At 68.9% G+C, this 55,223-nt stretch carries 50 protein-coding genes (1 of these 50 only partly in view); 24 read left to right on the top strand and 26 right to left on the bottom strand.

What is annotated here, in order from left to right; translation table 11 throughout:
• Positions 1–356: 356 nt before the first annotated feature.
• From ACT54X_RS19750 to ACT54X_RS19715, 8 genes are all read right to left on the bottom strand, one after another.
• On the bottom strand, positions 357–2,429 hold the full coding sequence (locus ACT54X_RS19750) for an ABC-F family ATP-binding cassette domain-containing protein (RefSeq protein WP_476348034.1): 2,073 nt from the start codon (positions 2,427–2,429) through the stop codon (positions 357–359).
• Positions 2,426–3,313 (bottom strand): 50S ribosomal protein L3 N(5)-glutamine methyltransferase, encoded by an 888-nt coding sequence (gene prmB, locus ACT54X_RS19745; protein WP_476348032.1) that lies wholly within the window; start codon positions 3,311–3,313, stop codon positions 2,426–2,428. Before prmB ends, ACT54X_RS19750 begins: the two co-directional genes overlap by 4 nt.
• Positions 3,306–4,475, bottom strand: a complete 1,170-nt coding sequence (gene dapE / locus ACT54X_RS19740; RefSeq protein WP_354322423.1) for a succinyl-diaminopimelate desuccinylase — start codon at positions 4,473–4,475, stop codon at positions 3,306–3,308. The genes prmB and dapE overlap by 8 nt, the downstream gene beginning before the upstream one ends.
• 262 nt (positions 4,476–4,737) lie before the next feature.
• Positions 4,738–5,892 carry a PilT/PilU family type 4a pilus ATPase gene (locus tag ACT54X_RS19735; protein WP_294365913.1) on the bottom strand — a complete coding sequence of 385 codons (1,155 nt, stop codon included), beginning with the start codon at positions 5,890–5,892 and terminating at the stop codon, positions 4,738–4,740.
• 80 nt (positions 5,893–5,972) lie between these two features.
• Complete coding sequence (gene dapD / locus ACT54X_RS19730) at positions 5,973–6,806, bottom strand: 2,3,4,5-tetrahydropyridine-2,6-dicarboxylate N-succinyltransferase (protein WP_017760573.1); 834 nt, start codon at positions 6,804–6,806, stop codon at positions 5,973–5,975.
• Positions 6,807–6,851: 45 nt separating this feature from the next.
• On the bottom strand, positions 6,852–8,060 hold the full coding sequence (gene dapC / locus ACT54X_RS19725) for a succinyldiaminopimelate transaminase (protein ID WP_476348029.1): 1,209 nt from the start codon (positions 8,058–8,060) through the stop codon (positions 6,852–6,854).
• A 47-nt stretch (positions 8,061–8,107) separates the two neighbouring features.
• The gene (locus tag ACT54X_RS19720; RefSeq protein ID WP_476348027.1) at positions 8,108–9,424 is read right to left on the bottom strand and encodes an FAD-dependent oxidoreductase; all 1,317 of its coding nucleotides are present in this window, start codon (positions 9,422–9,424) and stop codon (positions 8,108–8,110) included.
• Between the two features lie 4 nt (positions 9,425–9,428).
• Positions 9,429–10,415, bottom strand: coding sequence for a Bug family tripartite tricarboxylate transporter substrate binding protein (locus ACT54X_RS19715; protein ID WP_476348025.1), 987 nt, complete (start codon positions 10,413–10,415; stop codon positions 9,429–9,431).
• 123 nt (positions 10,416–10,538) lie between these two features.
• Between ACT54X_RS19715 and ACT54X_RS19710 the strand changes: the two genes are divergently transcribed.
• On the top strand, positions 10,539–11,426 hold the full coding sequence (locus ACT54X_RS19710) for a LysR family transcriptional regulator (protein WP_476348023.1): 888 nt from the start codon (positions 10,539–10,541) through the stop codon (positions 11,424–11,426).
• Positions 11,427–11,625: 199 nt separating this feature from the next.
• On the top strand, positions 11,626–12,255 hold the full coding sequence (catB, locus tag ACT54X_RS19705) for a type B chloramphenicol O-acetyltransferase (protein ID WP_476348021.1): 630 nt from the start codon (positions 11,626–11,628) through the stop codon (positions 12,253–12,255).
• A 34-nt stretch (positions 12,256–12,289) separates the two neighbouring features.
• Here catB and ACT54X_RS19700 read toward each other — a convergent pair whose 3' ends face one another.
• Genes ACT54X_RS19700 through ACT54X_RS19665 form a run of 8 tightly spaced genes read right to left on the bottom strand, consistent with a single transcriptional unit; the run spans position 12,290 to position 20,377 of the window.
• Positions 12,290–13,201: a polysaccharide deacetylase family protein gene (locus ACT54X_RS19700; protein WP_294365903.1), complete on the bottom strand. Its 912-nt coding sequence runs from the start codon at positions 13,199–13,201 to the stop codon at positions 12,290–12,292.
• The gene (locus ACT54X_RS19695) at positions 13,198–14,247 is read right to left on the bottom strand and encodes a ring-opening amidohydrolase (protein ID WP_294365902.1); all 1,050 of its coding nucleotides are present in this window, start codon (positions 14,245–14,247) and stop codon (positions 13,198–13,200) included. The genes ACT54X_RS19700 and ACT54X_RS19695 overlap by 4 nt, the downstream gene beginning before the upstream one ends.
• An 8-nt stretch (positions 14,248–14,255) precedes the next feature.
• Positions 14,256–15,740: an FAD/NAD(P)-binding protein gene (locus ACT54X_RS19690; protein ID WP_294365897.1), complete on the bottom strand. Its 1,485-nt coding sequence runs from the start codon at positions 15,738–15,740 to the stop codon at positions 14,256–14,258.
• Entirely contained in the window at positions 15,730–16,632 is a 903-nt protein-coding gene (locus ACT54X_RS19685) for a LysR family transcriptional regulator (protein ID WP_294365894.1), read from the bottom strand. The genes ACT54X_RS19690 and ACT54X_RS19685 overlap by 11 nt, the downstream gene beginning before the upstream one ends.
• Complete coding sequence (locus tag ACT54X_RS19680; RefSeq protein ID WP_294365891.1) at positions 16,604–17,524, bottom strand: NAD(P)-dependent oxidoreductase; 921 nt, start codon at positions 17,522–17,524, stop codon at positions 16,604–16,606. Before ACT54X_RS19680 ends, ACT54X_RS19685 begins: the two co-directional genes overlap by 29 nt.
• A complete protein-coding gene (locus ACT54X_RS19675; RefSeq protein ID WP_476348017.1) occupies positions 17,521–18,507 on the bottom strand; it encodes a carbon-nitrogen hydrolase family protein in 987 nt (328 codons plus the stop codon). The genes ACT54X_RS19680 and ACT54X_RS19675 overlap by 4 nt, the downstream gene beginning before the upstream one ends.
• Positions 18,504–19,190, bottom strand: a complete 687-nt coding sequence (locus ACT54X_RS19670) for an isochorismatase family protein (RefSeq protein ID WP_294365887.1) — start codon at positions 19,188–19,190, stop codon at positions 18,504–18,506. Before ACT54X_RS19670 ends, ACT54X_RS19675 begins: the two co-directional genes overlap by 4 nt.
• Positions 19,190–20,377: an aromatic ring-hydroxylating oxygenase subunit alpha gene (locus ACT54X_RS19665; protein ID WP_294365884.1), complete on the bottom strand. Its 1,188-nt coding sequence runs from the start codon at positions 20,375–20,377 to the stop codon at positions 19,190–19,192. The genes ACT54X_RS19670 and ACT54X_RS19665 overlap by 1 nt, the downstream gene beginning before the upstream one ends.
• A 231-nt stretch (positions 20,378–20,608) precedes the next feature.
• Here ACT54X_RS19665 and ACT54X_RS19660 point away from each other — a divergent pair, with 231 nt between their 5' ends.
• Genes ACT54X_RS19660 through ACT54X_RS19625 form a run of 8 tightly spaced genes read left to right on the top strand, consistent with a single transcriptional unit; the run spans position 20,609 to position 28,987 of the window.
• Positions 20,609–21,541 (top strand): alpha/beta hydrolase, encoded by a 933-nt coding sequence (locus ACT54X_RS19660; protein WP_294365882.1) that lies wholly within the window; start codon positions 20,609–20,611, stop codon positions 21,539–21,541.
• Entirely contained in the window at positions 21,538–23,034 is a 1,497-nt protein-coding gene (locus ACT54X_RS19655) for an amidohydrolase family protein (RefSeq protein WP_294365879.1), read from the top strand. The genes ACT54X_RS19660 and ACT54X_RS19655 overlap by 4 nt, the downstream gene beginning before the upstream one ends.
• Positions 23,035–23,048: 14 nt before the next feature.
• A complete protein-coding gene (locus ACT54X_RS19650; RefSeq protein ID WP_294365875.1) occupies positions 23,049–23,807 on the top strand; it encodes an ABC transporter substrate-binding protein in 759 nt (252 codons plus the stop codon).
• Positions 23,804–25,045 (top strand): amidase, encoded by a 1,242-nt coding sequence (locus ACT54X_RS19645; RefSeq protein ID WP_294365874.1) that lies wholly within the window; start codon positions 23,804–23,806, stop codon positions 25,043–25,045. The genes ACT54X_RS19650 and ACT54X_RS19645 overlap by 4 nt, the downstream gene beginning before the upstream one ends.
• 12 nt (positions 25,046–25,057) lie before the next feature.
• The gene (locus tag ACT54X_RS19640) at positions 25,058–25,711 is read left to right on the top strand and encodes an amino acid ABC transporter permease (RefSeq protein WP_294365872.1); all 654 of its coding nucleotides are present in this window, start codon (positions 25,058–25,060) and stop codon (positions 25,709–25,711) included.
• A 9-nt stretch (positions 25,712–25,720) separates the two neighbouring features.
• A complete protein-coding gene (locus ACT54X_RS19635) occupies positions 25,721–26,503 on the top strand; it encodes an amino acid ABC transporter ATP-binding protein (RefSeq protein ID WP_294365870.1) in 783 nt (260 codons plus the stop codon).
• Positions 26,504–26,537: 34 nt separating this feature from the next.
• Complete coding sequence (locus ACT54X_RS19630) at positions 26,538–28,010, top strand: NAD(P)-binding domain-containing protein (RefSeq protein WP_476348013.1); 1,473 nt, start codon at positions 26,538–26,540, stop codon at positions 28,008–28,010.
• A complete protein-coding gene (locus tag ACT54X_RS19625; protein WP_476348011.1) occupies positions 28,007–28,987 on the top strand; it encodes an NAD(P)-dependent oxidoreductase in 981 nt (326 codons plus the stop codon). Before ACT54X_RS19630 ends, ACT54X_RS19625 begins: the two co-directional genes overlap by 4 nt.
• Here ACT54X_RS19625 and ACT54X_RS19620 read toward each other — a convergent pair.
• The 4 genes from ACT54X_RS19620 to ACT54X_RS19605 form a co-directional block, all read right to left on the bottom strand.
• Positions 28,966–29,493 (bottom strand): ureidoglycolate lyase, encoded by a 528-nt coding sequence (locus tag ACT54X_RS19620; protein ID WP_476348009.1) that lies wholly within the window; start codon positions 29,491–29,493, stop codon positions 28,966–28,968. The two genes, ACT54X_RS19625 and ACT54X_RS19620, sit on opposite strands and share 22 nt — an antisense overlap.
• A gap of 29 nt (positions 29,494–29,522) precedes the next feature.
• A complete protein-coding gene (locus ACT54X_RS19615; protein ID WP_476348007.1) occupies positions 29,523–30,563 on the bottom strand; it encodes an ABC transporter substrate-binding protein in 1,041 nt (346 codons plus the stop codon).
• 676 nt (positions 30,564–31,239) lie between these two features.
• Complete coding sequence (locus ACT54X_RS19610) at positions 31,240–31,821, bottom strand: hypothetical protein (RefSeq protein WP_294365859.1); 582 nt, start codon at positions 31,819–31,821, stop codon at positions 31,240–31,242.
• A gap of 793 nt (positions 31,822–32,614) precedes the next feature.
• The gene (locus ACT54X_RS19605; protein WP_294365857.1) at positions 32,615–34,033 is read right to left on the bottom strand and encodes an aminotransferase-like domain-containing protein; all 1,419 of its coding nucleotides are present in this window, start codon (positions 34,031–34,033) and stop codon (positions 32,615–32,617) included.
• A 202-nt stretch (positions 34,034–34,235) separates the two neighbouring features.
• Here ACT54X_RS19605 and ACT54X_RS19600 point away from each other — a divergent pair, with 202 nt between their 5' ends.
• The 8 genes from ACT54X_RS19600 (at position 34,236) to budC (ending at position 42,929) form a co-directional block, all read left to right on the top strand.
• Positions 34,236–35,855, top strand: coding sequence for an ABC transporter substrate-binding protein (locus tag ACT54X_RS19600; RefSeq protein ID WP_294365855.1), 1,620 nt, complete (start codon positions 34,236–34,238; stop codon positions 35,853–35,855).
• Positions 35,856–35,868: 13 nt separating this feature from the next.
• Complete coding sequence (locus tag ACT54X_RS19595) at positions 35,869–36,810, top strand: ABC transporter permease (protein WP_234191973.1); 942 nt, start codon at positions 35,869–35,871, stop codon at positions 36,808–36,810.
• Between the two features lie 4 nt (positions 36,811–36,814).
• On the top strand, positions 36,815–37,687 hold the full coding sequence (locus ACT54X_RS19590; protein WP_476348003.1) for an ABC transporter permease: 873 nt from the start codon (positions 36,815–36,817) through the stop codon (positions 37,685–37,687).
• A 13-nt stretch (positions 37,688–37,700) separates the two neighbouring features.
• Complete coding sequence (locus ACT54X_RS19585) at positions 37,701–39,371, top strand: dipeptide ABC transporter ATP-binding protein (protein ID WP_476348001.1); 1,671 nt, start codon at positions 37,701–37,703, stop codon at positions 39,369–39,371.
• Between the two features lie 67 nt (positions 39,372–39,438).
• On the top strand, positions 39,439–40,914 hold the full coding sequence (locus ACT54X_RS19580) for an amidase (RefSeq protein WP_476347999.1): 1,476 nt from the start codon (positions 39,439–39,441) through the stop codon (positions 40,912–40,914).
• 27 nt (positions 40,915–40,941) lie between these two features.
• A complete protein-coding gene (locus ACT54X_RS19575) occupies positions 40,942–41,667 on the top strand; it encodes an AzlC family ABC transporter permease (RefSeq protein WP_476347998.1) in 726 nt (241 codons plus the stop codon).
• Positions 41,664–42,002 (top strand): AzlD domain-containing protein, encoded by a 339-nt coding sequence (locus tag ACT54X_RS19570; RefSeq protein WP_476347996.1) that lies wholly within the window; start codon positions 41,664–41,666, stop codon positions 42,000–42,002. Before ACT54X_RS19575 ends, ACT54X_RS19570 begins: the two co-directional genes overlap by 4 nt.
• A gap of 126 nt (positions 42,003–42,128) precedes the next feature.
• Entirely contained in the window at positions 42,129–42,929 is an 801-nt protein-coding gene (budC, locus tag ACT54X_RS19565; protein ID WP_476347994.1) for a meso-2,3-butanediol dehydrogenase, read from the top strand.
• 75 nt (positions 42,930–43,004) lie between these two features.
• Here the strand turns inward: budC and argA are convergent, their stop codons facing one another.
• Genes argA through ACT54X_RS19550 form a run of 3 tightly spaced genes read right to left on the bottom strand, consistent with a single transcriptional unit; the run spans position 43,005 to position 45,130 of the window.
• Positions 43,005–44,354 carry an amino-acid N-acetyltransferase gene (gene argA / locus ACT54X_RS19560; RefSeq protein ID WP_234191966.1) on the bottom strand — a complete coding sequence of 450 codons (1,350 nt, stop codon included), beginning with the start codon at positions 44,352–44,354 and terminating at the stop codon, positions 43,005–43,007.
• A gap of 55 nt (positions 44,355–44,409) precedes the next feature.
• On the bottom strand, positions 44,410–44,829 hold the full coding sequence (locus ACT54X_RS19555; protein ID WP_294365839.1) for a PIN domain-containing protein: 420 nt from the start codon (positions 44,827–44,829) through the stop codon (positions 44,410–44,412).
• A 10-nt stretch (positions 44,830–44,839) separates the two neighbouring features.
• The gene (locus ACT54X_RS19550) at positions 44,840–45,130 is read right to left on the bottom strand and encodes a DUF6364 family protein (RefSeq protein ID WP_294365836.1); all 291 of its coding nucleotides are present in this window, start codon (positions 45,128–45,130) and stop codon (positions 44,840–44,842) included.
• Between the two features lie 101 nt (positions 45,131–45,231).
• Between ACT54X_RS19550 and hrpA the strand changes: the two genes are divergently transcribed.
• On the top strand, positions 45,232–49,320 hold the full coding sequence (gene hrpA, locus ACT54X_RS19545) for an ATP-dependent RNA helicase HrpA (RefSeq protein ID WP_476347991.1): 4,089 nt from the start codon (positions 45,232–45,234) through the stop codon (positions 49,318–49,320).
• 285 nt (positions 49,321–49,605) lie between these two features.
• Here hrpA and ACT54X_RS19540 read toward each other — a convergent pair whose 3' ends face one another.
• Positions 49,606–50,220 (bottom strand): TetR/AcrR family transcriptional regulator, encoded by a 615-nt coding sequence (locus tag ACT54X_RS19540; RefSeq protein ID WP_294365832.1) that lies wholly within the window; start codon positions 50,218–50,220, stop codon positions 49,606–49,608.
• A 143-nt stretch (positions 50,221–50,363) separates the two neighbouring features.
• On the opposite strand from ACT54X_RS19540, the gene ACT54X_RS19535 reads away from it, so the two are divergent.
• Positions 50,364–50,972, top strand: a complete 609-nt coding sequence (locus ACT54X_RS19535; protein ID WP_017759731.1) for an acyloxyacyl hydrolase — start codon at positions 50,364–50,366, stop codon at positions 50,970–50,972.
• Positions 50,973–50,993: 21 nt separating this feature from the next.
• On the opposite strand, the gene ACT54X_RS19530 is transcribed toward ACT54X_RS19535, so the two are convergent.
• Complete coding sequence (locus ACT54X_RS19530) at positions 50,994–51,467, bottom strand: hypothetical protein (protein ID WP_294365827.1); 474 nt, start codon at positions 51,465–51,467, stop codon at positions 50,994–50,996.
• A gap of 115 nt (positions 51,468–51,582) precedes the next feature.
• On the bottom strand, positions 51,583–52,179 hold the full coding sequence (locus tag ACT54X_RS19525; RefSeq protein ID WP_294365826.1) for a PAS and helix-turn-helix domain-containing protein: 597 nt from the start codon (positions 52,177–52,179) through the stop codon (positions 51,583–51,585).
• A gap of 87 nt (positions 52,180–52,266) precedes the next feature.
• Here ACT54X_RS19525 and ACT54X_RS19520 point away from each other — a divergent pair, with 87 nt between their 5' ends.
• The 4 genes from ACT54X_RS19520 to ACT54X_RS19505 all read left to right on the top strand — a co-directional run.
• A complete protein-coding gene (locus ACT54X_RS19520; protein WP_476347988.1) occupies positions 52,267–53,073 on the top strand; it encodes a CoA transferase subunit A in 807 nt (268 codons plus the stop codon).
• A 14-nt stretch (positions 53,074–53,087) separates the two neighbouring features.
• The gene (locus tag ACT54X_RS19515) at positions 53,088–53,726 is read left to right on the top strand and encodes a 3-oxoacid CoA-transferase subunit B (protein ID WP_017758629.1); all 639 of its coding nucleotides are present in this window, start codon (positions 53,088–53,090) and stop codon (positions 53,724–53,726) included.
• Positions 53,727–53,736: 10 nt separating this feature from the next.
• A complete protein-coding gene (locus ACT54X_RS19510; RefSeq protein ID WP_017758628.1) occupies positions 53,737–54,654 on the top strand; it encodes an NYN domain-containing protein in 918 nt (305 codons plus the stop codon).
• A 141-nt stretch (positions 54,655–54,795) separates the two neighbouring features.
• Positions 54,796–55,223: the beginning of a sensor domain-containing diguanylate cyclase gene (locus ACT54X_RS19505; RefSeq protein WP_294365822.1), read on the top strand. Its footprint extends 1,009 nt past the window's final position; only the first 428 of its 1,437 coding nucleotides appear in the window; its start codon is at positions 54,796–54,798; its stop codon lies off the right edge, out of view.

The raw sequence follows: 55,223 nt of genomic DNA, 5'->3' as shown, positions 1-55,223 counted from the left end.
AATTCGAAGATCAACTCGCCCGGCAAGCAGCTTAGTTCTGTGCCACCTCTGTGGTCCAGCCGCAGGGGTTCACTCCACGCAGCGCGAAGCGCGGAGCGAGTTACGCCGCGCGCTCATCCGGCGAGCACCGCAGGTTCCGCGAGCGTTCAGCGAGCGGCGCAGGCTGTGGGCGAGGCGGGCCGGGCGGGCCGGGGCCGGCGGAGCCTCCAGCGCCCACGAACCGACCTCCAAAGACACCCGCCGACGAATCAGCCGCGCCACGGGCCTCGGCGGGGAATTGACGACAGGCTCATGGCGCGACCACGGCACGCCCTCACCGCGAGCCTACTGGCGGACAAACCGCAACGCCCCGAGGCTCAGGACCCGATACCTTCCAGCGCCTCGGACAGTTCCAGCCAGCGCTCCTCCATGGCCTCGATCTCGTCGCCGAGTTGCTTGAGGCGTTTGCCGGCTTCCGCGATCTCCGCTGGTGGCAGCGGGCTGGCGAGGCGCGCTTCCAGTGCGCTCTTCTCGGCGTTGGCCTGGGCCATGCGCTGGTCGAGACTTGCCAATTCCTTGCGCAGCGGACGACTCTGCTCGGCTAGGCGCTGGCGCTCGCGGGCGTCGTTCTGACGCTGCGTACGGCCGTCCACGGCGGGTGCCGCCGATGTCGACACGGTGGCAGGAGAAGCGGTCGCGACGGGTGCTGTGGCGGATGCCATCGGCACCGCAGCCTTGGCAGGAGCAGGCGCTGCGGCGGCCGCGGACGCGGCCACCTCCGCCGCATTCGCCTGCTTGGCTTCTTCGCGCAATCGCTTCGATTCGTCCAGCAGATAGCGCTGGTAGTCGTCCAGGTCGCCGTCGAAGTCGCGCACCTCGCCACGGCCCACCAGCCAGAACTCATCGCACACGGTGCGCAGCAGGGCGCGGTCGTGGCTCACCAGCATCAGCGTGCCTTCGAACTCGTTCAGCGCCATGGCCAGGGCCTCGCGTGTCGCCAGATCCAGGTGGTTGGTCGGCTCGTCCAGCAGCAGCAGGTTGGGGCGCTGCCACACCATCATGGCCAGCACCAGGCGCGCCTTCTCGCCACCGCTCATGGTGCCGACCGGCTGCTTGACCATGTCGCCGCTGAAGTTGAAGCTGCCCAGAAAGCCGCGCAGGTCCTGCTCGGTGCGGGCGGCCGGCGCGGCGGAGCCCAGCTCGCGCGCCAGGCGCACCATGTGCTCCAGCGGGTTGCTGGTCTTATGCAGCACGTCCAGCTCCTGCTGGGCGAAGTAGCCGATCGCCAGGCCCTTGCCTTCGGTCACGGTGCCGGAGACCAGCGGCAGGTCGTGCGCCACCGTCTTCACGAAGGTGGACTTGCCCTGCCCGTTGGCGCCCAGGATGCCGATGCGCTGGCCGGCCAGCACGCCGCGGCTCACGCCCGACAGGATGGTGGTGGCGCTGCCGTCTTCCTGCATGTAGCCGAAGCTCGCATCCGTGATGCTGAGCATCGGATTGGGCAGGTTGGCCGGCTCCTTGAAGCTGAACGTGAACTCGGCCTCGGCCAGCAGCGGCGCCACGCGTTCCATGCGGGCCAGGGCCTTGACCCGGCTCTGCGCCTGCTTGGCCTTGCTGGCCTTGGCCTTGAAGCGGTCGATGAACTTCTGCAGGTGGGCGATCTTTTCCTGCTGGCGTTCGTGGGCGATCTGCTGCTGCTCCATGCGCAACGCGCGCATGTCCTCGAACTTGCTGTAGTTGCCGCCGTAGCGCGTCAGCTTGGCCTGCTCGATGTGCACGGTGACGTTGGTCACGGCGTCCAGGAACTCGCGGTCGTGGCTGATGACGAGCATGGTGCCGTCGTACTTCTGCAGCCAGGCTTCGAGCCAGACCAGGGCATCCAGGTCCAGGTGGTTGGTGGGCTCGTCCAGCAGCAACAGATCGCTGGGGCACATCAGCGCGCGAGCCAGTTGCAGGCGCATGCGCCAGCCGCCGGAGAAGCTGTTGACCGGCCGGTCCAGCTCGTGCAGCTTGAAGCCCAGGCCCATGATGAGGGCCTGCGCCCGCGGCACGGCGTCGTGCTCGCCGGCATCGGCGATGTCGCTGTAGGCCTGGCCCAGGGCCATGCCGGCATCGGCATCGTCGGGGTTGGCGGCGTGCAGGGCCTCGGCGGTGGCCAGGGCCGCGCGGGCCTCGGCCAGGCGGGTGTCGCCGGCCACCACGAAGTCGGTGGCCGAGTCTTCCGTCTCGGGCATGTGCTGGGCCACCTGGGCCATGCGCCATTGCTTCGGGATGCTGAAGTCGCCGCCGTCCTCGTGCAGGGTGCCATTGAGGAGGGCGAACAGGGTGGACTTGCCGGCACCGTTGCGGCCGACCAGACCGACCTTCTCGCCGGGGTTGAGGGTGACGCTCGCGCTGTCGAGCAGCACCTTGGTGCCGCGGCGCAGGACGACGTTGTTCAGGATGATCATGAGTGGGCGACGAGGGCGTCGCGGGTCAGCAGCAGCACCTGGTCGTCGCCGGCGCTGGTCGAGAGCCAGACGGCCTCGAGGTGGGGAAAGGCGGCCTCGAAGAAAGGCCGCTCGTTGCCGATCTCCAGCACCAGCACGGCGTGTTCGCTCATGCGGGTGGGGGCATCGGCGAGCAGGCGGCGCACGAAGTCCATGCCGTCGGCGCCGCCGGCCAGCGCCAGTTCGGGCTCGGCGCGGTATTCCTGCGGCAGCGCGGCCATGCTGGCGGCGTTGACGTAGGGCGGGTTGCACAGGATCAGGTCGTACACGCCATCGACACCTGCCAGCCCGTCGGACTGCAGCAGACGCACGCGGGCATCGAGCTGATGACGCGCGACGTTGATGGCCGCCACTTCCAGCGCCTCGGGCGAGATGTCGGCGGCATCGACCTGCACCTCCGGCCAGGCCAGGGCGGCCAGCACGGCCAGGCTGCCGTTGCCCGTGCACAGGTCCAGCACGCGCTGCGTGTGCTCGCCCAGCCAGTTGTCGATGCTGGCATCGGCCAGCAGTTCGGCGATGAAGCTGCGCGGCACGATCGCGCGCTCGTCCACGTAGAAGTCCACGCCCTGCAGCCAAGCCTCCTTGGTGAGGTAGGCGGCGGGCTTGCGGGTGGCGATGCGCTCGTCGACCAGCGCACGCACCTGCGCCGCGGCGCCGGGCGCGACGGTGCGCTCGGCGTTCTCGTCCAACTGGTCCAGCTGCAGGCGCAGGCGCCACAGCACCAGCCAGGCGGCTTCGTCGAAGGCGTTGGTGGTGCCGTGGCCGAAGGCGACGCCGGCCTGGGCGAGGCGCTGCTCGGCTTCGTGCACCAGGGCCATCACCGTCAGGGCGGCGTCTTCAGACATGGGCGACGGCCTCCAGCCGCTCGATGGTGCGGCGGTACATGTTCTTGAGCGTCTCGATGGCCGCGACCTCGATGTGCTCGTCGATCTTGTGGATGCTGGCGTTGACCGGGCCCAGCTCCACCACCTGCGCGCAGACCTTGGCGATGAAGCGGGCGTCGCTGGTCCCGCCGCTGGTGGAGAGCTCGGTCTCGATGCCCGCCTCGTCGCGGATGGCCGCCTGCACGGCCTCGACCAGCGCGCCCGGCGTGGTCAGGAAGGGCAGGCCGCCGATGGTCCACTTCAGGTCGTATTCGACGCCGTGCGCATCCAGCACCGACTGCACGCGCTGCTGCAGCGCCTCGGCCGTGACCTCGGTGGAGAAGCGGAAGTTGAAGTCGATGACCGCATGGCCCGGGATCACGTTGCTCGCACCCGTGCCCGCATGGATGTTGCTGATCTGCCAGCTGGTCGGCTGGAAGTAGGGGTTGGGCTTTGGGTCCCAGCCGCCGGCGGCATTGATGGCCACCAGCTCGGCCAGTGCAGGCGCGAAGGCATGCACCGGGTTCTTCGCCAGGTGCGGATAGGCGATGTGGCCCTGCACGCCATGCACCGTCAGCTTGCCGCTCATGGTGCCGCGGCGGCCGTTCTTGATCATGTCGCCGCAGCGGCTGACCGAGGTGGGCTCGCCGACGATGCAGTAGTCCAGCCGCTCGCCCCGCGCCGCCAGCTGATTGCAGACCACCACCGTGCCATCGACGCCGGGGCCTTCCTCGTCGCTGGTCAGCAGCAGGGCCAGGCGAAGCGTGGGGTCGGGATGGGCGGCCAGGAATTCCTCGATGGCGACGACGAAGGCCGCCAGCGAACTCTTCATGTCGCAGGCCCCGCGGCCGTAGAGCTTGCCGTCGCGATGCGTCGGGGTGAAGGGCGGGCTGGTCCACTGCTCCAGCGGCCCGGTGGGTACCACGTCGGTGTGGCCGGCGAAGACCAGCGTCGGCGCCGTCGGCGCGCCGCGCACCGCCCACAGGTTGGTCACGCGGAAGTCGTCGGGCCCGCTCGCGATGGTCTCGAGCGTGAAGCCCAATGGGGCCAGGCGTTCGCCCAGGATCTGCTGGCACTGCGCGTCCTCGGGCGTGACGGAAGGGCAGGCGATCAGTTCTTCGGCGAGTTGCAGGGTTCGGGTCATGGCAATGGCGGAAAGAAAGGGACGCCATGAGCTTTGGTGTCCCCGAAAAAATGGTTAGGGCACAGGCCCTTGGCGCGAGCGATCCGGCGCGCGGACGAAAGCGCCAGAAGCCGCAATTTATCGAGTCATCAGAAGGCCGCGGAGCAGGCCACCCCAGAGCACCCGAGGAACTGGCTTCGCCAGGCCTCTGGGTGCGCCCCCCTCCAAGCCGAAGGCGCCAGAGAGGGGGGAGCCGCGAAGCGGCATGGGGGGTGAACGCTCATCACCCCGGATGCACATCCAACGTGATGTCCGTGAACGTCGGCGCCTCGGTCTGCTGCATCAGCGGGGGCTCGGCCTTGCCGGGCTCGCGCGGACGGTTTTCGTTCTGCAGCCGCCACATCAGGTTCGCGGGCGAGTCGGCGTGCACCAGGGCCTCGTCGCGGCTGACCTTGCCCTCCAGCACCAGCCGGGCGATCGCTTCCTCGAAGGTCTGCGAGCCCTCGGCCATGGAGTGTTCCATGGCGTCCTTGATGCCGTCGAAGTCGCCGCGCTCGATCAGGTCGCGCACCAGCGCCGTGTTGAGCATCACCTCCACCGCCGGCACGCGCGCACCCTGCGGCGTGCGCAGCAGGCGCTGGGCGATCACGGCGCGCAGGCCGCTGGCCATGTCGTTGAGCAGCGTCGAGCGCACTTCCAGCGGGTAGAAGCTCTGGATGCGGTTGAGCGCGCGGTAAGCGTTGTTGGCATGCAGCGTGGCCAGCACCAGGTGGCCCGACTGCGCATAGGCCAGCGCGGCGCTCATGGTCTCGCGGTCGCGGATCTCGCCGATCAGGATCACGTCGGGCGCCTGGCGCAGCGCGTTCTTCAGGGCGGTCTCCAGCGTGGCCGTGTCGTGGCCCACTTCGCGCTGGTTGACCACCGACTTCTTGTTCTGGAAGGCGAACTCGATCGGCTCCTCGATGGTGAGAATGTGGCCGGGCGTGCTCTCGTTGCGCAGGTCCAGCATCGAGGCCAGCGTGGTCGACTTGCCCGAACCCGTGGCGCCGACCATCAGGATCAGCCCGCGGCGCTCCATGACCAGCGTCTTGAGCACCGGCGGCAACGCCAGCGTGTCGAAGGGCGGCACGGTCACGGGGATGAAGCGCACCACCACGGCGCAGCTGCCGCGCTGGCGCATCGCGCTCACCCGGAAGCTGCCCACGTCGCGCAGCGGCACGGCGGTGTTGAGCTCGCCGGTGCGCTCGAACTCGGCCATGCGTTTCTCGTCGATGATCTCCCGCAGCAGCTCCAGCGGCGCCGACACGGGCAGGATCTGGCCGTTGATCGGCATGCACTGGCCGTTGATGCGGATCAGCGCGGCAGCCTTCGGCGACAGGTAAACGTCGGAGGCCTGGCGTTCGGCCATCAGTCGAAGAATGCGCTCCATCGTTCCCATGGCGGCTCCAGAGTAATACGGCGTGTGGTGGTGGGGCTTGCAAGAAAAAGGCCGCCCGCAGGCGGCCGCTGCCCGGCAGGTCAGTCGCGCAACAGGTCGTTCAGGCTGGTCTTGGAGCGGGTCTGCGCATCCACCGTCTTGACGATGATGGCGGCGTAGGTGCTGTAGTCCTGGCCCGACTTGGTCTTCTTGGGCAGGTTGCCGCTGATGACCACGCTGCCCGAGGGCACGCGGCCATAGCTGATCTCGCCTGTGTCGCGGTTGAAGATCGGCGTGCTCTGGCCGATGTACACGCCCATGCCCAGCACCGAGTTCTCTTCGACGATCACGCCTTCGACCACTTCGGAGCGGGCGCCGATGAAGCAGTTGTCCTCGATGATGGTCGGGTTGGCCTGCAGGGGCTCCAGCACGCCGCCCAGGCCCACGCCGCCCGAAAGGTGCACGTTCTTGCCCACCTGGGCGCAACTGCCCACGGTGGCCCAGGTGTCGACCATGGTGCCTTCGTCCACGTAGGCGCCGATGTTGACGTAGCTGGGCATCAGGATCGCGCCCTTGGCGATGTAGCTGCCACGGCGGGCGACGGCGGGCGGCACGATGCGCACGCCGGCCTGCTTCAGCTCATCGGCCGACAGGTGCGAGAACTTGGTCTGCACCTTGTCGTAGAAGCCCAGGCTGCCGGCCTGGATCTGCTCGTTGTCCTTCAGGCGGAAGGACAGCAGCACGGCCTTCTTGACCCACTGATGCACCGTCCATTGGCCCACGCCTTCGCGGGTGGCCACGCGCAGGCTGCCGTTGTTGAGCTGGACGATCACATGCTCGACCGCGTCGGCCACTTCCTTGGGGGCCTGGCTGGGGGAGAGGGCGGCGCGGTCTTCCCACGCGGCGTCGATGATCTGTTGCAGTTGCTGGGTCATTGGATTCGGACTCGAAGGGAGAGGCGAGAAGAAGTGGGGCGCGGCTCAGGCCGAAGGTGCCTGGGTGGCGAATTCGGCGATGCGGCGCGCGGCTTCGGTGCATTCGGCGGTGTCGGCCACCAGGGCCATCCGCACGCGGCCGCGGCCGGGATTGCTGCCTTGCGCCTCGCGCGCCAGGTAGCTGCCGGGCAGCACCGTCACATTGTATTGAGCGTACAGGGCGCGGGCGAAGGCCGCGTCGTCGCCGTTCCAGGCTGCGGGCACGCCGGCCCACAGGTAGAAGCTGGCGTCGGGCAGGCGCACATCCAGCACCGACTCCAGGATCGGCGTGACGGTGGCGAACTTGCGGCGGTACTGCTCGCGGTTGTCCACCACATGGGTCTCGTCGCCCCAGGCCGCGATGCTGGCGGCGGCCACGAGGCCGCTCATGGCGCTGCCGTGGTAGGTGCGGTAGAGCAGGAAGCGCTTGATGATCTCGGCGTCGCCGGCGACGAAGCCGCTGCGCAGGCCGGGCACGTTGCTGCGCTTGGAAAGCGACGTGAGCGCGATCAGCCGGCGGAAATCGCGGCCCAGCTTGGCCGCGGCCTCCAGTCCGCCCAGGGGCGGTTCGTCGCGGAAGTAGATCTCGCTGTAGCACTCGTCCGAGGCGATGACGAAGCCGTGCTCATCCGAGAGCGCGAAGAGCTTGCGCCATTCCTCCAGCGGCATCACGGCGCCGGTCGGATTGCCGGGCGAGCAGACGTACACCAGCTGGGTCCGCTGCCACACCTCGGCCGGCACGCTGTCCCAGTCCACCGCGAAGTTGCGGGCCGGGTCGCTGGGTGCGTACCAGACGTCGGCGCCGGCCAGCAGGGCCGAGCCCTCGTAGATCTGATAGAAGGGATTGGGCGAGACGACGATGGGCCGCGGGGTGCGGCTGCTGTCGACCACCGTCTGCGCCAGCGCGAACAGCGCCTCGCGCGAGCCGTTGACCGGCAGCACCTGCGTGGCCGGATCGAGCGCCAGGCCGTAGCGCGTTTGCAGCCAATTGGTGAAGGCGGTGCGCAGCTTCAGGTCGCCGGCCGTGGCCGGATAGCCGGAGAGGGAGTCGAGGCCCTCGATCAGGGCCTGCTTGATGAAGGGCGGGGTGGGATGCTTGGGTTCGCCGATGCCCAGGCTGATGGGCGAGAAGGCGGTGCTGGGCGTGACGCCAGCAAAGAGCTGCCGCAGCCGTTCGAAGGGATAGGGCTGCAGCCTGTCGAGCAGGGGATTCATGGGCGCGGATTATCGGGGGAGGCCGACATCCAGCGCGCCTGGCCGTGTCAGGCCAGGCAGGCGCCGTCGGCCAGCAGCTGGCGCCGCAGGGCCTGCACGTCGATGGCGCGCAGGTCGGCCCCACCGTCCGCGCGCACCGCCAACGCCGCCGCCGTGCCCGCCGCCTGGCCCATCGCCATGCAGATCGTCATCACCCGCACCGCGGCCAGCGCCTCATGGGTGGCCGAGATGCCGCGGCCGGCCACCAGGGCGTTGTCCATCCCGCGCGGGATCAGGCTGCGCAGCGGGATGCGGTAGGCATGCTCCTCGCCCAGCGAGCGGTAGGTCAGCCCACCACCCGTGGCGGGGTGGATGTCGATGGGGTACGCGCCCGCGGCAATGGCGTCGGCGAAGGGTTCGGGCCGCAGCAGCTCCTCGGCGGTGAGCACATGGCCGCCGGCCACGCGCCGGGTCTCGCGGATGCCGACCTGCGTGCCGAAATTCAGCAGCCGGCCCCGCTCGCAGCCCGGCAGTGCGCGCTGCAGGAAGGCCGCGGCGCGCCAGGCCTGGCGGCGGCCTTCGATCTCGGCCCGGCCCAGGGCCATGGGGTCGGTGGCGTCGATGCCGAGGCGGCTGATGTTGAACCAGCCGTCGTCGGAGAAGGGATCGCGAGCCAGATGCAGCGCTGCCCGGGCCAGCTCGCCCTGCTCGAAGCCGCGGCGCGCGATGGCCTCCTTCTCTTCGCTGCTCAAGGCGTCGAGCCGCGCGAAGTCGATCGGGCCGAAGCGGAACATCATGGTCGCGGGCTGCAGGGCCTCGCCGTCGCCCAGTTCGAGGAAGGTGGCGCCGGCGTGCTTCATGGCGTCCATGTCGCCCGAGGTGTCGATCAGCACCTGTGGTCGAATGGTGCGTGGGCCGCCCTTGGTCAGCACACGCGCCGAGGCGATGCGTCGACCCTCGCGCTGCACATCCAGCAGCGTGGCATGCAGCAGCGGCTGCACGCCGGCCTCGCGCACCAGGTCGTCCAGCACCAGCTTGAGCAGCTCGGGCGCGTATTCGACCCGGTCCATCCGGTGGCCGGTGGACATGACGAAGCTGTGGTGCTCGCCCGCGCCGCCGTAGTCGCGCAGGCGCTCCACCACCTCCTGCGCCAGGCCGGCCACCACGCGGCGGCCGGCAGCCGTCTGCCAGCTGTTGAATTGGGCGACGGCCCCGGCCGTGGCGTTGCCGCCGAGGAAGCCGTAGCGCTCCATCAGCACGGTGCGGGCACCCTGGCGTGCGGCGGCCACTGCGGCCACCGTGCCGGCCACGCCGCCGCCGCAGACCAGCACGTCGGCCTCGATGGCCGGCAGGGCGTCGGCGGGCTTCGTCGTCGTCAGCGTCATCGACTCAGCCTGCCTTGATTCCACGCGATTTCACGATGTCGGCATAGCGGCGCGTCTCGGCCTGCAGGAAGCGGGCGGTGGCCTGGCGGTCCATCACCACCGGCTCCACATTGAGCATGGCGAACTTGGATTTGACCGTCTCCGAGGCCAGCACCTTGGCCAGCGCGGCTTCGAGCCGTGCCAGCCCGGCCGGCGCCATGCTGCCGTGCGGCGCCAGCAGGGCGGCCCAGCCGCGCACCTCCAGTGCCGGATAGCCCAGCGACTTGACCGTCGGCACACCCGGCAGGTCGGCCACCGGCTGCGACGACGACACTGCGAGCGCCCGCAGCTTGCCCGCCTTGATGTGCGGCGCCACGCTCGGCAGGTTGAGGAAGCCGAAGCCCAGCAGCCCGCTGATCAGGTCGGGCATGAGCGCACTTTCGCCCTTGTAGGCCACCGGCACGATCTCCGCGCCCACCTGGCCCGCGAAGATCTCCGAGGCGATGTGCGCCAGCGTGCCCGTGCCGCTGTTGCCGGCACTCAACTGCCCCGGCTTGGCCTTGGCCTGTGCCACCAGCTCCTGCATCGAGCGGATGGGCGAGCTGGCCGGCACCACCAGCACCAGCGGCTGGTCGGAGACCATGCCCACCGCGTCGAAGTCGGCGATGGGGTCGTAGCCGATCTGCGGGTTGAGCGCGGGGTTGATGACCATGCTGTTGCTGGCCATCAGCAGCGTGTGACCGTCGCGCGCCTGGGCGGCTGCCATCACGCCAATGGCGCTGCCGGCGCCGGGCTTGTTCTCGACGATCACGGCCTGGCCGAGCAGTGGCGACAACAGGTCGCCCAGCACGCGGGCCGAACTGTCCGCACCGCCGCCGGGCGCGAAGGGCACGATGATCCGCACGGTCTTGGTGGGCCAATCGGCCTGGGCGTGGGTGGTGAAGGGCAGGGCGCCCGCGCCAGAGGCGGCGAGCCAGCCGAGCGCAGCCCGGCGGGTGAATCGAATGGTCATGAACTGCGTGTCTCCGTCTTTCGCTACGGCCGGGATCATGGCCGCTTGCGCGCTTGTCGTGAAATACCAAGACGCGCGATCTGCATAACATGTCGTTATGCAAGAGCAGCCCATTCGCCGCCCATGAATCTGCGCCAGATCGAAGTCTTCCGCGCCGTGATGCTGGCCGGCTCCATCACCGATGCCGCGCGGCTGCTGCACGTGTCGCAGCCGGGCATCAGCCGCATGCTGTCGCACATCGAACTGCAGCTGGGCCTCAAGCTCTTCGAGCGTGGCCGCGGCCGGCTGAGGCCGACGCCCGAGGCGCAGGCGCTGTACGAGGAGGTCGAGTCTGTCTACCGCGGCGTGCGCGGCATCGAGACGCGCGCCCAGGCCCTGCGCGACGGCACCGGCCTGCGCCTGCGCGTGCTGTGCAGCCCCAGCGCCGGGCTGGAACTGGTGCCGGGGGCCTTGCATGCGCTGTCGCAGCGCTTTCCGTCGGCGCAGCTCTACATGGAGACACTGCGTGCCCGGGAAATGGTTGGCCAGCTGGTGCACCACGAGGCCGACATCGCCATCTGCACGCTGCCGGTCACGCATCCGCTGCTCACGGCGCAGACGCTGGGGCACTGGACGATGGGCTGCGTCTTTCCGGCCGATCACGCCTTTGCTCAGCGCCGCACCGTGCGCATGGCCGACCTGCTGCGCGAACCGCTCATCGCCTTCAGCGAGGACACGCCGCAAGGGCAGCTGATGCGCCGGGCGGTGGAGAAGGCGGGACAGTCGCCGGCCTCACGCATCGAGGTGCGCTCGGGCCAGGCGGCCTGTGCGCTGGTGGCCAGCGGGGCTGGCGTTGCGCTCGTGGATGATCTGACGGCGCGGGCGTGGCAGAACGAGCTGCTGGGGTGGCGTCCGATTGCGGCGGCGCCGACGCAGCCGGTGCTGGCGGTGCGGCACGGGGCGATGCCGGCGTCGAGCTTGGGGGACGCGTTGGTGGGGTTGGTGAGGGAGCAACTCAGAGAAAAGCGGTGAGCCCGTGCGGCGAGCCGGGCCGTGTTCTCGATTGGCCTTGGGCACCCATCCGGCTTGGATGGGCCGTGCGCGATCGGCGCCTCTCATTTCGCAAGAGCCTCCCTGCCTGAATGTCGCCCTACACGGTTGCACGCTGTTGACGGCGACAGGCCTACCACGGTCTTTCAGCCGCGCGTGGCGGTGATGCAAACTCGCGCGCATGAGCAACTTCTTCGAGAGTCCCTTCAAAGGCAGGCTGCTGAGCGAGCAGGTCACGAACCCCAACATTGCAGTCGGGCGCTTCAGCTACTACTCGGGCTATTACCACGGGCACAGCTTTGACGACTGCGCGCGCTATCTCCTGCCGGACCGGGACGATGTGGACAAGCTCATCATCGGCAGCTTCTGTTCCATCGGCTCAGGGGCCTCCTTCATCATGGCAGGGAACCAAGGGCACCGGGCGGACTGGGCGTCCTCATACCCGTTCTTCTACATGCAGCATGAGCCTGCCTTTGCGTCCGCACGAGATGCTTTCATTCCGGCCGGCAATACGGTGATCGGCAACGACGTGTGGATCGGTGCCGAAGCGATGATCCTTCCAGGGGTTTCCGTCGGGCATGGCGCTGTCATCGGCAGCAGGGCGGTTGTCACCCGGGACGTGGCGCCCTACGCCATCGTGGCGGGGAACCCCGCCAAGGAGATTCGCAGGCGCTTCCCAGCGGAACAGGTTGAGATGTTGCTTGAAATGCAGTGGTGGGATTGGCCTCTGCCCGCCATCGAAGCCGCCATGCCCCTGCTTTGCTCAGGAGACATCCAAGGACTTCATGAACATTGGCGGTCAGGGGTGTGACTCCCGAATCGGCATCTCATGGCTGCACTGCGAATCATCTGACACCCAACCCCTCCATTTCCGCTTTGGCAAACAGCGCAATATCCGCACACCGCGCCACCCACAGCTGATCGCGCACGGTCGCCAAGTATTCGAAGAATCGCCGCAGGTGCTTGAGCCGAAAGGCGTGCATCAAATAGGGATGCAACGACACATTGAAGATCAGCGGCTGCCGCCGTGACTGGCGCAGCATCTCGTCCACCTGGTCGATGAGCATGTCGGCCCATTCCTCGGGCGTCCATTTCGCGCCATGCAGGGCGGTGATGTCGTTGGTCGGCCGGGCATAGGGCAGCGCCACCAGCGGGCCGTGCGCGGTCCGCAGCATCACGGGCTGGTCGTCCATCATCCAGTCCATGACGTAGGCGTAGCCGTTGCGCGCCAGCAGGTCCGGCGTGCGCGGGGTTTCGTTGACCCACGGTCCCATCCATCCCTTCGGCGCCTTGCCTTCTTCGGCACGGAGCCGGGCGGTGACGTTCTCGATCATGCGCGCTTCGGCCTCCGCATCCATTTCGGCCTGGCGCTCCGCGTTGGTGTGGCCGTGACCCACGATCTCGTCGCCGCGCCGCCGCAACGCATGGGCGATCTGTGGGCAGCTGTCGTAGATCGCGGTGTTGAGCAAGGCACTGGCGGGCAGGTCGAACTCGTCGAGCAGTTCCAGCAGCCGCCAGATGCCCACGCGGTTGCCCCAGTCGCGCCAGGTGTGGTTCACCACATCGGGTTCGGGCTGGCGTGGGTTCAGCTCGGGACCCATGCCCTCGCCGAAGGGAAAGGCCTCGATGTTCAAGGCGACATAGAACGCGAGCCGCGTGCCGTTGGGCCATTCGTAGGTCGGCCGTTCGACGATGGGCGAATAGTCGTAGCGCCCGTGCGTGGGCAGGGTGCGCAGGGGCGAAGCAGGTTCGGTCATGTCCGGCCTTTGACGATCAGGGCGACCACGCCGCCGCCCGGTGGGGCCTGCTGGATGGGGTCGCCGGAGACGAAGAAGCGCGTGCTGCCGAACAGACTGCCCAGCAGGCCCGACTGCGCCGCCCGCATGTGGCTGTCCGGCGAGTACGCGGAGGTGAAGATGCCGGTGCGGGCGCCGCGCACCTGGCCGTCCGGGGTCGGCCCGGCCTTGCTGAAGACGGCCAGCAGGCGCTCGGGCTCGGTCAGTTCGCCGGCTTCGTCGAAGCGCAGGCCCAGCGCCACGGCCAGCCGGCGGATGCTGGCGGCGTCGAGCATGTCATGGGGATGACAGACGCCCAGGCGCAATGCACCGCCTTGCCCGGTCGCATCGTTCGTATGGCCCAGCACGACGGCCTCGACCCATTCCTGTTCCGGGCCAGCAAAGGTCATCGCCTTGGCGCTGCGCAGGGTCGGATCGTTCGCGATCGCATCGGGCCCGATGCGCGCACGCTCGATCTCGCCCAGCGCCACCGCCGCACCGAGCGCCGCGATGGCGCGCCCCCGGTGCTGGTCGCTGCGGTGCGGCGAGCCGGCACAGCGGCTGGCGAGCAGCGTCGGACATTTCAGGATGGCGAGGGCGACCTGGTCCGCAGCGAGGCCGGCGTCGGCACAGGCGGCGCTTACGCAGTCGGCGACCGCATCGATGGCTTCGGGCTCGCCGACGACAGCCGGTGGCAGCGCGGCCGAACGCGCGATGCCCAGGCGCAGCCCCGGGCCGTCATGCGCTTGCGTGGAGCGGCGCTCGATCAGCGCATAGCCGCCCGGGGTCGCCACGCCTTCGCAGCCATTGGCCAGCACGGCGACGGCGCGTCCGGCCACAGTCCAGGGCGTCAGCAGCGGATCCAGCGCGGTGCGCGACAGTTGCCGAGCGAAGTCGTTGGTGGCCGTGTGGCCCTCGGTCTTGACCAGCACCGCCAGCCGCGCCACCGAATCGGCATCGCCGATCAAGGCCTGCAGCCCGGCGTAGTCGGCCGGGTGGGCCATGTCGAACCAGTGGACTTCGGTCATCGCACGCTTCAGGCGGTTTGGCCCATCATGGCCTGCAGCTTGTCCGGTGCCAGCTCGTCGTGGTTGGCCGTCGCGAAGCGGCGGCCATGCTCGGGGGCATCGTCCAGGAACAGTGCGCGCGTCACGCCGGAGATCACGCGCGGGGCCGTGTACTTGATGTTGCTGTTCGATGCCGCGCTGGGGCCCAACGAGAGCGTCGCGCCCCGCGTGGTCGTGAACAGGTGGTCCAGCCAGGGTGCGCAGCCTGGCGTCTTTTCGGTGAACTCGCCGAAGCGGCCGAGGTAGGGGAAGCGGCCCAGCCGAGGTTCGGCCTTCGCCGCGGTCGGCACATGGCGGTCGGCCCACAGCGCCGCGTACGGCAGCAGCCCGGCGAACTCCGGCCGCTGCGCCAGGTCCACGAAGGCGCCGGTGGCCGCGAAGACGAAGTCGAAGCGCTCCTGGCCCTGCGGCGTGTCGACCAGCACCTGGCCCGCGTCTTCGCGCACGGCCAGCCAGGGCGTCGACGCCTTCATGACGAAGCCGGGCAGGCTGACCGCGCGGTCGAAGGTCGGCACCGGGGGTGGCTGGCCGATGCGGTAGAGCTCCTGCATGTAGGCCCAGCGCTGGTCGTCGGACAGCTCGGGGTAGTGCGCCAGAAAGCCGGCGAACTCCATCCAGCGCCGCGGGTTGGTGCGGGGCAGGGCGGGGCGGCGAAAGCACAGCACCGCCTCGCGCGCGCCGGCCTCCAGCGCGGCGATGGCGGCGTCGAAGGCCGCCGCGCCGGAGCCGAGCAGGCCGACCCGCTGGCCCTCGAATCGGCGGAAGTCGATCGGCCAGTCGCTGGTGTGGGCATAGAGGTTGTTGGGCAGGTGCTCGCTGATGAAGTCGGGCACGACATGGCCGCCCGACGCTTCCGCGCCGCCCGAAAAGACCACGGTGCGGGCCCACACCGTGTCGACCCGGTCCCTGCCTCGGACCGTGAGCCTGAACAGCTGACAGTCGGTTGCGCTGGGCCAGGGCTCCACGGCCGTGACCTCGACCTCGTTGACCATGTCGATGCCGGTCACCTCGCGGTACCAGCCCAGATAGGCCTGCCAGTCCGGGCGGCTGATGCGGAAGAGCTGCTCCCAGCCATCGGCGCCGTGCTGCGCCTCGTACCAGGCGCGGAAGGTGAGGCTGGCGTTGCCGAGGTCGTGGCCGGTCGGGTCCTTGGGCGTGCGCAGCATCTTCATGCGGCCGAAGGTCATCCATGGTCCTTCGAGGCCGCGCGGGTTTCTTTCGAACACGCGCACGCGGTCGACGCATTCGCGCCGCAGGCCATGCGCGATGGTCAGGCCGAACTGCCCGCCGCCGACGATGGCGCAGTGCAGCACCGCCTCGGGCGCGACGTCGACGCCCATCGCGCGCAGCCGGGCGGCGTCGAAGTCGAGCACCCAGGGCTTGGCGGGGTAGGCCAGGTAGCTCAGGTCGCGCTGCACGCGCGCGCTCAGGGCCTCGAGCGAGTCAGAGGGCATGGGGAATCTCCAGGGAAGAAGGGTTGCGACAGAGGCCGACGAACTGCGCCAGCGCCACGGAAGGGTTGTCCAGACGCCAGGACACGGCCAGTTCGAGGGCGTCGTGGCCTTCGAGCAGTGGCCGGTAGACGACGTCCCGCACTTCCAGGTCGCGCAGTTCGTCGCTGACGATGCCCAGGCCCAGGCCGGCCGCCACCAGGCCCAGCACCGTGGGCATGTGGGTGACTTCGTGCGCGATCTGCAGGTTGAGCTTGGCGCGCGTGAGCAGCGTCATCAGCTGCGCATGGAAGCCGGGGCCGAGCCGACGCTGCGGCGTGATGAGCGGCTCGTTGCGCAGGTCGTCGAGCGTGATGCTGCGTTGCCGCGCCAGCGGATGCCGCACGTGCACCGCGACCATGAAGGAGCGCTTGGCGATCACGCGCGAGGTGAGGCCCGGCTCGTTGCGCAGGGCACGGCCGATGGCGACGTCGACGCGCCGCGCGTACAGCGCCTCGATCTGCTTGTCCGTCAGCATCTCGACCAGCCGCAGCGAGACCTCCGGCATGTGCTCGGCGGCCTGGCGGATCAGCTCGGGCACCACGTCGAACACGCTGGAGCCCGTGACGGCCACCACCAGCTGGCCGGCGGCGCCATGCGCGGCGCGGCGGCTGGCATCGCGCGCGGCCGACACACGCTCCAGGATGTCGCTGGCATGCTTGATGAACTCCCGCCCGGCCTCGGTCAGCACGCTGCCGCGCGGCCCCCGCACCAGCAGCGGCATGCCCACCTCGGCTTCCAGCTCCTTGATGGCCTGGCTCAGCGAGGGCTGCGAGATGTGGAGCGTGGCGGCGGCGCGGGTAACGTTCCCGGTCGCAGCGATCGCCTCAAAGTAACGGAGGTGCCGCAGTTCCATCGAAAAGCATTCGGTTCAGGGCGTGGAGCCGGTCGTGCAGGGCTTGCGGGGCGCCGCGCGTCGCAGCAGCCTCGTCGACGGGAAGGTGTTCCAGCACCAGCGCCAGGTCGCGCCGAAGCCAGTCGAACAAGGTGCTGTCGGCCGGGGCGCGCGTCAGTGCCGCGCGGTGCTGGGCCATCTGCACGGAATGGGCGCTGCCGGCGGCTATCGCATCGAAGCAGCGTGCGAGGTCCAGGCCCTGCAGGGCCGCAAAGCCCGTGGCTGCCAGCAGGCCGGCGTTGATGCCGGCGATGGCGATCTGGTTGGTCAGCTTGCCCGCCTGGCCTGCACCGGCCGGGCCCAGGTGGGTGAGGGTGGCGCAGTAGGCCGAGAGCAGCGGGCGCACATGCGCGACCGCACCCGGCTCGCCGCCGAGCATGGCCGACAACGTGCCCGCGCGCGCCCCCGCGGCAGCGCCGGAAAGCGGCGCATCGACCCACATGGCGCCAGCCTGCCCGGCGTCGGCCGCGAACTGCCGCGCCGCGGGGACCGAGGTCGTCGTGTGGTCGACGACGCAGAGCCCAGGCACGAGCGCCTCGTGCAACCCGCCCGGTGCCTGCCACAGGCGCTGCAGCGCGGCTTCGTCACTGACGCAGGTGATGACGGCGGCGGCGCGGCACGCGCGCACCGCGTCGCACACCGATCCGGCCGTGAAGACCCGGCCGCCGGGCAGCGCATCGTGCAGTTCCGGCTGGCGGTCCATGCCCCAGACCGGGACGCCGGCTGCATGCAGCCGCAGCGCGATCGGCAGGCCCATCGTGCCCAGGCCGATGAGCAGCACGGGCGTGCGCTCGGCGGGCGGTGCGTCGCCCACCGGGCCGTCCGCGGCCTCGCCGGCGGTGGGCGAGGTCATGTGCGCTCCTCGGGGTGGTAGCGAAGCGAAAGCACGTCGGGCCGCCCGTAGTGCCCGTTGGTGTCGATGATGGCTTTCGACAGCTTGATCATGCGTGCCGGGCAATCGGCATAGACGATGGTGTCGCCATACACCGGGCCCACCAGCGGCACGCCGGCCGGCGCGATCACCATGCTGCCTCCGCGCGCGTACGAGATGTTGAGCGAATCGCGCATCGGAAAGTCGGCAGGAATCGACGCCTCGTCGATCAGCCCGACCGCGCAGACCACGAAAGCACCGGCCTCGTTGGCATGCGCGCGGCACGAGGCATAGCCGATGAAGTGGCTGCCGTCCGGGTCTTCCACCTGCATCTTCGGGCCGCTCCACACGTTGAACGCGCCGGGGTAGAGCGCGATGTGGAAGTCTTCGCCCTGCGAAATCATGCGGGCCCGGGCCAGGGTCATCACATGCTCGCCGCAGATCAGCCCGCCCACGCGGCCGACGGCCGTTTCGTGCACATACAGGTCGTCGCCCGCGCCCTGGCCCCAGAAGGCCGATTCGACGAAGGTCGGCCGCAGCTTTCGGTGCTTGCCGACGATGCGGCCGTCGTCGCCGATGGTGAGCATCGTGTTGTAGAGCGTGTGCACGCCCGGGCGGGCGTCGAGCTCGTTGCAGCCGATGACGACCGTCACGCCGCTCTGCGCCGCCGCCTCGCACAGGCGCTGGCTCTGCGCACTGGGGATCAGCAGGGCGTTGTCGAAGAAGCGGCTGCGCACGTCCATCCAGGCGTGCGAATCGCTGTTCCAGCCTTCGTCCCAGTAGGGATAGCCGGCCAGCCAGCTTTCGCTGAACACCACCAGCGAAGCGCCGCCCGCGGCCGCCTCGGCGATCTTGCGGCAGGCCTTGTCGATGGAGCGCTCGAGGTCGAGGAAGACGGGGGGTGTCTGGACGATGGCCACGCGCACGCTCTCGCGCCCCGCCATGATCTTGCCGGCGGCACTCATCGTGCGGCCCCGGTGGCGCGCTGCCATGCCGAAATCGGTGCCACCCAGCCGAAGAAGCGCTCGACGTTCCACAGCGTCGCCTGCCGCAGGAAGTCGGGCCCGGCATGGTGCGTCGCGTCTTCCAGCAGCAGCGCGAAGTACTCGTGGCCGTAGGCGTCGCGCAGGCTGGTCTCCACGCAGACGTTCGCGGCCACGCCGCAGAACACCAGGTTGCGCATGCGCCGCGCGCGCAGCAACTGGTCGAGGCTGGTTCCGGCGAAGGCGCTGTAGCGGGACTTGCGGATCACCGGCTCGTCGGCGGCCGGCGCCATCTCGTCCACCAGTTCGTAGTCCCAGGTGCCGTCGGTGATGAGCCGGCGTGCCAGCTCGGGCCGCTCGCGCATCAGCACCTGCGCTTCCGACTTGTGCCACACCGGCGCGGTGGCGCCGCCCACGCACAGGTGCATCGCGTCGAAGCCGCTCTGGATGAAGATCACCTGCACGCCGGCCCGCCGCGCCGCCGCGACGGCGGCCACCACCTGCGCCACGGTGCGCGGCGCATGCGCCAGGTCGTAGCCCACGTTGTCGAAGTACCCGCCCGGCTTGAGAAAGCCGTTCTGCATGTCGACGACGATCAGCGCGGTCTCGTCCGTGCGCCATTGCACCGCGCCGGGTCTCGCGTCGATGGCGAGGGTGCCGTCCATCAGGCGCTCCGCTTCAGCGGATGGATGGTGGCGGTCTGCGCGGGTGCAAGCACGCGGTCGAGGACCCAGTTGTCCAGTGCATGAACGATGCGCTCCTTGGCCGCGAAGCGCCCGGGATGCACGATGCCGGCGCGCAGGCCGCGCTGCTGCTGCACCGAGATGGCGTTGTCTTCGGCCACCACGCGGTCCTGCCGCTTGTAGTAGCGCTGTGCGACCTCTTCGAAGTCGGGCTGTGCGACGCGCGAGCGCGGGAACATCGAGGTGTGGACGATCCGCGTCTGCTCCGGCCCCATCGGCAGGCACTGAAAGGACCACATCGTGTCGATGGTCAGCGCGAGCATGGTGCCGGGGTAGACGAGCATGAAGCGGCTGCCGCGCACCGACTCGCCGTGCAGACTCTCGATGGGGGCGAATCCGGTGTCGCCGTCGAGCAGGGCGAGCGTGCCGTCGTGCTGCTCGAAGATGGCCGTGTACTGGCCGTTGCCGCTCGGCTCCTCGGGATGATTGACGGCCTTGTGGCTGCTGATGGTCGCGCGGTGCACCGTCGGGATGTGGTAGCCCTCCATGAAGTTCTCGACCCACACCTTCCAGTTGCAGGCCACATCGTGCGTGACGATGCGCGTGGCCACCATGTCGCCGAGCTGGTACATCGCCAGCCGGTCGGGCAACTCGCCCAACCATTCGAGCAGCGGCGGCGCGCCGTCGTCGAGGCAGACCCAGATGAAGCCGTCGCTGACGCCGACGCGCGCGGCGACCAGAGGGAAATCGGCCCGGTCGAAGTCCTGTGTCGCCTCCATGCCGGCACAGCCGCGCAACTCGCCCTCGAGGTTGTAGCTCCAGGCGTGGTAGGGGCAGACGATGGCGCGCTCGTTGCCGCAAGCCTGGCCTGCGGGCACGTCGAGAAGCCGGGCGCCACGGTGCCGGCATGCATTGACGAAGGCGCGGATGTCGCCTTCGCGGTCCCGCAGGATGACCAGCGACAGTCCCGCCTGGTCATGCGTGAAGAAGTCGCCGGTGTTCGGAATGCGATCGGCACGGCCCACCATCAGCCAACTGCGAGCGAACACGGTCCCCAGTTCGCGCTGGAAGAAGCGGGCATCGTGGTAGCAATCGGCCGGCAGGCCATGCGCCTGCAGCAGAGGCTTTCGAACGTTGTCGTAACGGGTCGAATCGAAGATCGCGTCCATGGGAATCCATCCTGCAGAACATTGAGAGGGCCTATGGCGGCCTCTTTGCGCCGCTTTGGCGCGCAGCAAAGCGCATGCCATCCGCTGGGCCCGATTGCGAGCCTTCGGCCGGGGCGCAGGTCAGCCATAGGCATCAGCTATGTCCAGACTTTTTCGCAGGGAAGCTTCAAAGGAAGATCGGATGGCTGCCGCGAAGCACGGTCCTGCGGCTTGGCCAAAGGACCTCGGGGCATGGAATTTGCGGCCGCAGCGCCCATGCATGCCTTCGCGCCCAACCCTTTCATCGAGCCGCCCTCCCTGAGCGATGCGGCCCTGGCGGCGCAGTACGACAACAACAGCGCGGCCCGCAATGCCGACGACCTGGCCGCCCTGCGCGCGCTGTCGGCCGACGCCTTCGCGCACCGCATCGGGCATGCCACGCATCGATTCAGTGCTGGCGACGATGGCTGGGTCGATGTCTTCCTGCCGCCCGGTGCGCCGGGGCCGGTGCCGGCGATGGTCTTCGTGCACGGCGGCCGCTGGCGCCTGAACACCAGCCGCGAGACGGCCTTCTGGGCCGATGCCTGCATGCGGCAAGGCATGGCCTGGGTGGGCATCAACTTCGCCGCGCTTGGCCAGAGCAGTCTGCCGGCCATCGTGGCGGAGGTGGAAGCGGCCATCGCCACGGTCGTCGCGCAGGCGCAGGCCCTGGGCATCGATCCGGCAGCGATCGCCCTGGCCGGCCATTCGTCGGGCGCGCACCTGGCCCTGTCGGCGGCCGTGACAGCGCGCCCGTGGGCGGGCCGCATGCGTGCGCTGCTGCTGCTCGGCGGCATGTACGACCTGCGGCCGCTGGCGCGCAGCATTCCCCAGGTCACCCTGGGCTTCACGCCGGAAGAGGCCGTCGCCTGCAGCCCATTGCTGACACTCGAAGCCTTGGCCCACGCAGCGCAACGGCCGACGCTGCCACCCGTGCTGGTTGCCGTCGGTGAACAAGAGTCGCCGGAGTTCGTTCGGCAGGCGCAGGCGCTGCATTGGCGGCTTAAGAGCCTGGGCGCCCACAGCCGCCTGCTGCCCATCGAGGGCCGCGCGCATTTCGACGCGGCGCTGGAGTTCAACGCTCCCGATTCGCAGATGCGTGCCTTTGTGGCGAGGGCCATCGCGCCCGCGCAAAGCGCCGCATGACGCTGGCGCTGCGCAGCCTTCGCAATGTTCGGCCCGGTGACGCGCCGGCCGATGCGCCGCGCGTGGACATCGGCATCGAGGGTGGCGTGATCCGCTCGATCGGCCTGGCTGGCAGCATTGCAGGGCCGCCCGGCCCAGCGGACCTGGACGGCAGCGGCCTCATTGCCTTCCCGGGCTTCGTCAATGCGCATGCGCATTCGAACGAGATGTTCGAACAGGGCAGTTGCGATGGCGAGCCGCTCGAAGTCTGGCTGGCACTGGCCTATCCGCCGCTGGGCGGCGACGCCATTCCCGTGCGCTGGCATTACCTGCGCGCCATGATGCTGGCGCTGCGTTCGCTGCGCTCGGGGGTGGCCGCGCTGCATGACGACTTCCTCAACCCCGGTGGCGATGAAGAGGCTCTGCAGGCCGTGCTCGATGCCTACGACGATGCAGGCCTTCGCGCCCGGGTGGCGGTGACGCTGTCCGACCGGGCTTACCTCGACGGGCTGCCGTTTGCGCGCTCGGTGTTCGACCATGGCCTGAGCGCGCGCCTGGACGCCAATCCACCGCGCGCGCTGGACGCGCAGTTCGATGTGTTCCATCGCGCCCGTCATGCGCTGTCGGCGCGCGGCCATTCGCGGCTCGGCCTGTCGCTGGGTCCGCGCGGCCCGCAGCGCTGCACGCCCGCGTTGTTGCGCCGCGTGGCCGACACCGCTGCGGCACACGCGGTGCCGGTGCACATGCACGTGCTCGAATCCCGCACCCAGGCCGTCACCGCACAGCAGCAGTACGGCTGCAGCTTCATCGAAGTGCTCGACGAGGCCGGGCTGCTCGGCCCGCAAATGGCGATGAACCACGCCGTGTGGCTGACCGATGCCGACATCGAACGCATCGCGCGGCGAGGCGCGCGCGTGGTGCACAACCCGCTGTCGAACTTCAAGCTGGCCAGCGGGCGGTGCCCGGTCGGGCGGCTGCTGGCCGCGGGCGTGGAGGTCGCCATCGGCACCGACGGTGCCGCGACTGGCGACAGCGTCGACTACCTCGACAGCCTGCGCATGGCCTCGCTGATCCACAAGCTCGACGCCAGTGCCTCGAACCCCCCGCCCGACGCCGCCCGGCTCGTGCGCATGGCCACGGCAGATGGCGCCGCCACCATGGGCAACGCCGCCATCGCCGGCGAGATCGCCGTGGGCCGGGTCGCCGATATCACGCTGCTTGACGCGCGCGACCTGGCCTTCGTGCCGCTGCACGACCCGCGCCGCCAACTGTGCTTTGCCGCGACCAGCAGCGCCGTCCACACCGTGGTGGTCGACGGTCGCGTGGCGTTCGCCGACGGCCGTGCCACCGGCGTCGACGAGGCCGCCCTGCGCGACGAGATCGCCGAGGCGGCCGAGCGCTTTCGTCACGAGGTCTTCGCCCGTCGCAGCGCGGGCGGGCCGGTGGTCGACGCGGTGCGCCGCGTGCTGGCCCTGGCCGCGGCCGAGCGTTCCCCATTTCCCCTCTCCCGATAACCGAAGGACGATCCATGCATCGCAGACAACTTCTCCGTTCCGCCTGCCTCGCCGCCGCGCTGATTGCCGGCGCGGCCACGGCCGTGCAGGCCGACACGCTGGACAAGATCAAGAAGGACGGCGTGCTCGTCATGGCGAACGGCGGGGCCTATCCGCCCTTCGGCTATGTCGAGAACGGCACCATGGTCGGCTTCGACATCGACCTGGGCAACGAGGTGGCGCGTCGCCTGGGCGTGAAGCCCAAGTGGGAGAAGATCGACTTCAGCGGCCTCATTCCGGCGCTGAACTCCAGGCGGGTCGACTTGCTCGTCACCGCCATGACCTGGACCGCCGAACGCGCGCAGCGCATCACCTTCTCCACGCCGTACTACAACTCCGGCATCGCGGGCGGGGCCAAGCCGGCCGCCAACATCGTCAAGGCGAACGACATCGCGGGCAAGGTGGTGGCGGTGCAGATCGGCAGCGCCGGCGAGCGCTTCGTGCGCGACCTCGGCATCGCCAAGGAGGTCAAGACCTACAACGATTTCCTGCTGGCCTTCGCGGATGTGGAGGCCGGCCGGGCCGACGTCGTGGTCAACACGCTGCCCACCGTGCGCTACAACGCCGCGCGCCGCCCCAGCAAGCTGGCCGTCTCCGAAACCTGGGACAAGCGCGACGTCGGCATCAACACCCGCATGGACGACACGCGCCTGCTGGAGGCCGTGAACGCCATCCTGGCCGACCTCAAGCGCGAGGGCTTCCTCGACAAGCTCGACGCGAAGTGGTTCCAATGAGCGGCGCTGCGCTCCAAACCCTTGCCGGGCGCCACGGCGCCTTCGTGTCCGACGGCGGCGACGAGGCCTTTGCGCTGCGGCTTCGGCAGGCCCATGGCCAGGCCGGCCCGCTCGCAGGGCTGCGGCTCGCGGTCAAGGACGTGTTCGAGGTTGAGGGCCTGCGCGTGGGCGCGGGGCAGCCGGCCTGGTTCGCCGAACAGGTCGAGGCGAAGACATCGGCTCCCGCGGTGCGCGTGCTGCTGGAGGCCGGTGCGCAGTGGGTGGGCAAGACCGTCACCGACGAGCTCACCTACAGCCTGGCCGGCAACAACGCCCACTACGGCAAGCCGACCAACCCGGCGGCGCCGGACCGGCTGTCGGGCGGCTCCTCGTCGGGCTCCGTGGTCGCCGTGGCGGGCGGCCATGCGGACATCGCGCTGGGCACCGACTGCGGCGGCTCCACGCGGCTGCCTGCCAGCTACTGCGGCGTGTGGGGCATGCGCCCCACGCACGGCCGCATCGCGGCCCAGGGCTGCTTCACGCTGGCCCACAGCTTCGACACCGTCGGCTGGTTCGCCACCAGCGCCGACGCGATGACGCGCGTGTTCGAGCAACTCGCGCGCACGCGTGTCGGCACCTCGCAGGAGTTCGGTTCCCTGGTGATTGCCGCCGACGTGATGCCGCTGCTCGACGCACCGGTGCGCGCGGCCTACGTGGCGCTCATCGCCCAGCTGCGCGAACTGGCGCCTGTCACTGTGCTGCCCGAAGGAACCTTGCCCCTGGCCGACTGGGCCAACGCCTTCCGTGTGCTGCAGGCCAGCGAAATCTGGCTGCAGTTGGGCCCCTGGGTGCGCACGCGCCGACCGCACATGGGCGAAGACGTGACGCAGCGCTTCGACGCCGCGGCGCGGGTGAGCTTCGAGGAAGTGGCCCAGATGCAGCGGCTGCGGATCGACGCCAACGCCACGATGGCGCGCGTGCTGGCCGGCGGCGCCGCGATCGTCTGGCCTACGGTGCCGACGCCGGCACCGAGCCTCGATGCGTCCTTCGACGCGGTCAACGACATCCGCGCACGCTCCTTCCGCATGCTGGCGCCGGCGGGCCTGGCCGGGCTGCCGCAGCTCAGCATGCCGTGGATGCGCAGCGAGGGCGCGCCGGTCGGCCTGTCGGTGATCGGTGCGCGTGGCGACGACGAAGGCGTGCTGCGCCGCGCTCGGGTGCTGTCGGAGCGGCTTGGCCTGGCCGGCGCCGCGCACTGACGGATCGGGCGGATGGATTTCTCCTTCGACATCTTCCTGGCAGCGATCCCGTCGCTGCTCAAGGGCATGGCGATCACCGCGAAGATCGCCGCGCTCTCAGCGCTGGTCGGGCTCGTGCTCGGCATGCTCGGCGGCTTGGCGCGCGTGTCGCCGCGCCGGGTGCTGCGGCTGCCGGCGCTGGCCTACGTCACGCTGATGCGCGCCACGCCGGTGCTGGTCACGCTGCTCTTCCTGTACTACGGCCTGCCTTCGGCCGGGCTGCTGCTCGACGCGACCACGGTGGGCGTTCTGGCCCTGGGCATCACCAATGGCGCCTACATGAGCGAGATCCTCCGCGGCGGCATCGAGTCGATCGACGGCGGCCAGATGCGGGCGGCGCGCGCACTCGGCATGTCCTACCCGCTGGCAATGCGCCGCATCGTGCTGCCGCAGGCCGCGCGCCGCGTGCTGCCGCCGGTCACCAACGAACTGATCAGCCTCATCAAGAACACCTCGCTGGTCTCGACCGTCGCCATCTCCGACCTGCTGCGCGCCGGCATGGACTTCATGAGCTGGAAGGCCAACACCTTCAGTCCCTTCGCCGGCGTGGCGCTGGGCTACCTGCTGCTGACGCTGCCGCTCATCGCCATCAACGCCTGGCTCGAAAAGCGCTACCGCGTGACGTGACCTGACGCCATGACATTGCCCCACGCGCCCATCCTGCGCATCACCAATCTCCACAAACGCTATGGCGACGTCGAGGTGCTGCACGGCATCGACCTCGCGGTCCAGGCTGGCGAAGTCGTCGTCGTCATCGGCCCTTCAGGCTCGGGCAAGAGCAGCCTGCTCGCCTGCGTGAACTTTCTCGAACCCTTCCACGCGGGCGAGGTGGTGTTCGACGGCCGCCCGGTCGGTTACGGACCGGCGGGCGGCCCCATACGCCAGCGCGTGCCGGAACAGGCGCTGAACCTGCTGCGGCGCGAGCTCGGCATGGTGTTCCAGCAGTTCAACCTGTTCCCGCATCTCACGGTGCTGCAGAACGTGACCGAGGCACCCATCCACGTCAAGGGCATTGCGCCCGCGGTGGCGCGCGCCGAGGCGATGGTGCTGCTGGACAAGGTCGGCCTGGCGAGCAAGGCCGACAGCTATCCGCGCGCGCTCTCGGGCGGGCAGCAGCAGCGCATCGCCATCGCGCGGGCCCTGGCCATGCGGCCCAAGCTGATGCTCTTCGACGAGGTGACGTCCTCGCTCGACCCGGAACTCAAGGGCGAAGTGCTGCGCGTGATGCGCGCGCTGGCCGAGGAGGGCATGACGATGCTCGTGGTGACGCACGAACTCGGCTTTGCGCGCGAGGTGGCCGACCGCGTCGTCTTCATGGAGCAGGGGCGCATCGTGGAGATCGGCACGCCGGAGGCGATGTTCACCGCGCCGCAGAGCGCGCGCACGCGCGAGTTCCTGCAGGCCTCGCAGCACGGCTGAGGCCCGGCAGTACTTCAACCTCAAGGAGCCGACCATGACGACCGACGCCGGGCCACAGGCCCAGACCCTGGCCCAGCTGGAGCGCCAAGTGCAGGCCGAACTCGACCTGCTGGCCTACCCGGGGCGCGACTGGGTGCGGCCCGTCGCGCATCCGTCTGGCGCGCATGTGCACGACGTGCTGATCGTCGGCGGCGGCCAGGCCGGCCTGGCTGCGGCCTTCGCACTCCGGCGGGAGGGCGTGGCCGATGTGCAGGTCATCGACGCCCGGCCCGCCGGGCAGGAGGGCGTGTGGGAAGACTTTGCCCGCATGTCGCACCTGCGCACGCCCAAGCGCACCATCGGCATCGAATCGGGCGTGCCCAGCCTGTCCGCGCCGGCCTTCTACCGCGCCTGCTACGGCGATGCCGCCTGGGCGGCCATCGACCGCATCGAGCGGCCGCGGTGGATGGCCTTTTTGCGCTGGTTCCGGCGCATGACCGGCGTGCCGGTGCGCAACGACACGGCCTGCGTCGGGCTCGAGCCCGAGGGCGATCTGCTGCGGGTGCGCATCCGTTCGACGGCCGCGGCGGATGCCCCGCAAGCGGCGCTGCTGGCCCGCCATGTGGTGCTGGCGACCGGCTACGACGGCGCGGGTGCCTGGCGCATTCCGCCGCACATCGCCGAGGCCGTGGCGCCCCACCAGGTGAGCCATTCGAACGGGCCGGTGGACTTTGCCGCGCTCGCCGGCCGGCGCGTCGGCGTGCTGGGCCATGGCGCCTCGGCCTTCGACAACGCCTGCGTGCTGCTGGCCCATGGCGCGGCCTCGGTCGACCTGTGCTTCCGGCGCGAGCGGCTGCCCACGGTCAACCCGCACCGCATCGTCGAGTTCGCGGGCTTTCTGCGGCACTTTGCGGAGCTCGACGATGCCACCCGCTGGCAGGTCAACCGCTTCTTCGAAGTGCACGACCAGCCGCCCACCCAGAACGGCTTCGACCTGGCGCATTCCTTCGCCAACTTCCGCATGCATGCCGGCTCGCCGTGGACGCGCGTGCGGCAGGTGGGCGACGAGATCCATGTGCGCACGCCGCACGCGGACTTCGTCTTCGACCATCTGCTGTGCGCCACGGGCTCGGTGGTCGACTACGACGCGCGCGACGAACTGCGCACGCTCGGCGCCAGCGTGCAGCGCTGGCGCCATCACTACATGCCGCCGGAGGCAGAGCGCAGCGACGCCATGGGCGAGTACCCGTACCTGGGCGCCGGCTTCGAATACCAGCCGCTCGACCCGGCCCGCGATGCGTGGGTGCGCCGCGTGCACGCCTTCAACTTCTCATCGACGGTGAGCATGGGGCCGCACACCACGTCGTCCAGCGGCCACAAGTACGCGGTACCGCGGCTGGTGGGCGGCATCACGCGGGCGCTGATGCGCGAGCAGCAGGACGCGCTGCTGCCCACGCTGCACGGCTACCGCGAGGCGGAGCTGGTGTCGCCGCGCCTGTCGGGCGTGGAAGTGCCGGAGGCCCTGTGAGCGGCCGGGTGGCGGTGGTCGGGCTCGGCCGCATGGGCCTGGCGGTGGCGGCCTGCCTGGCGCGCAACGGCTTTGCGCCGCTGGCCTGGGACATCGATCCGGCGCGCACCGGCTTGGCCAGCGACGAGGGGGCTGAGCCCTGCGCGACGGCGCAGGCGCTGTGCGGGGCGCTGGGGCCAGCGGGGCCGGCCCTGTGGTTCAGCGCCGTGACCGATGGCGACGCACTGGGCGCCGTCTGCTTCGGCGATGCCGGTGAGGAGGAGGGCGACGGCCGGATGGCGACCGGCATCGTCCCGCACCTGCCGGCTGGCAGCGTCCATGTGTGCCTCGACACCATCGGCAGCGCGTGCGCCGAGGCGCTGGCGGAGCGGCACCACGCGGCCGGCCAGTACTTCGTCGCCTGCCCGGTGTTCGGCCGTCCCGACGAGGCATGGGCCGGCGATCTGACGGCCGTCGTCGGCGTGCCACCCGCACTGCCGGCCCAACGCTTGGCGGCCGTGCGCCAGGCGCTGGCGGCGTTCGCGCCGCGTGTCTTCGAGGTGCCGGGCCCAGCCGCCGCCTGTGCGGTCAAGCTCGCGGGCAATGGCCTGATTGCCAGTGCCGTGGCCGCCCTGACCGAGGCGATGTCGCTGGTGCGCGCGCATGGCGTGCCTGCCGCGTTGGCGCACCAGGTCTTCACAGCCAAACTCTTCCGCGGGCCGGTGTACGAGGGCGTAGGGCAGGCCGTCGCGCGTTCGGTCGAGCGGGCGGCGGCCGGAGACGATTCACCGGCCGATGCACCGGGTTTCACCATCGCCCTCGGCCTGAAGGACCTGCGCTTGGCCGACGAGGCAGCGCGTGCATCACAGGTTGCCATGCCCATCGCCGATGCGGCACGCGCACGCCTGGACGCAGCGCAAGCCGCAGGCCAGGGCGGCCGCGACTGGGGCACGCTGGCGGAAGCGCTGGCCGTTGCTCAGCCCGTCACGAAGCGGTAGCGCACGCCAAAGCGCCGGTCGAGCGCGCAGTTGTGGTGGTCGACCACGTTGGTGTCGGCCAGTTCGAGGTTGAAGAAGTCGACCGTCTCGTCCTCGAAGAAGGGGCCGGCATGCCAGGTCCCGCGCGCCAGCATGATGGCCTGGTGGCCTTCCACGCGAAAGGCGCGCAACCGCGTGATGTCCGGCGGGGCGGCAGGGTCGTCCGGCGCATCGGGCGGCGCCACGGCAATCATCCACGGCCGCCCGCCCGCGGAGGCCAGGCACTGCGTGACGGCGAGGTGCCGTGTGATCTGGCGGAAGACCGGCTCGCGCCGTTCGAGCTTCATGATGTAGAAGCGCGGCGTGCCCCGGTCGAGGGTGAGCTGGGCCTCGTCGTCACCGAAGGGCTTGCCGTCGTACGTGCTCTCGATCAACGTGCCATAGGGCGCGAAGGTGTCGGCGCGGATGGGCTCGACGGGAAGGTCGACGAGCCGCGCGTCGGTGGGGGTGTGGACGGTGTCGGTCATGGAAAAAGAGGGCGCGGCGGCACCGGCGCTCAGGCCAGCATCCGGTCGCGCTTCGATGGCAGGAAGGCCGGGTTGAACAGGGTGGCCGCCGTGGGCTTCGACTTCAGGTTGAAGGCGGCAGACACATCGTCGATCTGCTTGTCCAGCCGCGCCATGTCGATGTCGCCCAGTCCCTGGGCCCGCGTGTTGGGCGAGACGATGCAGACATCGATCAGCCCCTTCAGCCGGCGCACTTCGACGGCGGCATTGACCAGCGGCTCGCGCTGACGAACGATGGCCACGCCTTCCTCGGGGTTCGCGATGACCTCTTTCAGGCCCTTGTTGTAGGCCCGCAGGAAGCCGGCCACCGCCTGCGGCTGTTCGGCGATGAACTTGGAGGTGGCGAGGATGGCGTTGCCGTAGACGTTCACGCCGAAGTCCTTGTAGAGGAAGACGCGCAGATCCTCTTCCTTGGCGCCGGCCGCGATCGCGGAGATGAGGCCGGAGGGCTGGAAGCCAGTGACGCCGTCGACGTCGCCGCGCACCAGCATCACCTCGCGCAGGCCGGGGTCCATGCTCTGCCACTTGACCGCATCGACCGGCAGGCCCTGCACCCTGGCGAACAGCGGCCACAGCTTGCGGCCGGCGTCGAACACGGGCGCGCCCAGCGTCTTGCCGGCCAGGCCGGCGGGCGCGGTCACGCCGCTCTTGGTCAGCACCATCACGCCGGCCGGCGTCTGGTCGAGCGTCTGGTAGACGGCCTGCGGACGTGCCACGGCGGGCGCGCCGGAGCCGAAGAACTCGATGAGCGCGTTCACGTCGCCGTAGCCCATGTCGTAGCTGCCGCTCGCCAGGCGGTTGACGGCCATGGCCGAGCCGGCGCCCACGTCGAAGGAGACGTCGAGGCCTTCCTTCTCGAAGTACCCCTTGGCCAGCGAGTAATAGAAGGGGGCGGATTGCCCATCCACCCGCCAGTCCATCTGGAACTTGATCTTCACGGGCGACTGCGCGCGCCCGAGCGTGGGCAAGGCCATGGAGGCGGCGGCAAGCGAGGTCTGGGCGAGCCAGCGGCGGCGGGAGAACAGCGTCATGGACAGCTCCGGGAGTGTGCGGGGGTTTTCGCAACTCCTATGCCATTGGGGTGGGCGTTGGGGGTAGCGATAGGTGGGGCTGATGGGGCTGGATTGACGCGCCAGTAATTGGCTGGTTGCGTCGAAACATAGAGCGCAACCTTCACGCCAAATTTTTCATGAGTGGCGTTACCCCTCCATGCTTATCTCTCGATCGGCGGCTTTTGTAGGTCGGCAGACGGCCACGAGCAGTGGCCAACCCAACGCCGTACCTGCAGACTGAACTTGAAAACCCTTAGTCGTATTGCACTCGCCGCTGTGGTCGCCTGCTTGGTCTGCTCGACTCTAGGGATTATGTGGATCGCTCTGACCCACGGGGCGATCGGCGAAGGCGCGGCTGCCTTTTCGGTTGCCCTTACAGCTGCAATCGGTGGGGGGCGTCAGAAGCCACGCGCGGAATATTGAGAGAGCAGTTCACATGACAGACCGAAGTGCGATCAAAAAGTGAGATTCAGTAAGGGCAGTGGCCAGCCGGATTGACCGCCTCGCGTAGCAACGACGTTATCGACTTGAAGCGCCCTGCGCCGTTCAGAGGATGAATCGGGTCACCCTAGAACTGGCGTCCTGTTAAAGTGGGCCTCTGATATCGAGAATTTTTTTCCACAAAAACCGCACTTTAAATGCGCTCTAAGGTCTGTTACGCGACTGGTTTAGCGGCAACACAGGGTACCAACGCTTTGCGTAAATTTTCCATCGCAGATCTGTGAGCGGCAATCGCCCATTCAGGCCTGAATTCAATTGTTAGCGCCATCGCCTTGATGTGTTCTGGCATTGCGTGCGAATTTATAACCGCATCGCGGTACTCGGCAACAGCAGCCTCTTCGTCTATGGTTGCTTCAAAGACTCCTCCAGCGTTTAAACAGTCAAGCATCACTGAGCTGACCACAGACTCACATTTTTGGATTACATCCAGCAAATATTTGCCAAAGGCGAAGAATGTCTTTGTCCTTCGCTGGTTTTGAACTTTTGGTTCTGCAATGATCATCGGGAAGTCGCCATCGATGTGTGCGGCAGAAGTAATGTTTAGCCCGCGGTGAACAACCGCGTTGCGTAGTTCACGGATGTAAGAGTAATTGGCCTCTCCGTCCTGAAACCCATCAAACACAAAGCGCGAGTACAACTGTGCTTCAAAGTCGTTTGGCTGCAGCGCGGTCGTTTCGCGGAAGAGTTCGGTCGCTGCCAGAAGATTCAAGAAGTAGCTAGCGTAGTGAACTCTCATGTCCGTCTGGTCAGTGACGGATAGCTGAGTACGGAATGAGAGCGCCGCGCGCAGCGCAGTCTGTCTCGCGGACATGTACCACGATAGCGAATTCAGCATGTCGCGGTGGGCTACGCTCATTTTCGCCATTGACTCTTCCTATGTACGATTTAAATTGAGTGGGCTGAAGAGCGTAGCGGCGAGCCATCCCTAAAGGCGACATCACAGACAGGCCGCTCGTAGTCGGTTTCGGACGCCTTAGATTATTTAATGTTAAGCATAGGTCATCCCGTCACAAGCAGCCCTATCGCAATTCCTACGAAACAATAAAAAAGAAAGCCGATCCAGCATAAACCCGTGGTGGTGATGATCCGGGTTCCGTCCCGACGAAAAGAAAGTGCCCCTGCGGCGCCATAGATGCGCTCTTCATTGTTCCGCCGGAATGTCCCTCTCCATCGCCCAAGGCTGATGATTGCGACCACGAATCGCCCGGTCTCCACAAAGATGACCCAGACCACAAGCTCAATCACTGCGTCTGCCAATTTCCCTCCCAGTGGTGCGGGCCGGTCCCGGCGACTGCCGGGGCTTCGGGAGCATAGCGTCAAAGGCAGGGAAGGCCACGCGATCAGTGGTGATCGTCAGTCATGGGGCACTTGGTGTCCCGTATGCGATAGAGGTGAAAGAGAGAGCGGGGCGTGAGTGCGTCTAAAACGCGCTCCCGCACGAAGGCGATCACCCTCGTAGATTTTTTGATGCCTAATCAGCCGCGCCAAGTCAACCCGGTTGAAGCTCCATGCCCGGTTTGGGCCGCTACTCAGGCCGTGCCCGCATCAATAGCCTCCCGGGCCACGAATTCAAACACGCGCGGATCATCCGCATACGCCGCATTGAACCGCATCCACCCCGTCCGCTCCGCAATCGGCCGAAACAGATGCCCTGGCGCCAGCAACAACCCCGCCGCCACCGCCCGCTGCGCGACAGCTACGGCATCGACCCCCTCCGACGGCAACCGCGCCCACAAAAACGGCCCGCCCGCCGGCTGCCCGAACACCTCCAGCCCCGCCTTCGCGAGCCCCGCGCACACGGCCACCTGCGCCTCGGCCAAGCGCTGCGCCAACCGCGCCACGTGGGCGCGGTGCTTGCCCTCGGCCAGCACGGCGTGAATCAGCCGCTCGTTCATCTCCGAGCTGGTCAGGCTGTCGCCCATCTTGGCGTGGATGAGCTTGTCCACCATCTCCTCGTTCGCGGTGACGAAGCCCACGCGCAGGCTGGGTGAGACCACTTTGGAGAAGCCGCCCACGTAGATCACCCGCCGCAGCTGGTCCAGGCTGGCGAGGGTGGTGGCGCCGGGCGGCTCCAGGCCGGCCATGACGTCGTTCTCGACGATGGCAAAGCCCAGCTGCTCGGCCAGGCGCAGCAGCTGATAGGCCTTGGCCGGTGCGCATGAAGAGCCGGTGGGGTTGTGCAGCTGGGTCTGGATGAAGAAGGCCTTGGGCCGATGGCGCTGGGCCAGGGCCTGCAGGGCCATGAGGTCCGGGCCGTCCTGCAGGCGCGGCACACCGACCAGGCGCGCGCCCAACTGGCGCAGCGTCTCGAAGAGGTTGGTGGACCCGGGGTCGTCCACCAGCACCGCATCGCCGGGCTGCAGCAGGCAGCGGCCCGCCAGGGCCAGGGCCTGGGTGGCGCCGTGGGTCAGCACGATCTGGTGCGGCGGCGCCTGGATGGCACGGGCGGCCAGCTGCGCCTCGATCTGCTGGCGCAGCGGCAGGTAGCCGTGGGGTGAGCCGTAGCGGGCGAGGGCAGGGCCCTGCTTGCGGGCCAGGCCCGACAGGGCGCGGCGCACGGCGTCCGACTGCAGCCACTCGGGTGGGATCCAGCCGCAGCCGGCGTTGAGCAGCGAGGCGTCGTCCTCGTACACGCGGCGGATCAGCCACAGCGAATCGACGGAAGTGCGGCCGACAAAAGGCTTGCGCCGTGCGGCCTGGCCGGTCGCGTCGCCATGGGCCGCGACGTAGTAGCCGCTGGCAGGGCGGGCCTCGACGTAGCCGTCGGCCACCAGGCGCTGGTAGGCATTGGTGGCCGTCATGGTGCTCACGCCCGACTCGCGCGCCAGTTCCCGCACCGAGGGCAGGCGTGCACCGACGGCGAGCGTGCCGCGGTCGATCTCCAGGGCCAGCGCGTCGCGGATCTGGCGCACCAGTGGCACGTCGGAGTGGGGGTCGAGCGAAATCATGGGAGGTTGACGTGGGAGAGGGCGGGTGGTGGGGCACTGAATGGGTGCATGCGATGCACCTGTCTGTGATCGCGCAGTTGGACTGTTCTAGTGCAGCCTTGATCAACTGTACATACTCAATTGCGGCGATTTTTGTCCCAATCCATCCCCACCGGCAAGCCGGATCTTTTCCTGTCTTTCCACCGCCTACTTCGGAACCTTCATGCACACCCCCAACCCCTCCGCCGCCCGCCCCGTGAGCCGCCGTGCCCTGTCGAAGTGGGCGGCCTGCGCCGCCATGCTGGTCGTGACGGCCGGCACCGCGCTGCCCGCCGCCGCGCAGAGCACCACGCTCAAGATCATTCCCACCACCAACATGACGGTGCTGGACCCGATCTGGACCACGGCCTACATCTCGCGCAACTTCGGCTACATGATCTACGACACCCTGTTCGGCACCGACGCCCAGGGCAAGATCCAGCCGCAGATGGTGGGCAAGTGGAGCGTGTCCAAGGACAACAAGACCTGGACCTTCCAGCTGCGCGACGGCCTGGAGTTCCATGACGGCAAGCCGGTCACCAGCGAGGACGTGGTCGCCTCGCTCAAGCGCTGGGCCAGCCGCGACACCTTCGGCGGCCAACTGGCCAAGGCCATCGACAAGTACGAGACGCCGGACGCCAAGACCTTCGTCATCCAGCTGAAGGAGCCCTTCGGCCTGGTGACCGAGGCGCTGGGCAAGCCCTCGTCCAACGTGCCCTTCATCATGCCCAAGCGCGTGGCCGACACGCCCGGCGACGTGCAGATCAAGGAGACGATCGGCTCCGGTCCCTACATCTTCAAGGCCGACGAGTTCCGCCCGGGCGAGAAGGCCGTCTTCCTGAAGAACACCAAGTACAAGCCGCGCGCTGAGGCGCCCTCGGGCACGGCAGGTGGCAAGAACGTGTACGTGGACCGCGTGGAATGGCTCTTCATCCGCGACGCGCAGACGCAGCTCAATGCGCTGCTCAACGGCGAGGCCGACATCCTGGAGCAGCCGGCCTTCGAGCAGTACGCCACGCTGCGCAGCAACCCCAACATCGAGCTGGTCGATGCCCAGCCCGCGGGCAACCAGTTCATCCTGCGCTTCAACTTCCTGCACGCGCCCTTCGACAACGAGAAGATCCGCCGCGCCGCCATGCTGGCCCTGGGGCAGGAGGCCTTCCTGCGCACGCAGGTGGGTACGCCGGGCCTCACGCGCTACTGCAAGAGCATGTTCCCCTGCGGTACCTTGTACGAGTCGGACAAGACGGGCGAGTACACCGGCATCGCCAACCCGCAGAAGGCCAAGGCCCTGCTGGCCGAGGCCGGCTACAAGGGCGAGCCCGTGGTGCTGATGCGCCCCTCCGACAACGGCACCATCGGCAAGCTGCCGCTGGTGGCCAAGCAGCAGCTGGAGCAGGCCGGCTTCAAGGTCGACATGCAGAACATGGACTGGCAGACCCTGGTGGCCCGCCGCGCCAAGAAGGACGCGCCCTCGGCCGGCGGCTGGAGCATCTTCATGACCTCCTGGACGGCGTCGGACATCCTCAACCCGCTGACCATGGCCATGATGAACGCCACTGGCGACAAGGGCTGGTTCGGCTGGCAGGACGACCCCAAGCTCGAAGCCATCAAGAAGCAGTTCATCGCCGCCACCACCGACGCCGAGAAGAAGAAGCTGGCCGAGGCCGCGCAGTTGCAGGCTTTCCAGAGCGTCACCCATGTGCCCGTGGGCCAGTACAACCAGCCGGCCGCCGTGCGCAAGGGCGTGAGCGGCCTGGTGCCCGCCGGTGCCCAGGTGTACTGGAACATCCGCAAGCAGTAAGGGCAGGGCGGCCATGCTGAGCTTTCTGGGCAAACGCCTGCTCGCCACGCTGCCGGTGATCCTGGTGGTGGCCATCGCGGTCTTCATGATCGTGCGGCTTACCCCGGGCGATCCGGCGGCCATCATCGGCGGCAACAGTGCCACCAACGAAGACCTGGACCGCATCCGCGCCCAGCTGGGCCTGACCCAGCCGCTGTGGACGCAGTTCGCCACCTGGGCCGGCCACGTGCTGCAGGGTGACCTGGGCTTTTCGTTCTTTCTGAACAAGCCGGTGGTGGCCCTGATCGGCCAGCGCATCGAGCCCACGCTCTCGCTGGCCATCGGCACCCTGGTGCTGGCGGTGGCCATCGCGCTGCCGCTGGGCACGCTGGCGGCTTGGCGCATGGGCGGCTGGCTGGACAAGGCCGTGATGGCCTTCTCGGTGGCCGGCTTCTCGGTGCCGGTGTTCGTCATCGGCTATGTGCTGATCTACCTGCTGGCGATGAAGCTGCAGTGGTTCCCGGTGCAGGGCTACCGCCGCATCGGCGAGGGTGTGGGCCCCTGGGCCCGGCAGCTGGTGCTGCCCTGCCTGACGCTGGCCGTCACCTACGTGGCGCTGCTGGCCCGCGTGACCCGCGCCGCCGTGAGCGAGGCACTGACCGAGGACTACATCCGCACCGCCCGTGCCAAGGGCATCGGCGAGCGAACGGTGCTCAGCCACCATGCGCTGCGCAATGCCGCCGTGCCGGTGGTGACCGTCATCGGCGTGAGCGCGGCCCTGCTGCTGGGCGGCGTGGTGGTCACCGAGACGGTCTATGCCATTCCCGGCCTGGGCCAGCTGACGGTGGATGCGGTGCTCAACCGCGACTTCCCGGTGCTGCAGGGCGTGGTGCTGTTCTTTGCGCTGATCTACGTGGGCGTGAACCTGCTCGTCGACGTGAGCTACCTCTTCCTCGATCCCCGCATCAGGTACTGAAGCCATGGGCACTCTCCAAAAACTCTGGCGCCATGGCGCCGTGCGCGGCGGCACGCTGGTGCTGCTGGTGCTCACGCTGCTGGGCCTGATGGCGCCATGGCTGGGCACCTTCGACCCCTCGGCGATGGACGCGAACTTCATCACCGTCCCCGCGGGCACGGCCGGCCAGGTCACGCTGCCCGATGGCGCGATGGTGCAGCACACCTTCTGGATGGGCAGCGACAGCGTGGGCCGCGACGTGTGGAGCCGTGTGCTCTACGGCACCCGCATCTCGCTGCTGGTGGGCGTGCTCACCGCCTTCCTCGCCATCGCGCTGGGCTGCACGCTGGGCATGGTGGCCGGCTACTTCCGCGCGGCCGACGCCGTGCTGATGCGGGTGATGGACGGCCTGATGGCCATCCCGGCCGTGCTGCTGGCCATCACGCTGGTGGCCATGCTCGGTGCCAGCCTGCCGACGGTGATCCTGGCCATCGCCGTGCCCGAGGTGCCGCGGGTGACGCGGCTGGTGCGCGCCCTGGTGATCGGCCTGCGCGACGAGCCCTTCGTCGAGGCGGCCCGCGCGCTGGCGACGCCCAACGCCACCATCCTGTGGCGCGACATCCTGCCCAACGCGTTGGCGCCGCTGATCGTGCAGGGCACCTTCATCGCGGCATCTGCCGTGCTGACCGAGGCCATCCTGAGCTTCCTGGGCCTGGGCCTGCCGGCCGAGGTGCCCACCTGGGGAAACATCATGGCCGAAGGCCGGGTGCTGTTCTCGCAGGCGCCGGGCAACGTGCTGTGGCCCGCGCTCTTCCTGGTGCCCACCGTGCTGGCCATCAACCTGCTCGGTGACGGGCTGCGCGATGTGCTCGATCCCAAGTTCTCCAAGCGCAGCTGAGCGAGGTGTGACCATGAAACCCCTTCCCACCCGCATCGCCGCTGGCGAAGCCCCGCCCATTCCCGCAAGACCCGTGCTGGAGGTGCGCGGCCTGCAGGTCGCACTGCCCGCCGACGCCGACCGGCCCCATGCCATCGAGCGGCTGGACGTGCGCATCGAGGCCGGCCGCACGCTGTGCATCGTGGGCGAGTCCGGCTCCGGCAAGTCGGTGCTGGCCACGACCGTGATGGCGCTGCTGGCCAAGGGCCTGACCATCACGGCCGGCGACATCGTGCTGGCCGGCGAGACGCTGCTGACGAATGGCAAGTACCTGCCCGAGAAGCGCCTGCGCGCCCTGCGCGGCCAGGTGATGGGCATGGTCTTCCAGGAGCCGATGACGGCGCTCAACCCAGTGCTCAGCTGCGGCGAGCAGGTCGACGAGTTGCTGCGCAACCACACGGCGCTGACGCCGGCCGAGCGCAAGGCGCGCATCCTGGAAGTGTTCGAGCGTGTGCGCCTGCCCGATCCGCACCGCATCTTTTCGAGCTACCCGCACCAGCTCTCGGGCGGCCAGCGCCAGCGCATCGTCATCGCGATGGCGATCATCCTCAAACCGCGCCTCTTGATCTGCGACGAGCCGACCACGGCGCTGGACGTGACCACGCAGGCCGAGATCCTCAAGCTCATCGCCGAACTGCAGCAGGAGCAGGGCAGTGCGGTGCTGTTCATCACGCACGACATGGGCGTCGTCGCCGAGATTGCCGACGAGGTGATGGTGATGCACCGCGGCAAGGTGGTGGAGCAGGGCCCACGCGAGCAGGTGCTGCGCACCCCGCGCGAGGACTACACCCGCATGCTGCTGGCCGCCGTGCCCGGCATGGTGCCGCCGCCGCCGCGCGAGTTGCCCGGCGGCCCGGCGCTGCTGGCGGGCCGCGGGGTCGGCAAGACCTATGTGCGCCGCGACTGGCTGGGCCGCGCCAAGCCCAACACCGCGCTGCAGGACGCAAGCGTCGCCGTGCACCGCGGCGAGACGGTGGGCGTGGTGGGCGAATCGGGCTCGGGCAAGTCCACCTTCGCGCGCTGCATGATCCGGCTGATCGACCCGAGCGAGGGCACCATCACCTGGGGCGACCGCGAGGTGCAGTCGCTGTCGGAGTCTCGGCTGCGGCCGCTGCGCTCGCGGGTGCAGGTGGTGTTCCAGGACCCGAACCGCTCGCTCAATCCGCGGCGCACCGTGGGCTCGTCGATGATCGAGGGCGCCGTCAACTTCGGCCTGGACGTGCCGGCGGCACGCAAGCTGGCCGAGGAGCTGATGGACCGCATCCAGCTGCCGCGCGCTGCGCTGTCGCGCTACCCGCACCAGTTCTCGGGCGGCCAGCGTCAGCGCCTGGCCATCGCCCGCGCCGTCGCCTGCCAGCCGCAGGTGCTGGTGGCGGACGAGGCAGTGTCGGCGCTCGACGTCTCGGTGCAGGCGCAGATCCTGGACCTGCTGCGCGAAGTGCAGCGCGACTTCGGCCTCGGCATCCTGTTCATCACGCACGACCTGCGGGTGGCGGCGCAGCTGTGCGACCGCGTGATCGTGATGAACCAGGGCCGCATCGTGGAGGAGGGTTTGACGGCTGAGGTGTTCGGCCAGCCGGCCCATGCCTACACCCGCAAGCTGCTGGCCGCGGCGCCGCTCACCGAGCTGGGCCTGGCCGCTTGAGCACGCATACGCCCCAGCAGGCAGAATTTTCGGTTCGACCGACATCCGAACAACAGGAACACACGACATGACATTGGCAATGAGCTGGGACGAATGGGCCGCGCAGGACGCGACGGCCCTGGCCGAGAAGGTGCGCCAGGGCGAGCTGACCGCCGCCGAACTCGCGCAGCAGGCCGCGGCCGGCATCGCAAAGACCAACCCGATGCTCTCGGCCGTGGTCGAGGTCTTCGAGGACGTGGTGGCCGACCCGCTCAAGGACGGGCTCAATCCCCAGGGCCCCTTCGCCGGCGTGCCCTTCCTCATGAAGGACCTGGGCCCCACGCTCAAGGGCCGGCTGCAGGAGCAGGGCTCGCTCTTCATGCGCGGCAATCGCCCGACCGAGGATGCCTGGCTCACGAAGCAGATGCGCAAGGCCGGCCTCAACCTGATGGGCCGCACCACCACGCCGGAGTTCGGCGTCTGCAGCTCCGCCGAGAACCCGGCCGTCTACGTCACGCGCAATCCCTGGAACACCGACTTCACCACCTGCGGCTCTTCCGCCGGCACCTCGGCCATGGTGGCGGCGGGCGTGGTACCCATGTCGCATGCCACGGACGGTGGCGGTTCGATCCGCATCCCCGCCGGCTTCAACGGCAACATCGGTCTCAAGCCCTCGCGCGGCGTGTTCAGCATCGGGCCGAATTCGTCGGACATCACCGGCTATGTGTCCATCCAGGGCTGTCATAGCCGCACGGTGCGCGACACGGCGGCCTTCGTCGATGCCTGCCGCGGCGGCGCACCCGGCGAATTCATGCCCTACTGGACGACGCCTGAGCCCTACACCCAGCTGATCCAGAAGGACCCGGGCCGGCTGCGCATCGCGCTGTCGCACGAATGGGGCGACTACCGCGCCACGCCCGAGATCGTGGCCGAGCTGGAGAAGGCTGCGCGCTTCCTCGAAGGCCTGGGCCACCATGTCGAATGGGCACTGCCCCAGGCCGACCTGCGCGAAGCCTTCCGCGCGCAGACCACCTGCTACATCAGCAACTTCGCGCAGGTGATCAACGGCCTGCTCGCGAAGAGCGGGCTGGAGCGTCCGCCCGCAGACCTGATCGAGCCGATCAACATACGCATCTGGGAAGCGGGCAAGGACCTGTCGTACGCAGAGCGCTACAAGATGCAGGCCGTCTTCAACAGCACCGCGCGTGCCTTCGGCGCCTTCTTCGAGGACTGGGACATCATCCTCACGCCCATCACCGCGCTGCCGACGCCGCGCATCGGCACCACCGAGTACCTGACGACCAGCGACAACCCGGACGTGCTCGACTGGTTCGACAACCTCTGGAAGTTCTTCTCGTACACGCCGCTGTCGAACCTGTGCGGCATCCCGGCCATCTCGCTGCCCATGGCGCAGCAGGGCAACGGACTGCCCTTCGGCATCCATGCCCAGGCGCGCCAGGCCAACGACGGCCTGCTGCTGCAGCTGGCGGCGCAGATCGAGCGCGCCATGGGCGGCCGCTGGAACGACGGCCGCCGCCCGGGCGTGCACGTCGCGGCCGCCTGATCGGCCGGGACACGGAAACCTCACGACATGGCGCTGTTCGGCACGCGATCGCTGCGTTCGCTCTTCACGCACCCCGGCTTTGCCGAGGGCGTGCGGGCCATCGCCGGCCCGGCCCTGGGCACGGTGGCCCTGGGCCTGGTGACCGGCGTGGCCATGGCGCGCAGCGGCCTGCCCATGGGTGCGGTGCTGGCCATGTCGCTGCTGGTCTTCGCCAGTGCCTCGCAGCTGGCCTGCCTGCCGATGATCCTGGCGGGCGCGCCGCTGTGGGTGATCGTGCTGACGGCGCTGATGCTCAATGTGCGCTTCGTGGTCTTCAGCGCGCACTGGCGGCGCTACTTCGGCCTGCTGCCGCGGCCGCAGCGGCTGGGGCTGGCCTACCTGGCCGGTGACCCGGTGTATGTGCGCTTCATGCAGCGCTACCCGCGGCGCGCGCCCGACCAGCTGGCCTACTTCCTGGGCCTGGCGCTGTTCAACTGGGCGGCGTGGCAGGTAGCCTCGCTGGCGGGCATCTTCCTCGCCGACGCCATTCCACCGGATTGGGACCTGCGCTTCATCGGCGTGCTCGCGCTGCTGGGTCTTGCCATGCCCATGATCGCGGACCGGCCCAGCTGGCTGGTGGCCGCGGTGGCGGGCACCATCGGCTGGATGGGGCAGGGCTGGCCCTTCGGGCTGCAGGTGATCGCGGCCATTGCCGCCGCCATGGCGGCCGGCCGCTGGGCGGAACGGCGCCGCCCGCGCATCGCCACGCCATGACCGACCTGCACCTGTGGATCGCCATCCTCGCGCTGGCGGGGGTGACCGTGCTCACGCGCGGCGTGTTCCTGCTGCCGCGTCGCGAGCCGCGCCTGCCGGGCTGGCTGGCCTCGGGCCTGCGGCATGCGCCGCTGGCGGCGCTGATGGCCGTCGTGGTGCCGGAGGTGCTGCGCGGCTCAGGCGGCGTGGTGGTCGCGCCGGGCTGGCACGATCCGCGCTGGCTGGCCGTCGCCGTGTCGGTGGCGTGGTTCTGCTGGCGGCGCGGCGTGACGGGCCCGGTGGTGGTGGGCACGGCGACCTTGCTGCTGTTGCGGGGGTTGGGCATGGCGGGTTGAGCGGGGGGGCCCGCGTGGCGGGGGCCACAGCGCCGAGATGAGGCACCCCGCGTGCGTCGCACTGGACGGCCTCGATGCGCGCTTTTCCGACGTCGTGCCGCCTGCGCGCATGCGTTCATGCAGCCTATGACTGCTGCACTCCAACTCTCTTCCACCCAGGGCCGTGATCGCTTCCATGGCCGTGTCGTGATCGTCACCGGCGCCGGCTCGGGCATCGGCGAGGCCATCGCCCGCCGCTTTTCCGCCGAGGGCGCCCATGTCGTGCTGGCCGGGGACCATGCCGACAAGCTCGACAAGGTCGCGGCCGATCTCCCTTCCGAGCGCACGTTGGTGCATCAAGTCGACGTGTCCGACCTGGGCCAGGTCAACGCCCTGGTCGAGGCCACCATCGAGCGCTTCGGCGAGCTGCATGTGCTGGTCAACAACGCGGGCATCGCACCCGAGGGCGACGCCACCGATGCCTCGGCCGAGGACTTCCACCGCACGCTGGCCGTGAACGCCGGCGGTGTCTTCAACGGCGCCAAGGCCGCGATGCTGCATCTGGAGCGCAGCCGTGGCTGCATCGTCAACACGGCCTCGGTGTCCGGCCTGGGCGGCGACTGGGGCCTGGTGGCCTACAACGCGTCCAAGGGGGCGGTCGTGAACCTGACCCGTGCCATGGCGCTGGACCATGGCGGACGGGGCGTGCGCGTGAATGCCGTCTGCCCCAGCCTGACCTTCACGCCCATGACCGCGGACATGCAGGACGACCCGGACACCATGGAACGCTTCAAGGACCGCATCCCGCTCGGCCGCGGCGCCGATCCTGCGGAGGTGGCGTCGGTGGTCGCCTTCCTGGCCAGTGACGACGCCAGCTTCGTCAATGGTGCGTTGGTGCCGGTGGATGGCGGCCTGACGGCGTCCAACGGGCAGCCGCGGATGTCGTAGCCGACGACGCGGCCTGACCATCCCCATGAAAAAGGCGCGCCCGATGGACGCGCCTTTCTTCTTGGCAAGGCTGCTTCAGCCCAGCTTCTTGACCAGCACCTGGCTCTTGCGGTCCCAGTTGTATTTCTTCTTGCGCGCCTCGGGCAACCAGTCCGGGCTCACGGGCTGGAAGCCGCGCTTGATGAACCAGTGCATGGTGCGGGTGGTGAGCACGAAGATGCTGTCTAGGCCGATGGCGCGCGCGCGGTGCTCGATGCGCTTGAGCAGCTTCTCGCCGTCGCCCTGTCCCTGCGACTGGGGCGAGACGGTGAGGGCCGCCATCTCGGCGGTGCGTGCCTCGGGGTAGGGGTAGAGCGCCGCGCAGCCGAAGATCACGCCGTCGTGCTCCACCACCGTGTACTGGTGGATGTCGCGCTCAATCTCGGTGCGGCTGCGCTTGACCAGCGTGCCGTCGCGCTCGAAGGGCTCGATCAGCTGCAGGATGCCGCCGATGTCGTCCACGCCGGCTTCGCGCACCGACTCGAGCTTTTCGTCGATGACCATCGTGCCGATGCCGTCGTGCACGTAGATCTCCAGCAGCAGCGCACCGTCCACCGAGAAGGGCAGGATGTGGTTGCGCTCCACGCCGCCCTCGCAGGCCTTGACGCAATGCTGAAGGTAGAAGGCGGTGTCGGTCGGCTGCTGCGGTGGCGAGAGCTGGGCGAGCCATTTGCGCGCTACGTCCAGGGGCAGCTCGGTGTCGATGGGGTTGTCTTCGCTCACGGGCTGGCTCGGGTCCATGGCGACGCCGGGCACCTCGGTCAGGAAGATCAGCTTGTCCGCCTGGATCGACACGGCCACGCTGGTCGCCACTTCTTCCATCGCCAGGTTGAAGGCCTCGCCCGTGGGCGAGAAGCCGAAGGGCGAGAGCAGGACCATGCTGCCGCCGTCCAGCGCGCGGCGGATGCCGGTGGCGTCCACCTTGCGGACCAGGCCCGAATGCTGGAAGTCGACGCCGTCGACGACGCCGACCGGCCGCGCCGTGATGAAGTTGCCCGAGAGGATGCGCACCGTCGAACCCGCCATGGGTGTGTTGGGCAGGCCCTGGCTGAAGGCGGCCTCGATCTCGTAGCGCAACTGGCCGGCGGCCTCCTGCGCGCAGTCCAGCGCCACCTCGTCGGTGATGCGCATGCCGTGCGAATAGCGGGCCTCGTGGCCCTTGGCGCGCAACTGCTCGTTGACCTGCGGACGGAAGCCGTGCACCAGCACGACCTTGACGCCCATGGACTGGATCAGCGCCAGGTCCTGCGCGATGGACGGCAGCTTGCCCGCCGCGATGGCCTCGCCCGCGATGCCGACCACGAAGGTCTTGCCCCGGTGCGTGTGGATGTAGGGCGCCACCGACCGGAACCAGGGCACGAAGGTGAAGTTGAAGACGGCGGACATGCGCGGAGCAGGACTGTGGAAGGTGGAAGCGAAGGGGTGGACGCGAGCCGCCCGTTCAGGCGGCAGCGCGGAAGGGGTCGACCAGCGTCAGGTCGCCGAATCGTCGGCCATGCTGCAGATCTTCGGTGTAGAGCGTGACGGCGCCGCTGCGTTGCGCGGCCTCGATCACCATGGCGTCGAAGATCGAGAGGCCGTGCGCCTGGGCGGTATCGAGCGCCGACTGCACCAGGCGCAGGTCGGTGTCGACCACCTGCCAGGCGCTATAGCCGTCGAGCAGGGCGCGCACCGTGTCGGCTGCAATGCGGTGCTTGCGGGTGAGCACGCTGTAGAGCTCGATGAGCACCTGCGTGCTCAGCACGCCCTCGGCTGCGGTCGCGTGGCGGGCGACGAGCTCGCGCGCCGCGGCCTGCTTGGCCGGCGAGCGCGGATCGACGCAGTACACCAGCACGTTGGTGTCGAAGAAGGCGAGGGGCACGGGCGAAGCGTCAGTCGGCGGAGCGGGCCCGTGCCCGGAAGTCGCCGTCGTACAGCTCGTCCCGCAGGCTGCCGCTGCGTGGCTGCGCTGCCGGCTGCGCCTCGCTGGCAGCGGCGTCGATGGCCGCCATCAGCCGGGCTGTGGCGGCGTCGCGCAGCATCTGGCGGCTGGCCTCGGCCTCGTTGACGTACTGCTGCAGGAACTCCCGCACCTTGGCGCTCAGCGACGTGCCCTGCTGGATGGCGCGCACGCGGGCAGCCTTGATGAGCTGCTCGTCGACGTTGATGGTCAGGTTGGCCATGGGAGCTTCCTCGCAAACTGGGCGCGGCGTTTGGCGCGGCGGCGGGTGTCGGACGAGTCTACACGGAAACATGTGAACCCGTGGGCTGCGATACTCGCCCCGTGCCGCTCCAGATCGACTTTCCCGATTCCCTTCCCGTATCCGCCAAGCGCGACGAGATCGCCGCCGCCATCCAGGCCCATCAGGTGGTCATCGTCTGCGGCGAGACCGGCTCGGGCAAGACCACCCAGCTGCCCAAGATCGCCCTGGCGCTGGGCCGCGGCAAGCTCAACGCGCCCGAGGGCCGCGGCCGGCTGATCGGCCACACCCAGCCGCGGCGGATCGCTGCCAGTTCGGTGGCCAAGCGCATCGCCGAGGAACTGAAGACGCCGCTGGGCGAGGTGGTGGGCTACAAGGTCCGCTTCCAGGACCGACTGAGCCGTGACGCCTCGGTCAAGCTGATGACCGACGGCATCCTGCTGGCCGAGACGCAGACCGACCCGCTGCTCAAGGCCTACGACACGCTGATCATCGACGAGGCCCACGAGCGCTCGCTGAATATCGACTTCCTGCTGGGCTACCTGCGCGAGATCCTGCCGCGGCGGCCGGACCTGAAGGTCATCGTCACCTCGGCCACCATCGATGCGGAGCGCTTTGCGAAGCATTTCGAGAGCCGCAACGGGCCGGCGCCGGTCATCTATGTGTCGGGCCGCACCTTCCCGGTGGAGATGCGCTGGCGGCCCTTCGAGGAATCGCGCGAGTACGACCTCAACGACGCCATCGCCGATGGCGTGGACGAGCTGTGGCAAGGCAATGCCGGTGGCGACATTCTGGTCTTCCTGCCCGGCGAGCGCGAGATCCGCGAGGCCGCCGACCACCTGCGCAAGCACCTGGCGCACCAGCCGGTGATGCGCGCGGCCGAGGTGCTGCCGCTGTTCTCGCGCCTGTCGCAGGCCGAGCAGGACCGCATCTTCGAGGGCCACACCGGCCGGCGCATCGTGCTGGCGACCAACGTGGCCGAGACCTCGCTCACGGTGCCGGGTATCCGCTACGTGATCGACGCGGGCACGGCGCGGGTCAAGCGCTATTCCTTCCGCAGCAAGGTGGAGCAGCTCCTGGTCGAGCCCGTGAGCCAGGCCGCCGCCAACCAGCGCGCCGGCCGCTGCGGTCGGGTGGCCAACGGCATCTGCATCCGGCTCTACGACGAGAAGGACTTCGCCAGCCGGCCGCGCTTTACCGATCCCGAGATCCTGCGCTCGTCGCTCGCGGGCGTGATCCTGCGGATGAAGTCGCTGCACCTGGGCGACGTGACGCAGTTTCCTTTCCTGGAGGCCCCGAGCGGCCGGGCCGTGGCCGATGGCTACCAGCTGCTGGGCGAGCTGGGTGCGGTGGACGATGCCAATGAGCTGACCGAGATCGGCCGCGAGCTGGCCCGGCTGCCGCTGGACCCGCGCGTGGGCCGCATGATTTTGGAAGGCCGCACGCGCGGTGCGCTGCAGGAGGTGCTGGTCATCGCCTCTGCCATGAGCGTGCAGGACGTCCGCGACCGGCCGCTCGAAGCGCAGCAGCAGGCCGACCAGGCCCACGCCAAGTTTGACGACGAGAAGAGCGAGTTCAGCGGCTACCTGACGTTGTGGAAGTGGTTGCACGATGCCCGCGGCGGCGCGCCCGTGGCGCAGAATCGGCGCGAGATGGTGGCGGCCACGCAGGGGCCGAAGAAGGCCAGCGCGGCGGTGCTGCCGGTGAGTCAGCGGTTGGCGGTGGCGGAGGGCGGCGGGCCCCCACCCCAACCCTCCCCCAGTGGGGGAGGGAGCAAGAACGCAGGCAGCGCTCGACCCCTTCCCCCTCTGGGGGAAGGCAGGGATGGGGGCTCTCCCGCCCCCCGTCATGGGAGCATCCCCGCCACCCACAAGCTCAGCAACCGCCAGTACGAACAGCTGCTGCGCCAGAACTTCGTCAGCGTGCGCCGCGTGCGCGAATGGCGCGACATCCATTCGCAGCTGCTGACCGTGGTCACCGAGCACAAGTGGAAGCTCAACCCCACGCCCGCCGGCTACGAACAGATCCACAAGTCCATGCTGGCCGGCCTGCTGGGCAACATCGGCTGGAAGATGGACGAGGAGGCCGGCTCCTCCTCGGGCGAATACCTGGGCGCGCGCGGCGTCAAGTTCCACCGCCATCCTGGCGCGCACCTGCGCAAGCGGCCGGGTCGCTGGATCGTCTGCGCCGAACTGGTGGAGACCACGCGCCTCTTCGGCCGCGGCATCGCCAACATCGAGCCGCAGTGGATCGAGGAAGTCGCCGGCCACCTGCTCAAGAAGCAACTGCTCGACCCGCACTGGGAGAAGAAGGACGCCCGCGTCACTGCCTTCGAGCGGGCAACGCTCTACGGCCTGGTGGTCTACAGCGGCCGGCGCGTGGACTTCGCCAAGGCCGACCCGGCCGGCGCACGCGAGATCTTCATCCGCGAGGCCCTGGCCGGCGGCGAATGGGAAAGCAAGCTGCCCTTCCTGGCTGCCAACCGCAAGCTGGTGCGCGAGGTGGAGGCGCTGGAGCACAAGTCGCGCCGGCAGGACGTGCTGGTCGACGACGCGCTGATCTACGCCTTCTACGAGGCCCAGGTGCCCGCCGATGTGGCGAACGGCCATGCCTTCGAGCAGTGGTACCGGCAAGCGAGCGCGACCAATCCCAGGCTGCTGTTCCTCACGCGCGAGGAACTGATGCGCCACCAGGCGGCGGGCATCACGACGCAGGCCTTTCCGCCCCTCGTCAAGCTCGGCGGCGTGGACTGCGCCGCCACCTACCTGCACCAGCCGGGCGATGCGCGCGATGGCGTCACCGTCAGCGTGCCGCTCTTCGTGCTGAACCAGGTGAGCGAAGAGCGCTGCGAATGGCTGGTGCCGGGCATGCTCAAGGACAAGATCCAGGCCCTGCTCAAGAGCCTGCCGCAGAAGCCGCGTTCGCGCTTCGTGCCCCTGCCCGAATCGGCGGCCAGGCTGGCCGAAGCGCTGGGCACCCCCGAGGCCTTCGGCGCCGGCTCGCTCACCGATGCGCTGCTCAAGCGGGTGCGCGACATCACCAGCCTCGACGTCAAACGCGCCGACTTCAAGCTCGACATGCTGCCGCCGCACCTGTTCATGAACCTTCAGGTGGTGGACGAGCACGGCCGGCAGCTGGGCATGGGCCGCAACCTGGGCGCGCTCAAGGGCGAGCTGGGCACCAAGGCGCGGGGCGCCTTCCAGGCGCTGGCGGGGCTCAAGGCCAGGGCGGGGCCTGCGCCCGCGCCGGCTGCGCCGTCGGCGGGCGGCGGCAAGACGGCCGCACCTGCGCCCAAGGCCGCGCCCGGCCCCGCCGCGCCGCCGGCCGGCCAGCGCTACACCGCCTGGACCTTCGGCGAACTGCCCGAGCTGATGGAGGTGCGCCGGGGCGCGCAGACGCTGATCGGCTTCCCGGCGCTGGTGGATGGCGGCGACGCCGTCACCATCGAGGTCTTCGATGAGCCCGAGGTCGCCGCCGCCAAGCACCGCGCCGGCTTGCGCCGGCTGGTGGCGCTGCAGATCCGCGACGCGCTCAAGTACCTGGAAAAGAACATTCCCGACCTGCAGAAGATGGCCGTGGCCTACATGCCGCTGGGCACGCTGGAGGAACTGCGCGCCCAGATCCTGGACGTGGCGCTGGACCGCGCCTTCCTGCAGGAGCCGCTGCCCACCGACGAAGCCAGCTTCAAGCGCCGCCTGGACGAGGGCCGTGGCCGGCTGACGCTGATCGCCAGCGAGGTGGCGCGCCTGGCATCGACCATCCTCACCGACTACGCCGCAGCCCAGCGCAAGATCAAGGACACCAAGATCCAGCCCGAGGCCGTGAAGGATGCGGCCGAGCAGCTGCAGCGCCTGGTCGGCAAGCGCTTCATCGCCGATGCACCGTGGACACAGCTGCAGCATTTCGCGCGCTACCTCAAGGCCATCGTGCTGCGCTTGGACAAGCTGCGGGCCGACCCGGCGCGTGACGCGCAGAAGCTGGCCGAACTCAAGCCGCAGGAACAGCGCTACTGGCGCCTGGTGGCCGAGCGCAAGGGCGCCACGGATGAGCGCATGCGCGAATTCCGCTGGCTGCTCGAGGAACTGCGGGTGAGCTTCTTCGCGCAGGAGCTGCGCACGCCGCAGCCGGTGAGCATCAAGCGGCTGGACAAGGCCTGGCAGCAGATCGTGTAGATCACGAACACCCCCAGGCTGCGCGCTTCGCGCTACGCCTCCCCCCTCGAGGGGGCACATCCAGCGGCCCGGCAAAGCCGGTTCCGCGGATGTTCCCGCTTGGCCTGCGCTGCGGCAATTCGAAGCGGGAGCGTGCGGCGGGCATCTGGCGACTTGCGCGGCTTGCGCGAGTGACGGGTTCAGCCCGCCGGCAGCCACTACACCTGACCGGCAGTCGTCGTGGCGTCGCACCTGCGCGGGCGGGCGTGAGGTCCCAGCCGTGCGATGGCCGATGCGCCGGCGCGCCTAGGTTTCTTCCGGCTGCTCCAGCAGCAGGCGCACCACCCGGCTGATCGCCCGGCCGGTGGCGGCGCGGTTGAGCGTGGGGTCCAGCAGCGTGCGCGCAGCCAGACCTTCGAAGAGGGTGCACATCACGGCCACGCGTGCCTTGAGCTCTGCCGCAGACAGCCCGCGCAGCGCTGGCAAGGGCCGCAGCAGCGCCAGCAGCTCGTCGCGCTTGAGGCGGTCCGCCTGCTGAAGCAGGGCCGCGATGTCCGGTGTGCGGTTGGCCTCGGCCAGGATCTCCAGCTGCAGCCGCGCCGGATCGCCCGCGCAGCGCGCCACGCCGGTATCCACCTCGCCCAGACAGGCCGCGAGCACGCCCTCTGCCTGGCCGCGCTCGCGCATGAGCTGGATGCGCGCCAGCGTGTCCTGCAGGTCCTGCGCCACGATGCCCGCCACGATGGCTTCCTTGTTGCGGAAGTAGTGGTAGACGTGGCCCGGGCTCATGCCAGCCACCTCGCAGATGCGCTGGATGCTCGCCCCACGGAAGCCGTGTTCGCTGAAGCAGCGGGCCGCCGCGTCCAGTACCTGCCGACGGCGCACCCCGCCTTTGTCCTGCGGAGGCGGCTCGGTGTTCATGGCAGAAATCCGTGCTTTCGAGGGCATGCGTCGCAACAAGCTGGAGAGGGAGATGGGGCCATTGTCCCTTCGCCCTCCGGACGCGTGCCTCGGATTCCTAGAATGAAAATTCTAGAAAATTCATTCCAACTCCTGGAGCCACCATGGACAACCGCTCTCGCCAGGGCGCCGGCCGTCACTTGAAACGGCGCATCGCGCCTCTGGCCTTTGCGGCAGCGGCTGTGCTTGCATCCGCACACGCAGCAGCGCAGGAACAGGTCGACGAAGGCCGCCGCTTCTATGTGGAGGGCGGGTCCAGCGTGCTGCACACGCAATCGACCGACTCGCTGACGGCGGGCGTGATGCTCCCGTCGCAGTTGTTCCCGTCGGTGCCGCGCCAGGCCGGCCCGTTGACCCTGTATTGGGACCTGTGGGCCAGCCATTGGCAGGCGCCGCGGCCGGACGGCTCGAGCGCCGGCTATTCGCAGATCGGCGCCACCGCCATGTGGCGCCACCTGCTGGGCGAGCCGGGCACGCCGTGGTTCGTGGAGCTTGGGCTGGGTGGGACGGTAATGGACCGGCTGTACGAGACGCCGAGAGACCGTTTCAGCACCGCTTTCCAGTTCACCGAGGTGCTGGGCGTCGGCTACCGTTTCGGTGAGCGCCAGGCCTATGAGTTGTCGCTACGCCTGCAGCATTTCTCCAACGCGGGCATCAAGGAACCGAACCCCGGCGCCAACTTCGTCAAGCTGCGTTTCAGCATGGCCTGGTGAAGCGGCGCCGGGGCGGGGCGATCACTGGGACTGGCCGGGCGCGCCCGGGGCGCCGGTGGCCGGCGTACCGCTCCCATTGGCCGGATCGTTGGTGCCTGTGCTGCCCGTAGCGCCCGTGCCGGCGGCACCTGTACCCGAGCCGCTGCTCCCGCCAGGCGTGTTGGTCGTGCCGGTGCCGGGGGTCGAAGGCAGGCCGTTGGCGGCGGCTGGGTTGGGGTCTGCGGCGTCGGGTGCAGCGCCGCTGGTGCCCGCGGCGTTGCCGCCGATGCCGGTCGAGCCACTGCCGCCGGTTCCGGGCGCCATGCCCGTGGCGCCATCGCTGGCGGGCGGGGGCGCGGACTGGCCCATGGGCGGGGCGGGCTGGCCCGGCGCTTCACCGCCGGTTCGGAAGAACGCGAAGATCGCGCCGATCACCAGCACGATGACGACAAGGATGCTCCATCGCATCGCCCGGTTGTTGTCGCGGTCGCCGGTCAGTTCGGGTCGGGTGGCCATCGGTGTTGCTCCTGGAAGGTTGTCGATGGCCCCCAGGCTGGCGCCGACTCCGCCCCCATGGCGTGGGACGTCTTCCGGGCATCGGTAGTCCAACGCACCCCGACGGTGCACCGCCTCAGCCGGCCAGCAGCTTCTGCACCAACTCTGCCGTGGTCCCGGCGGCGTACTTGCGCATCAACCGGGCGCGATGAATCTCCACCGTGCGATGACTGATGCCGAGCACGCGGCCGATTTCCTTGCTGGTCAGCCCCTGCATCAGGTGGGCGGCCACCTCCCGCTCGCGGGGCGTCAACTCGGCCTTGTCGGCACGGCGCGCGCCCAGGTCCTCGAAGGTCCAGATGCCGGCCTCATGCGGCACTTCCCGGTTGAGGGCACGGCCGGTGACATGGCACCAGAAGGTCTCCCCGGCGCGCATGCCGTGCAGGCCGTCCACGCGCCGCATCATGCGGTTGTCGGCATAGCGGCCGCTGGCGTTGAGCGCCGGCAGCATGCGGCGGCCGATGCGTTCGTACTCGGCCACGCTGGGATACAGCAGCCGGAAGGACTGGCCGACGAGGGCTTCGCGCGTGGCACCGAACATCTCGCACAGCCGCGCGTTGCAGTCCACCATCATGCGCTGGCGAGACAGCACCATGCCCACCGGGGCATGCTCGAAGGCCAGCCGGTAGTCGATGGCCGGGGCGGCCAGGGCAGGGGCCTCGGGTGCGTCCATTACGAAATCCTACGTATGTCCGTACGTAGTATCGTTGCGGGGTTTTCCCTCCTGCATCCCCTCATTTCTTCTTCAAAGCGAGGACCCATGGCGAACAAGATCTATGCCTCCGCCAAGGAGGCGCTGGCCGGCGTCGTTGCCGACGGCCAGACGCTGGCAGTCGGTGGCTTCGGCCTGTGCGGCATTCCCGAGGCGCTGATCGATGCGCTCAAGGAAAGCGGCGTCAAGGACCTGACCTGCATCTCCAACAACGCCGGCGTCGACGGCTTCGGCCTGGGCAAGCTGCTGGAGACGCGGCAGGTCAAGAAGATGGTCGCCAGCTACGTCGGCGAGAACAAGGAGTTCGAGCGCCAGTACCTGGCCGGCGAGCTGGAGCTGGAATTCACGCCCCAGGGCACGCTGGCCGAGAAGCTGCGTGCGGGCGGCGCCGGCATCCCCGCCTTCTTCACCAAGGCCGGTGTCGGCACGCTGGTGGCCGAGGGCAAGGAGCTGCGCGAGTTCGATGGCGAGACCTACGTCATGGAGCGCTCGCTGGTGCCCGACGTGGCGCTGGTCAAGGCCGACGTGGCCGACAAGTCCGGCAACCTGCGTTTCCGACTGACGGCCCGCAACTTCAACCCGGCCGCCGCGATGGCCGGCAAGGTCTGCATCGTCGAGGTCGAGAAGATCGTCGAGGTGGGCGAACTGGCACCGGACGACATCCACCTGCCCGGCATCTACGTGCACCGCATCGTGCTCAATGCCACGCCCGAGAAGCGCATCGAGAAGCGCACCGTCAGCGCCGCCGCGCCCGTCGATGCCGCCGCCGCCAAGGTCGAGGCCCAGGCCGTGATCGCGCAGGCGGCCGCCGGCACGGAAGTGCCCGCCACCGTCAAGAACAACGCCAGCAAGTAAAAGAGGAGTTCCCCATGCCCTGGACCCAAGACCAGATGGCCGCTCGCGCGGCCAAGGAGCTGGAAGACGGCTTCTACGTCAATCTCGGCATCGGCATCCCGACGCTGGTGGCCAACTTCGTCGGCGACAAGGAAGTCTGGCTGCAGAGCGAGAACGGCATGCTCGGCATCGGGCCCTTCCCAACGGAAGACCAGGTGGACGCCGACCTCATCAACGCCGGCAAGCAGACCGTGACCACGCTGCCGGGCTCGTCCATCTTCGGCAGCCACGAGAGCTTCGCCATGATCCGCGGCGGCAAGATCAACCTGTCGATCCTGGGCGCCATGCAGGTCAGCGAGAAGGGCGATCTGGCCAACTGGATGATCCCCGGCAAGATGGTCAAGGGCATGGGCGGCGCCATGGACCTGGTGGCCGGTGTCAAGCGCGTGATCGTGTTGATGGAGCACGTGGCCCGCAAGAAGGACGGCACGGAAGATCTGAAGATCCTGCCGCAATGCACACTCCCGCTGACGGGCGTGGGGGTGGTGGACCGTATCATTACCGACCTGGCTGTGCTCGACGTCACCCCCGAAGGGTTGAAGGTGGTCGAGCTGGCCGATGGCGTCAGCTTCGACGCCGTGCAAGCCAAGACGGGAGTCAAGCTCCTGCAGTGAAAGTCAATCGATGAGTGAATGGACCGGCGCCGGTGTGCAGGCGCCCAAGGTGGCCCTGTACTGGGACTTCGAAAACCTGCACGCGGTCCTGACCGACCAGCAGAACGGCCAGGACTACTACCGCGAACACCGGCTCACGGTCCAGATGCCCGTGGCGGAAGTCGATGCCATCGTCGACTACGCCGCCTCGCTGGGCGACGTCATCATCAACCGCGCGTACGCCAACTGGCAGTTCTTCTCGCGCTACCGCGATGCCTTGAACGGCGCCGGCATCGACCTGATCCAGCTCTTCCCGCGCGGCGCCAACATGAAGAACAGCGCCGACATCCGCATGGCGCTGGACGCTTTGTCCGACCTGCACACGCACCCCCACATCACGCACGTCGTGGTGGTCTCGTGCGACAGCGACTTCATCAGCCTGGCCCAGAAGGTCAAGCAGGCCGGCCGCTTCATCGGCGGCGTGGGGGTCGAGGGCAACAGCAACCGCTACTGGGTGGCGAGCTGCAACGAGTTCAAGTTTTATGGCGCGCTGCTCAAGCTGCGTCAGGCCAGCGAGGCGGTGGCGGCCTCGGTACTGGCCATGGAAGGGCAGGGCGAGGGCGGCGAGCCGGGCGAGCCCGCCGATAGCGGCCCCACGGTGCTGACCGTGGAGCTCGCGCGGGAGGCGCTGGTCAAGGCCGTGACCCAGATCATCGCCCGCCAGGGCGAGAACCGCGTGCACTGTGGCGCGCTCAAGTCCTTGATGAAGCGCATGATGCCGGCCTTCGACGAAGGCATGCTGGGCTGCCGCAGCTTCAAGGCCTTTCTGCAACGCTTTCCGGACATCGTCGAGTTCCTGGACGACGAGGGGGGCGGGCACATCGCCCTGACGCCGCAGGCGCTGGCGCACGAATCGGCGGCCGAGGCCGACCGCGACGTCGACGCCTGAGCGAGTCCTTCCCGGGTTTTCCTGCGCCGTTCCCGGCCTGCTTTCGCAGTTGCCGAGGCCCTCGACCGGCCCGGCTGCTGATAGCATCCGGCGCTGTCTCACGCGTCCGCCGCCATGACGTCTTCCGACGATTTCCAAACCATGTTCGATCTTGCGCCAGTCTCGCTCTGGCTCGAGGATTACAGCGGACTCAAGCAGCTTTTCGATCAGTGGCGCAGCGAGGGCGTGATCGACCTCGTCGAATATCTCCAGGCCGACCCGTCGCGCCGGGCGGCCTGCATGGCCAGCATCCGCGTGCTGCAGGTCAACCAGAAGACGTTGAGCCTGTTCGCTGCCGCCAGCCAGGATGAACTGGTCTCGCGCCTGCCGGAAATCTTCCGGGACGACATGTCTGACCGGGTGATCCACGAACTCGCGCAGTTCTGGGACGGACGCACCGAGATCGAGAACCAGACGGTCAACTATGCCCTCGACGGTCGGCGGCTGGACGTCACGGTACGCATCCGCATCCTGCCTGGCCACGAGGCCGATTGGTCGCGAGCGCTCATTTCGCTCGACGACATCACCGC

Source organism: Pseudacidovorax sp. DMC4, from assembly GCF_056314265.1.
Note: the sequence above shows the minus strand (reverse complement) of the source record. Positions and strands in the feature narration are given on the sequence as shown.

Excerpts from the sequence above, each read along its gene's own strand:
- ACT54X_RS19610 (WP_294365859.1), bottom strand. The coding sequence starts at position 31,821 with ATGAGAGTTCACTACGCTAGCTACTTCTTGAATCTTCTGGCAGCGACC.
- dapD (WP_017760573.1), bottom strand. The coding sequence starts at position 6,806 with ATGACCCAGCAACTGCAACAGATCATCGACGCCGCGTGGGAAGACCGC.
- ACT54X_RS19600 (WP_294365855.1), top strand. The coding sequence starts at position 34,236 with ATGCACACCCCCAACCCCTCCGCCGCCCGCCCCGTGAGCCGCCGTGCC.
- ACT54X_RS19735 (WP_294365913.1), bottom strand. The coding sequence starts at position 5,892 with ATGGGAACGATGGAGCGCATTCTTCGACTGATGGCCGAACGCCAGGCC.
- ACT54X_RS19570 (WP_476347996.1), top strand. The coding sequence starts at position 41,664 with ATGACCGACCTGCACCTGTGGATCGCCATCCTCGCGCTGGCGGGGGTG.
- ACT54X_RS19630 (WP_476348013.1), top strand. The coding sequence starts at position 26,538 with ATGACGACCGACGCCGGGCCACAGGCCCAGACCCTGGCCCAGCTGGAG.
- ACT54X_RS19520 (WP_476347988.1), top strand. The coding sequence starts at position 52,267 with ATGGCGAACAAGATCTATGCCTCCGCCAAGGAGGCGCTGGCCGGCGTC.
- ACT54X_RS19530 (WP_294365827.1), bottom strand. The coding sequence starts at position 51,467 with ATGGCCACCCGACCCGAACTGACCGGCGACCGCGACAACAACCGGGCG.
- ACT54X_RS19535 (WP_017759731.1), top strand. The coding sequence starts at position 50,364 with ATGGACAACCGCTCTCGCCAGGGCGCCGGCCGTCACTTGAAACGGCGC.
- ACT54X_RS19540 (WP_294365832.1), bottom strand. The coding sequence starts at position 50,220 with ATGAACACCGAGCCGCCTCCGCAGGACAAAGGCGGGGTGCGCCGTCGG.
- dapC (WP_476348029.1), bottom strand. The coding sequence starts at position 8,060 with ATGAATCCCCTGCTCGACAGGCTGCAGCCCTATCCCTTCGAACGGCTG.
- ACT54X_RS19645 (WP_294365874.1), top strand. The coding sequence starts at position 23,804 with ATGAGCGGCGCTGCGCTCCAAACCCTTGCCGGGCGCCACGGCGCCTTC.
- ACT54X_RS19750 (WP_476348034.1), bottom strand. The coding sequence starts at position 2,429 with ATGATCATCCTGAACAACGTCGTCCTGCGCCGCGGCACCAAGGTGCTG.
- ACT54X_RS19680 (WP_294365891.1), bottom strand. The coding sequence starts at position 17,524 with ATGACCTCGCCCACCGCCGGCGAGGCCGCGGACGGCCCGGTGGGCGAC.
- ACT54X_RS19615 (WP_476348007.1), bottom strand. The coding sequence starts at position 30,563 with ATGACGCTGTTCTCCCGCCGCCGCTGGCTCGCCCAGACCTCGCTTGCC.
- ACT54X_RS19515 (WP_017758629.1), top strand. The coding sequence starts at position 53,088 with ATGCCCTGGACCCAAGACCAGATGGCCGCTCGCGCGGCCAAGGAGCTG.
- dapE (WP_354322423.1), bottom strand. The coding sequence starts at position 4,475 with ATGACCCGAACCCTGCAACTCGCCGAAGAACTGATCGCCTGCCCTTCC.
- ACT54X_RS19510 (WP_017758628.1), top strand. The coding sequence starts at position 53,737 with ATGAGTGAATGGACCGGCGCCGGTGTGCAGGCGCCCAAGGTGGCCCTG.
- argA (WP_234191966.1), bottom strand. The coding sequence starts at position 44,354 with ATGTCCGCCGTCTTCAACTTCACCTTCGTGCCCTGGTTCCGGTCGGTG.
- ACT54X_RS19655 (WP_294365879.1), top strand. The coding sequence starts at position 21,538 with ATGACGCTGGCGCTGCGCAGCCTTCGCAATGTTCGGCCCGGTGACGCG.
- ACT54X_RS19590 (WP_476348003.1), top strand. The coding sequence starts at position 36,815 with ATGGGCACTCTCCAAAAACTCTGGCGCCATGGCGCCGTGCGCGGCGGC.
- ACT54X_RS19640 (WP_294365872.1), top strand. The coding sequence starts at position 25,058 with ATGGATTTCTCCTTCGACATCTTCCTGGCAGCGATCCCGTCGCTGCTC.
- ACT54X_RS19695 (WP_294365902.1), bottom strand. The coding sequence starts at position 14,247 with ATGACCGAAGTCCACTGGTTCGACATGGCCCACCCGGCCGACTACGCC.
- ACT54X_RS19580 (WP_476347999.1), top strand. The coding sequence starts at position 39,439 with ATGACATTGGCAATGAGCTGGGACGAATGGGCCGCGCAGGACGCGACG.
- catB (WP_476348021.1), top strand. The coding sequence starts at position 11,626 with ATGAGCAACTTCTTCGAGAGTCCCTTCAAAGGCAGGCTGCTGAGCGAG.
- ACT54X_RS19635 (WP_294365870.1), top strand. The coding sequence starts at position 25,721 with ATGACATTGCCCCACGCGCCCATCCTGCGCATCACCAATCTCCACAAA.
- ACT54X_RS19685 (WP_294365894.1), bottom strand. The coding sequence starts at position 16,632 with ATGGAACTGCGGCACCTCCGTTACTTTGAGGCGATCGCTGCGACCGGG.
- ACT54X_RS19720 (WP_476348027.1), bottom strand. The coding sequence starts at position 9,424 with ATGACGCTGACGACGACGAAGCCCGCCGACGCCCTGCCGGCCATCGAG.
- prmB (WP_476348032.1), bottom strand. The coding sequence starts at position 3,313 with ATGTCTGAAGACGCCGCCCTGACGGTGATGGCCCTGGTGCACGAAGCC.
- ACT54X_RS19690 (WP_294365897.1), bottom strand. The coding sequence starts at position 15,740 with ATGCCCTCTGACTCGCTCGAGGCCCTGAGCGCGCGCGTGCAGCGCGAC.
- ACT54X_RS19710 (WP_476348023.1), top strand. The coding sequence starts at position 10,539 with ATGAATCTGCGCCAGATCGAAGTCTTCCGCGCCGTGATGCTGGCCGGC.
- ACT54X_RS19605 (WP_294365857.1), bottom strand. The coding sequence starts at position 34,033 with ATGATTTCGCTCGACCCCCACTCCGACGTGCCACTGGTGCGCCAGATC.
- ACT54X_RS19700 (WP_294365903.1), bottom strand. The coding sequence starts at position 13,201 with ATGACCGAACCTGCTTCGCCCCTGCGCACCCTGCCCACGCACGGGCGC.
- ACT54X_RS19525 (WP_294365826.1), bottom strand. The coding sequence starts at position 52,179 with ATGGACGCACCCGAGGCCCCTGCCCTGGCCGCCCCGGCCATCGACTAC.
- ACT54X_RS19585 (WP_476348001.1), top strand. The coding sequence starts at position 37,701 with ATGAAACCCCTTCCCACCCGCATCGCCGCTGGCGAAGCCCCGCCCATT.
- ACT54X_RS19575 (WP_476347998.1), top strand. The coding sequence starts at position 40,942 with ATGGCGCTGTTCGGCACGCGATCGCTGCGTTCGCTCTTCACGCACCCC.
- ACT54X_RS19675 (WP_476348017.1), bottom strand. The coding sequence starts at position 18,507 with ATGAGTGCCGCCGGCAAGATCATGGCGGGGCGCGAGAGCGTGCGCGTG.
- ACT54X_RS19550 (WP_294365836.1), bottom strand. The coding sequence starts at position 45,130 with ATGGCCAACCTGACCATCAACGTCGACGAGCAGCTCATCAAGGCTGCC.
- budC (WP_476347994.1), top strand. The coding sequence starts at position 42,129 with ATGACTGCTGCACTCCAACTCTCTTCCACCCAGGGCCGTGATCGCTTC.
- ACT54X_RS19660 (WP_294365882.1), top strand. The coding sequence starts at position 20,609 with ATGGAATTTGCGGCCGCAGCGCCCATGCATGCCTTCGCGCCCAACCCT.
- ACT54X_RS19620 (WP_476348009.1), bottom strand. The coding sequence starts at position 29,493 with ATGACCGACACCGTCCACACCCCCACCGACGCGCGGCTCGTCGACCTT.
- ACT54X_RS19650 (WP_294365875.1), top strand. The coding sequence starts at position 23,049 with ATGCATCGCAGACAACTTCTCCGTTCCGCCTGCCTCGCCGCCGCGCTG.
- ACT54X_RS19715 (WP_476348025.1), bottom strand. The coding sequence starts at position 10,415 with ATGACCATTCGATTCACCCGCCGGGCTGCGCTCGGCTGGCTCGCCGCC.
- ACT54X_RS19670 (WP_294365887.1), bottom strand. The coding sequence starts at position 19,190 with ATGGACGGCACCCTCGCCATCGACGCGAGACCCGGCGCGGTGCAATGG.
- ACT54X_RS19665 (WP_294365884.1), bottom strand. The coding sequence starts at position 20,377 with ATGGACGCGATCTTCGATTCGACCCGTTACGACAACGTTCGAAAGCCT.
- ACT54X_RS19595 (WP_234191973.1), top strand. The coding sequence starts at position 35,869 with ATGCTGAGCTTTCTGGGCAAACGCCTGCTCGCCACGCTGCCGGTGATC.